Here is a 57,671-nt window from a genome sequence, read left to right on the forward strand (position 1 = left end):
TTTTGGAACAAGCTAAAGGTAATAGTTTGAAAACTAAGGATTATATAAGGTATTTTGATGATTTGCAAGTGAAAGTAAGCTTTGGAATGGCTAGTTTAGCACGTGTACCATGGATTTCTTTTTTAGCACAGGGACAAAAAACTAGTAATGGAATATATCCTGTATATCTCTTTTACAAAAAGTATAATATTTTGGTATTGGCTTATGGCGTCAGCGAAGGGACTGTGCCAGTTGTTACCTGGAATTTAGATACTAATGTAGAAACGATTAATTCCTATTTTAAAAAAAGAAATATAATACCGGATAGATATGGAGATTCTTATGTTTATGCGGTGTACGATACAACCAAACTTTTGAATTATACTTTAATTGAAGAAGACTTGAAAAGAATAATAGCCCAGTATAAGAACATAATAACTTCAGATAAAAACTCGTTGATTACTTTATCTGGTCAAAGTAAAAAGTACGACGAGAAAGATTTTGAGCCTGAATCATTTATGAACGATTTAAATTCTACAGGGCTTGTTTTCTCATCAGAGTTTGTTTCTCGTTTTATCTTGTCATTGTTGACAAAGCCTTTTGTTATTTTAAGTGGTTTAGCTGGTTCTGGTAAGACACAATTAGCTATGATGTTTGCAAAGTGGATTTGTGAAGATATAGATAAACAGGTTTGTATGATTCCTGTTGGAGCAGATTGGACAAATCGAGAATTCTTGATTGGATATCCCAATGCACTGGAAAAAGGGGCTTATGTAAAACCAGATAATGGAGCATTGGATCTTATAATAGAAGCAAACAAGAATCCAAGAAAGCCATACTTCTTAATTCTTGATGAAATGAATCTAAGTTATGTTGAACGTTACTTTTCTGATTTTTTGAGTGTAATGGAGTCAGAAGAAGGGATTCCTTTAATGAAGAATTGTATAGATAAAGAAATTACTCCTGTTATAAAATTGCCTCGTAACTTATTTATAATAGGAACGATTAATGTAGATGAAACGACTTATATGTTTAGCCCTAAGGTTTTAGACCGTGCTAATGTCTTAGAATTTCGTATTATGGAGAAGGACATGAAAGATTTCTTGCAGAAGCTTCAGCCTATTCATAAAGATATTATCAATAATAAAGGCGTTGAGCAAGCAACTTCCTTCGTAAAAATGGCAGTTGATTCTTGGGGCTTGCAAATCTCTGAAGAGCATAAAGCGTCTATTATTACTTCTTTAGAATGTTTCTTTTATGAGTTGAAAAAAATACATGCAGAATTTGGGTATCGCACAGCCTGTGAGATTTTTCGATTTATGGCTTTAGCAGAGAAAGTTAACACAAAGTTGGAAGGTGATGCTATTGTTGATGCCGCAATTATACAAAAATTGTTGCCAAAACTACATGGTTCTCGTAAGAAAGTGGAACCTGTACTAAAAGCATTATGGAATCTTTGCCTTGTTAAGGGTTCCGAGTTAACCCTGGAAAATACAATAGAGTTTGTTCATAATGACCAATTTAAATATCCGCTGTCTGCAGAAAAAATATGGCGTATGTATTGTGTAGCGTTGGATAATGGTTTTACTAGTTTTGCTGAAGCATGACGTATGGATGAGTTATCAATACATATTGCTTTAAATAATGGTGATTGTACAACCTTATATGTTTTTGCTAGGCGAAAGAATATTTTGTTTAAAAGTGAGGACGCCAAAGAATATGGAGAATCTCCTTTTCAATTACAAGAAGGTTGTATGTATGATTTTGAGCTTGATAAGAATAGCTACTATTTACAAGAAGATAGAGATATTTTAACTAATAGCAAAAGTCGCCAAGCAATTAGTCGTGGATGTATATCTACAGGAATTTATGTGGGTACATATAGTATTGATGTTTTACAAAAAGAGGATAATAAAAAGGTAGGTGAGGTTGCTTTTGAGATTCGTTCCGCCAAAGTCGGTTATCGTGATGACTACCGTAGAATGTTAGAGGATATCACAGAGTTTTGTACAGAGCTACTTATGCAGCAAAGTTCTCCTGTGATACAACGTTATGAGGTAGATATAACTAAAGATCCTAGATCTGATTATCAGCGTTTTGCTTTTGTTCGTTCGATTGTTGATAGTGACTCTTTTGCAGATGCGATGTATCAGATTCAATTGTCTCCAGTTAAGAGATGGATTGATTCAGAAGAAGAAAGGCAACTTTGTAATGTAAAACGTTGGGGGCAACATACGCTAAGGCAACTTGCTCGTGCAACTAATAGAGTTTCTTTGTCTAATCAACATCCTTTGAAAGATCGTTTCGATACATTGCCACGCTGCGTGCCTGTTGCTTTTAGAAAAGAAACTGCTGATATTCCAGAAAATCGTTTTATAAAGTATGTGTTGCGTTCATTTTTAACATTTTGTTCTTCTATACAACATCATTCTAAGGCTGGACAACGATTAAAACAGGAAGCTTCTTTAGTTTGTGAGAAGTTATTACAGTATCTGTCATATCCTTTGTTCCGTAATATTTCAGAAATAAATGTATTGCCTTTAAATAGTCCAATTTTACAAAGAAAAGAAGGGTATCGGGAAATCTTTCAGAAATGGTTAATGTTTGATATGGCTGCTCGACTTACTTGGCAAGGTGGTGAAGATGTGTATGGAGCTGGAAAAAAGGATGTTGCCAGATTGTACGAGTATTGGCTTTTCTTCAAATTATTAGATGTTTTGAGCCAGAAGTTTCACATTCCCTCAAAAAGTAAAGAAGAGCTCATTGATTGTAGTAATGAGTTAAACCTAACCTTAAAGCAAGGTAAAGTGATTATGTTGAGTGGCATATATGAGACAGATAGTCGTAAATTAAATATATGTTTTTCTTATAATCGAACTTTTAATTATACAGATAACTATCAATTATCAGGAAGCTGGACTCGGAATTTTCGTCCCGACTATACATTGACAATATGGCCAGGAGACATAACTAGTGAAGAAGCTGAACGAGAAGAGTTGATTACGCATATACATTTTGATGCGAAATATAGAATAGAACAATTATTTCTTCGTGACAATACAAATAAGAATAATGATGAAGTATCCGATGACTTATCGGAGATGAAGCGAGAGGAAGAGCGAGGAACTTATAAGCGCGCTGATTTATTAAAAATGCATGCCTATAAAGATGCTATTCGAAGAACAGGAGGAGCTTATATCCTTTACCCAGGAACAGAAAATCAAGTTATTCATGGCTTTCATGAAATCATTCCTGGGCTAGGAGCCTTTGCTATTTCGCCTAAGGATTATGATAAGAGTATACAGGCTTTTCTAACTTTTCTTGATGATGTAGTTGATAATTTCTTAAATCGCACCTCTTTACGTGAGAAGCTAGCTTATCATACATATTCTGTCTTGAGTAAAAATAATAATCGTAGTTTACGTGAGCCTCTGCCAGAACCTTATGGGGCCAATCGCGATCTATTACCTGATGAGACATACGTCTTAATTGGGTATTATAAAAATGAACAACAATTAGATTGGATTCTAAAAAGAAAATTATATAATACTCGTACTGGTAGTGCTAACGGTTCTCTACATTTGAGTAAAGAGGTTATATCTGTGCGTTATTTATTGTTACATGGAGAAGGAGAATTATTGACTGGAAGATTATATAAATTGCTTCCTAAAGGGCCTCGGATCTTTTCGAAAGAAAAGTTGGAAAAAATAGGGTATAAAGAACCTTCGGGAGATTACTATTTAGTTTATAATATAGAAGGAATACCTGAACCTGAATTTGAAGGCATGAAATGGGATATAAGGCTTTTGGAGGGGTATAAGAAAGGTAATTTGTCAGCAAGTGTTTTTGCTGTTTCGTTGGCTGATTTGATGAAAGCTAAAGTTTTTAATGAATCAAAATAGTCCCTTGTTTATTTTCATTAATTTAATGAATTGTACAATAAACAAGGGGCATTAATTGAGGCTATCTTATAACTAGAAAAAGTGTTTTTTATTTTTCTAAAGCTCGCTTGATTTTAAATTCCAGACTGCGATAATGAGCTCGGGTAAATGCATCTCCGCTTCCTGTTTTACTTTTTATTAGATTGTAAGTGTCTATAAGCTTCTGGTGAATTACCGGATTTTTTAACATCTCAATCGTTCCCAAAGTATTCAATTCAAAACCGGCCTTTTGCCATTCTATATTGTCCGTTAACAGTTGTTCTTCCACTTCATTTAGATTCTTGAATGAGAACATGGAGGCCTTTTTATTGGATAATCCTCCGGTATCTAACAGCTTTTCTACATAGGCAACTTGCAGGTTACAGTCATACATATTTAATTTAGCTCCATTCTTGGTCTTTTTCCAAACAAAGTTATAGAAATCATCCATAAAATCGCTATAACGGTAAGCTTGTTGTGGATGTAATTCTTCAAATAAGGCAAGACTGGAGGAGATTGAGTTGAAAAATAGACGGCTGACAATAATTGATTGCAAGGTACTGGGAGAATAGGTGGGACCTATACAATCAATGATCTTCTTGTCAAATATCCATTCCGGCAGCTCCATCATTGTTTCTAAGACGAAGTTTAAGGCTTCCTTTTGTTCTTTCTTCGGAACAAATCTTATTATTTCTTTAGTATTGTCGCGTCTTGGCTCATCCAAATAGATACCTCCTATTGATACCATAGCATGTAGCAAATAACGTTGCATTTGCATAATTACTTCTTTATAGGCTTCTGACATTCGGGTATATTGGAAGTCATCATCTTTTGTCCATTCCGGTAAGTTTTTCATGATGACTTTCAGATTCTTTAGGCCATATTTGCCCGCCTTTACTGCGTCGTCACCAAGATCTTCGGCCTTACATGAAGGGTCTAATTCATTGATGAAAGGCTGTGGACCGTATTTATACATCGGATCATTCTCTTTCTCCTTGATCCATGTATACAGAACTTCCTTTTCTTCTTCTGGAGAAGTTGCTTCATATATAGGTTTATATCCCCATTTTATTGCATATTTGTCATATACTCCCAAGTGAGGAGGCATTAAGGAAACCCCTTTATCCCCGGGTTGGGCAACATAATTGAAACGGGTATAATCCATAATGGAAGGAGTAGTGCCGTATTTTTGGGTGAAAGTGGCGGAACGTAACGAATCTACAGGATATGAATGTGAGGCTCCAAAGTTGTGCATTAGTCCCAAAGTGTGTCCGATTTCATGTGCTGCCACATAACGTAGGGAGCTTCCCATTGTTTCGTCATCAAATACAGCTTTTCGAACGTTGGGATCAACCGCTGCTGTTTGTACAAAACGCCAGTTATGCAGCAACTTTACAACATTCGAATAGAAGAGTACGTCTCCTTGTATGATTTCTCCGGAACGAGGGTCTACGCATGAGGGACCCATTGAGTTTTCTTCGGGTGTGGTAATCATACGGTAACAACTGTAACGGATATCGTCCGGGTCGAAGTTGGGATCATCTTTAGGGTAATCTTTCGCTATAATGGCGTTCTTGAATCCTATTTCTTCAAAAGCTATCTGCCAGTCTTCTATTCCTTTTTTTATATATTCTCTCCATTTATCGGGAATAGCTGTGTCTACGTAATAAATGATTGGTTTTTGCGGTTCAACCAGCTGACCTTGTTTATGGCGTTCTACATCTTCCGGTTTCGGCTGTAAGTCCCAACGATTGATATATGACAATTCTTGTAAACCGTCCTGCTTTTCGGTAAATAGATATTTGTTCTCGTCGAAATATCCGATACGTGAATCACTATATCTTGGACGCATTGTCTTTTCCGGCAGAAGAATGATGTTTCGTGTCATTGTCACTGTGAACGGACCGCCATTGACGGTATAACTCATTAATGATTTGATATTAATGTTCAGAGGAAAACATTTTATCCCTAATATAGCGGATTTGGCAGAGGACAGGCTACCGGACAAAGGTTTTCTTTTCATTAGTACATCCATTATATTTCCGGAACGGAACGGACTGAATTCAGGAACATCCGTGATGAAAAGAGGCGTCATGTCAATGACATAGGCTGATGAGTCCGGCGAAATGCTCTCAATTTTATATGCTTCCCATATAGGATCGGAATAGTTACGTTGAAAGGCTTTATACATGTTGGAAGTTGTATCACATAAATTGCGTAACATTTTTCTATGCATGTATACTTTCTTATTATCTGCAGAGAACGTTACTACTACCGGATTGCGGGGCATTTGTCCGGCAGCTACGTCTTTGTTGTTGCTTGTACTCGAGACTCTGGATGAAATCATAAAATCTCGTGCCATCAGCTTTTTAGGAATTTCAAAATAGTATTTGTCTTTTACTTGATGTATTTTGAACATTCCCTCAGTAGTTTTGGCTCCTTTCAATAACTTCTTGTAATTTGCTGCACTGTCTTTTTTGACAGAGTCGGTTTGCTCGGTCGAAATGTTGTTTTTCTTTTTCTTCTTTTTAAAGATTTGGGACTCTGCGTTAGCCGTCATAATCCCTAAGGCTAACATACCCGTAAATAATACATTAAAAATTTTATTCATATAATATTGTTTTAAAATTATAGTTCTAACTGTGATAAATCAAAGCCATTGGCCAACATGGCTTCTTTGATGATGTCGTATTTCTTCTTCATAATGGGGTAATCGTCGAATATTTCCTGAAGTTCTTCCTGGGTTTTCTCAAAAACGAAGTTCATCCATTGCAATAAGTCCATTTCTTTGGTTGGTGCATAGAGTGAATAGAAGGGAAAATCGGGATCTTCTTCATCGACATAAGAAGAATCGGTATTATAACTGATCAGCCCATAATGATAAAAATCTGTTTCAGCAGGTGACTGATAGCCTAGATAGAAATAACCGCTATAGATATCTGGTTCAATAGCTTCGCTTTCTTCATAAAATATATCAGGAATAGTAAATACACCTCTTACTTCTGACATGTATTTAGCCCAGAAGCTGGCATTAATGTCTGCTCTGATTTTAATAAAGTCTTTTTGCGACATTGTCTTTAAAGCGGAAGTTATATTGCTTACAGCAATAAAGTTGCCGCTTGCATAACTATTTAATATAGTGGTTTCTCCCCATGCATCCATTTGAACCTGTTCTGCCAGGATAATTGAGAAAGGTAAGTTCTTTTTCAAGAAATTATCCGGATACAAATTCAATAATGATTTTTTTAGAAAGTCGATTCCTGCGTTTATGACTTCCTCGCTTTGTTCGGGAGAGGTGATTTTTATACCATTGTCCGAAGTGAAATTGAATTTATAATCAGCTTCTGTCGGATTGGTTATTATTACGGTTTCATATTGTTGGTAAAATTGATATATGAAGTGACGGGTAGGGTCTGTGGAAGCATCTTCCAAAACTCCATATTTATCAGCTTGATCGGGTACATTTAATACATCTTCGTGATAGCAGGAACTGATTCCTGCTACCAAGCTCATTAATAATATAATTTTTTTCATAATAATTCTATTTAATAGGATCATTGGTCGGACGATTAAAAATTTCAATCATTGTATTTCTGTCTCTTTCGCTTTTAGGAATAGGTAGTATGTATAACTCTTTGTCCTCTAACTTGAACTTGTCACCTGCTCCTTCTGTTTCCGTGGATGAATATGTATGTTCTAAAGGCGGGCATCCGTATCTGCGTAAGTCAAACCAGCGGAATCCTTCGAATGCTAGTTCACGGCGTCGCTCTTTACGGACAGTGGCTACGATTCCGTCATTGTCAACCGTTAGATGGGGAGTTCCTGTTTTCATCCGATGGTCACGAAGGGTGTTGATATCTGCCAATGCTTTTTCCGTATTTCCTAGCTCCGCGTAAGCTTCTGCCCGATTCAAATAAGCTTCTGCCAATCGGAAAGCATTTGAATATACGGTGGAAGAGGTTCTGCTCCATTTGGCCGGAATATAGAATTCAATATCCTTTTTAACTGGTCTCCTTTGACTTCCTTTGGTGTGATGGAAGTAATGTGAGAGACGTAGATCTGCCTCATCATATTGTGCTATCAAGTCGGTGGCTACTACCAGATTTCCTTTATAAGTGAAATCTTTTTGCATGTATGATTCAAGGGTTGTAGTCCCATAGGAGAACAATATTTCTTTATTGGAGTAGGATAGGAAAACACTATTATTGCTCTTTTCTTCCGGAAGTTTGTTGAGCCCTTGGGGAGCATTTTTGATCACAGAATCACTATACAATATGGTTTGGGGATAGTCCTTACGGAAGAGGGAAATGCGGGAGGCTAACAAATAAGCACCGGCTAGATTAGGTCGGAAAATGCCTTTCTTGCTATCCGTACTCTTGAAACATTGAATGGCGCGGATTATATCGCTTTCTATTTTCGAGTACACTGCCGCATTCGTGGCCCGTTTCATCATTTTATCCGACAGACTGATTTCATCATTAATAGGTACACATAAATCTTTGTCGGTAGTGGCAGGGTCATAAGGGCGACCGTAAAGGTTGGCCAGCATGAAATATGAAAATGCACGCATGAAGTAAGCTTCTCCGGCTAAATCAATGCGTTCTTCTTCAGTTCCGGTCATATCGTAAATTCCGTCCAGAATGATATTGGTCATCAATATCTTGTGAAAATAAGAAGTCCAGGCTGCATCTGCGGTGAATTCGTTGGATATTCCGACTTCAGGATTTTGTTGCCAGGTGTAGTAAGACCATACGGATTCTCGCCAATCGTTGGATATTAACATGGGGGAACTGCCGTAATAACATTGATCTGCTACATCGTCTGTCATATATTCCAGATAGGGGTGAAGTATTTCGCCGTTTTTCATAACTTCACCAAAAAATAACTCTTTATAATCCTTTACAGATTTAGGAATCATCAGATCTTGTGAGCTTTCTTCCAAAAAATTACTGCATGAAGACAAAGCTGCACACATAAGAAAAAATGAAATGTATATTACTTTCTTCATTATATTACTTTATTTAGAGAATTATATTAAACCGAAGAGAATAAGAACGCTGGGGAGGAATACTACGTGACCCCAATCCTATCTGTTCGGGATCACGTCCTTTCAATGCTTTGTCTTTTAATACGAATACATTACCTGCATCAAAGCTGATGCTTGCCCCTTTCAGATAGATTGGTTTTAACCATTCGGGTTTCAGGTCATAGCGTATAGACATCGAACGACATCTCAGGAAGTTACCGGAAACAACTCTTAGATCGCTTTTGTTATACATATCCCAACCGTTGTCTGCTATCCGATAGGTTATATCTTTGTCTCTGATACTCAGACTCTGGTCTGATAAAACGGGAATGTTGGTAATATTCTCATCGCCCGGATTTCTCCAGCGATTTACAAATTCACTGGACATATTCTGATCCGGATAGGGAAGATTCTGTCCTGAAGCAGAATAGAGATCGTTCAAACGGATTTTGCTACCGAAACTAAAAGAGAATAATGCATTGAATGTTATATTCTTATATTTAAGGTAGGTCGAGAATCCACCATTTAAATCGGGTTCGCGTTTGCCTGAAAGAGTGAACGCACGATCGTACATTTCTTGTTGTGAATGAACAGTAGCATTACCGTCTTCGTCTTTTTCATTTATATCCTTAAATGTGGGATAACCATTAGCATCAAGCTTGTCAAACTTATAGGAATAGAAACTATTGATAGCATGACCGTTGCTGACTAGTGTCCCGGCAACATAATCTTCCCATGTAATAGCTGAGTTTCCGGCATTCAGGACTTTATTGTAATTCTTTCCGGTATTGAAAGACAGGCTCCATGTCCAGTCTTTGGTTTGGACGGGAACAATGGATACTGCCAGATCCCAACCTTTATTTTCTACATCTCCGTCGTTTATGGAAACATTAGTTGCACCGGTCGAAGGTGCTACATTTTTTGTAATAACTTGATCGACTCCTTTCTTATAGTATACGTCCAGTGAACCATAAATCCTGTTATTCCAAAATGCCCAGTCGAGTGCGATGTTATAGGAGCGGGTCTTTTCCCAAGTCAGTTTATTATTGGGCAGTTTATGGAGTGTGGATACATATTCCTGAGATAACGTTTCCAGTGTACCCAGACTGGCTATCAAATTAGGAGTTTGGTCGGGATGAACGTTACCTTGTATACCATAAGATGCACGTATGGCCAGGTCATTCAGGAAATCGGCGTTTCTCATGAATTTTTCGTTGATGATGTTCCAACGGCCTGATACTGACCATATCGGCAGGAAACGTACGCTTTTGTCTTGGCCGAATTTGTTTGAACCGTCTGTCCGTATATTAAAATTAAAGATATAACGACTGTCATAGACATAAGCTGCTGTAGCATAGAAGGAAAGAACATTGCTTTTTGTGTCGGTGACAACATCCGGATGATTTTTTAGTAATGTGCCGTATCTTTTCCATAAAGTAGGATCAATATCTACAAATCGTTTCCCTCTTTCGGGCAAATATCCGTATTGGGTGGATTGTAAGCCGTCGTATTTGGAGGAACGGACTTCTTGTCCGAGACTTCCGGATACCTCATGTTTTCCGAAACTATGGATTAATGATAAATTATTTCTCCATGTGTATGAGGTATGGCGGGTGTTGGTAGTCATAAGTTCACCGCCATACGGTAGTAAACAGTATCGTTCTGCAAAGTTACTGTTCTCTGTGGGATTCGGGAGTGCTACGCCGTATGGAGATTGTCTCATGGAAGATATATAGTAGGATTGTTCATCTGCCCATGTCTCTTGTGATACGTTGCTTCTGTTTAATCCCAATATAGAAGAAAATCGCATCCATGAAGCTACTTTCCAGTCTAGATTTGCCGTTACGTCTATTGACGAATTGTCAATACTGTTTCCACTATGATTCAGTTCGTTTTTGATATTATACATTAAGGTTCCGTTATAACCGGCTTCATGTGCATAGAAGTGGAGGTCGCCGGAAGGTGTCTGCATCGGAATGGCCCGGGAAGTGTTATAAGCATATTCATACGGGTCAATAGATGAATGCGGGTGTTTCGCTTTAGAGAGCGCACCGCTTACTTTTAATCCTAATTGGAGATTACGATTGATTTTAGTGTTTATTCTTGCCAATACATTATAACGTTCTAAACCTTCGTGAATGGTTACGCTTTGATTGTCGGCATATCCTACAGACATATAATAGTCACTGCGTTCGTTTCCTCCGGTGATTGAAACCGAATGCTGATGAGTAAACGCTGTGCGAAATAATAAATCGTACCAGTTGGTGTTTAGCTGTTTTAGGGTTTTAACTTGGCTTAAAAATTCATTATAGTTGATATCCTTATTCCATAAATGTTGCAAAGCACCTTCGTATCCTATATCTGAAGGTTTATAGCTTCCGAACGAGAGACCTCGTTCTTGCATTTCAATGGACATATCAATTCTGTCGGCAGAATTCATCCTGAACATTTTATCGTATGTAGGAGGGGCTGTTATTCCCAATGTAGCTGTATACGAGATAGAAGGTTTCTGGTTTTTACCTCGTTTGGTGGTCACAACGATAACTCCATTGGCGGCTTTTACTCCGTAAATAGCTGTGGCACTTGCGTCTTTTAGAATATCTACACGTTCGATGTCTTCCGGATTTAATGAACCGATAGCATTACCTATCAGATTGATTTTGTCAGGACTGTTTAATTCTTCAGTTGAAATATTGACAGGTTCTTCCAGAATAATGCCGTCTACTACCCATACGGGTTCTCTGTTGCCTGTAATAGATGAAGAACCTCGGATTCGTATTTTGGGAGCTGCACCTGGTGTGGAAGACATATTCATAACGGCAACGCCGGGTAAACGCCCTTGTAGCATTTTGTCGACAGACATGTGTTCACCACCGATTAGTTCGGAACCTTTAATGGAAAGGATAGAACTGGCTAGTTTACGTCGGTCTATTTCTTGGTATCCTGTTATGACTACTTCACCAATGTTTTGAGAATCATCTTCTAACAAAATATTCAGGCTATTGCCTTTCCATGTAACTTCCTGTTGCCTCATTCCTATAAATGAAACGATAAGTTTCAGGTTGTTTTTTCCATTGGAAGCTAATTGGAAATTTCCTTCCGTATCGGTTGTTGTTCCGTTTTTTGTCCCTCTCTCATAGACAGAAACTCCCGCTAAGGGATCTCCGTTGGAGTCAACAACTTTTCCTGTAATATCTTTTTCTACTTTTTTACGTTTGATGATGATGTGTTGGTCACTTTCTATTTCAAAAGTTAGATTACTTCCGGCTAGACTGTGGGATAAAATTTTGCTGATCGGAGCATTTACAAAATTATAGTCTTTGCGAGGTAGAGCGCTAATAGCACTGTTACTGTACATAAAACCGACATCTGTCTGTCTTTTGATCTCCGCAAATACTTCTCGAATAGAAGCATTTTTTAATTGGATAGTGGCTGATTTGTGGGTTTGTGCTATTAATGGCAAATAGCAGAGCCACAATAATGCAAGCAGGCATAACCACTTGACATCTGTTGTTCTTCTTTTTTTCTTCATAAGTCTCTCATTCTTGATTTAGATTCCTTTCGGATATTAATACTACTTTGTTTTTCTTGATTTGTATTTTTAACTCATTCATTTTTTCTATAGCTTGAGCCAGTTTATTAAAGCTTTCATATTTATTGATGTCCATCGTGATGTGAAAGTTGCGGATGTTGTCACTACTGTAGGCAACCTCAATATTGTACCAGCGTTCCAGTTTTTTCATAATGTTCTCTAATGTTTGATTGTCAAAACTAAGACGGTTATAATGCCAGGCGGTACATTCGTAAATGTTGGCTTTGGACAGAACGATATGCTTGTCTTCTCCGATTGATGCTGTATAGCCTACAGGTAGCATTTGGATTTCTTTGGCTGAATGAAGTTCTGCCTTACCTTCTTCTAATGTTACTTTGACATGTTTCTCGTCATCATAGGCTTCTATGTTCAACTTGGTACCTAATACATGTATATCTACTTTTCCCGTCTGGATAGTAAAAGGATGCAAGGAATCTTTATAAACTGTCGCATAAGCTTCTCCTGATAAATTGACAGTTCTGTTTGTTCGTGAGAAATTAGCGGGGATAGTAAGAGATGATTCCGGACCTAAATGTATTAAGGTGCTATCCTCTAATAAAAGTAGATATTCTCCACCACGAGGTACTGTAATGGTGTGGTATAGATCTGGAAATAAGGCGATTGATCTTTGTCGGTTTATCTTATTTATAAATTGACTATAGTTTAAAACTTGATTTTCTGTTTGGGGTAATGTGTATTCTTCTTTGGAAGAGGGAGTATAGAGGACCGCTTTAGAAGTGCCGGCGGTAATGGTGATTTCTCTTGTGTGGAAATTCCGGAACAAATAGCTTCCTGCAAATATTAAGCCGATTAATATAGCTGCTGCTAGCCATTTGTGTTGTGGGCCTCGGGTTAAAAAGTGCTGTGTGTATTTTATATTATGACGTAATTTTTGCCATGAATTGCGATAAGACAACTCGTTTTCATCTAGAATAGCATGTGACAGGAAGTGTCTGGAATGAATTTTTTGGGCTAAAGCTTTATTTAGTGGAGACGTATTTATCCATTGGTTCAGTAACTGTTCTTCTGTCTCACTTAAATTATTGGAGAGCTTTTTTTAAAAGCAGTCTTTTGGCTTCATTTAAATCTATGTTGGTATTCATATTCGGTTATCTTTTTTATACTAGACAATCGAATATGAGTTTGGTGTAATAAGAAAATGTATTTTTCTATCGAAAAGATAGGAAAAATAATAAAAAGTCTTTCAAACGTTTTTTCATGTAGTGGTTAGCATTGTTGATGTGTTTTTTAACAGTATTAATAGAAATATAGAATTCTTCAGCAATCTCTTTTTGTGATTTTCCATTTAAACTAGCGGCATATACACGACGGCATGAAGCCGGAAGTTCTTCGAAAACCTGATTTACCGCTTGATAAATTTCTGATTCAATAATCTTATATGTTATTTCCTGTTCTATTACTTCCCCATTATTGAGGGTGGTTTCTGAGTATTCTTTAACTATTTTGTCATGCTTTATATAGTTAAGTATAGAGCGATAAAGTGATTGAAATAGATAGTGTTTGAAGGCAGCTTCACTTATGTGATTCTCTCTTCTTTCCCATATTTTGAGCCAGATGTCTTGAATCAGATCCGAGACTACTTCTTCGTTGGGAAGATATTGCATACCGAAATATTTTAATGAACGAAAATTCTGTTTATACTGCTGTTGAAACACATTTATATCGGATAGATTAATCCATTGATCTTTTTGTTTTACAGATGACTTAATTTCCATTATTTAGATATCGGTTTTTGATTTTTTGGCTCAAATATATGATATCTGTCTTAAAATACAAAAAGAATTCTTTTTTTTGTTAATTTCTTAGGCATATCAGAAATCGACAACCGGGTGAAGAAACGGAATAAGTCAAAGTTAGCTTGTGCATAGCCCTTGTGGCTGCCACATAAAGCATACTTTTATCAATATTGGAATGATAGTTCTTATCATCTGTTTGCGGAATGATTACTTCGTCAAATTCCAGTCCTTTCGCCATATGGGCGGAAGTGATGATAATCCCTTTCACATAAGCAGAACTTTGATTTGACAAAAGTGAGATGTCGTTTGCATATATCTGGAGCTTTTGAACAAGTTCTTTTGCTTGGGATTCTGTTTTGCAGATAATCCCTAATGAGGTATAATGGGAGTTCCTGAAGGAGTTTACTAAATCCGCAATACCTTGGATCTCTTCTTCTGTATTTTGGAATGGAAGAATCTTGGGGTGTTCCCCATGTCTCATAATCGGTTCTAATTCATTGTTCGGTTGAATTTTTTGTGCAAAACTGGTGATCTCAAAAGTAGAACGATAGCTTTTGCAAAGTTTCATTATTTCTCCTGTTACAAATGCTTTATGAATCATATCGGCAGTGGAAGAACCATAAGGATTGACGGATTGGGAAGCGTCTCCAAGAATTGTTTTTCGACACGGATAAAGTTTTTGAATCACTTTGTATTGTATGGGAGAATAGTCTTGCATTTCGTCTATCAGAAGGTGTTTGACATAAGATTGAGCGTTTCCATTTAATGCGATATGCAGATAAGCCAAAGGAGCTAAGTCCGCATACTCCAGTATGCGGTTTTTGCGTGTCTTGAACATCTCCGGTTTTCCGATCCACTCAAAAAAGTCTTTATAGATTTGGAGATCGTTATTTCCCGCGAACATCTTTTTTATCTCTTTCTTTAGTTGGTTTTTCTCCGGAGTGCTAACTGTGAGATTATATTGTAGTTGCATCATTTCCAGAATGTAATCTGTCATAGTCTCAAATCGTTGACGTATGGGATAGCGGTGGAATCGTTTGAACTGTTCGTTAATAAATTCAGCAGGAATAGTGATGTATTTGGTGAGTTTTACATCTGTTGCTTTGAAATAGTTGTTTTCCATATAAAGGATGAATTTGTCAAGTAGTGATATAAACTCGAAGGAGGCTTTGTATTGTATCCGTTCGATAAAGTCGGGTGTCGGGTTTTCTAATAGTTCCGTCACCTGTTCGAAGAAATTCTGGTGTTTATATTTGTTGTCAATTACATCCGACAGAATTTGCTCCATGCTGGTTTCGGGAACGGTCTCTTCGCCAAGTTCCGGAAGTACATTAGAAATGTAATCGGCAAATACTTTATTGGGGGAGATGATTAATATGTCTTTGGAAGAAATCTGTCCTTTCTGTGCATAAAGCAGGTAGGCAATACGATGGAGGGCGATAGAGGTTTTTCCTGAACCGGCAACACCTTGTATAATAAGTACAGAAGCGTTTTCATTACGGATGATCTGATTCTGTTCCCTCTGAATTGTCGTGACGATATTTTTCATTTTATTGTCGGCATTGGAACATAGTTCTTTTTGCAGAATATCGTCATGAACAGTTACGGAACTTTCAATCATGTACTCCATTTTTCCTTTGCGAATACGATATTGGCGTTTGAGTGAGATCGTCCCGTTAATTTTGCCTGCCGGGGAGGAGTAGAACGCCTCGCCTAATTCATGATCGTAGAACATGCTTGAAATAGGAGCTCGCCAATCGTAAATCAGATTCTTTTTTTGATTGAGGTCATAGAAAGTATGTATTCCTATATAGATCGGACTAACTTGGCTTTTGTCTTTCTTTTCCTGAAAGTCGATTCGTCCGAAATAGGGGATATCCAGTATTTTGCTTAGTCGCCTGCGTTTGTCAATTACATTTTCACCTAATGCAAAATGATTTAATATGCTTTCGCGCATGGAACGGATTTCGTGGGGATCGATATCTTTGTTCGACCATAGATAATCCTTGTACTCCTGCAGGGTGTCTATATGCTCTTTGACGGAAGTACTGGTAGTGTTAATCGTATCATGGATAGTGGTTATGACTTGCTGTAAATACTCTTTTTCCTGTTTCTCTGTTTGATTGAATATCATAATCTCTTTTTAGTTGTATGATGAAGAATTGAAATTGCAGGCAAAGTTAGCTCAACCCATTTAGGGATTAAATAGTTATTTATAGCTATATATGTATCCTTTTTCCTATTTTTGCATACTTACTTAATAAGGAAAAAGATGAATATTCTTGAATTGGCAAAACGTAACCAGCAGAAAGCTTGGGAGATTATAGAGGATACCCGTATTGTTCGGATATGGGAGGGGATGGGTGCCAAAGTGAATCTGGTAGGTTCGTTGCGTACAGGATTATTGATGAAACATCGGGATATTGATTTTCACATTTACACTTCTCCTTTGGATTTGTCTGCCAGCTTTCGGGCGATGGCTGAATTGGCGGAAAATACGTCCGTAAAGAAGATTGAATATACGAATTTATTACATACAGCAGAAGCGTGTATAGAGTGGCATGCATGGTATCAGGATATGGAAGGAGAATTCTGGCAAATGGATATGATTCATATCCAAGAAGGCTCTCGTTATGATGGCTATTTTGAAAGGGTGGCCGAACGCATTTCTGCGGTATTGACAGATGAAATGAGACTGGCTATCCTGAAATTAAAATACGAAACGCCTGATACGGAAAAGATTATGGGAGTGGAGTATTATCAAGCTGTGATTCAGGATGGTGTACGTAGTTATCCGGAATTTGAGGAATGGAGAAGATTGCACCCGGTGGTGGGTGTGGTGGAATGGATGCCTTAGTCAGACTGGTAGCTTCGGGAAAAGGGCGTATGGGTTAATTAATTTAGTAGTCCGGTTTCCTGTCCCAAGCGAATGGCTTCGATGGAATTTTGCACACCTAATTTGCGTAACAGGTTCTGCCGGTGAATATTGACAGTGTGAATACTGATACATAGCTTGTCTGCAATCTCTTTACTTAACAACCCTTTTTGAATAAGCCGTAATATCTCTATTTCCCGATTAGTGAGGTTGAGCGAAGAAGGCATTAGCAAAGAGGAAGGAGAGAAGAATTCCCCGTTCTTCAGATTTAGGACAGTGCAGTCTACTGTTTCGGAATGTTTTTGGTCGGGTGAAATATCCATATTGCCTATTACGAGCCATGCTTTGCCGTTACGGTCTTGTTCCAAAACTTGATGTCGGCTAGTGACGCGTATATATTGCTGCTTGGCATTGAGTATACGGAAACTGTAAATGTTGGAATAGTCGTTTCGCTGTTCGAGAGGCAGACTGTAAATGAACTGGCTTAACGTGACCTGTAATGCTGCCAGTTGCGCACGGTCGTCCGGATGAATACGTGATTCTAAATAATCTCCCTGCTTTTCCAAAGTTTCTATCTTGTGACTGTCATACCCCAGTAAATCAACGAAATTCGAGGATGCATACGTGTAATTGCATTTGTAAACATCGACAACAAATGTGCAGTTGTGACAGATTTTTGAAAGTTGGTGAAGTATGGATTTATCCCGTTCCCACACGGCGTAATCAATATCGGTAGCAGACAAGCATTGCTTGGCCCACATTTCTTCTCGGGTGATATCGTTTGATTTATTCATGGCGAATGTTTCTGGGTACTGATAGTTTGTTTTGAGAAATCATTTATTTACCAGTCAATTTCTTCTATTCCCTTACTATGCAAGAAAGCATTGGCTTTACTGAAGTGTTTACAACCGAAGAAACCATATTCGGCAGAGCGGGGAGAGGGATGAACAGTGGTTAGTACCAGATGTTTGTTGGTATCTATCAAAGATCGTTTCTCTTTCGCATAACTTCCCCAAAGCATAAATATCAAACTCTCCCGTTTTTCACTTAGTTTCCTGATAACTGCGTCTGTGAAGATTTCCCAGCCCATATTTCGGTGAGAACCGGTTTCGTGTGCACGTACAGTAAGAATTGAGTTTAGCGGGAATACACCTTGAGCTACCCAACGATCCAAATTACCGGAAGTTGGAATTGGCTTTCCCAAATCTTGGTGTATTTCTTTGAAGATGTTGCTTAGTGAACCGGGGATAGCTACTCCATCAGGTACAGAAAAACAGACTCCATAATATTGTCCGGGATTGGGATAAGGGTCCTGTCCAAGGATAACTACTTTTACTTTTTCGAAGGGACAGGAATTGAATATATGAAAAATCTGATGTCCAAGAGGGAGGACGTGTGCCCGTTTATATTCATCTTTGACGAATGTAACCAACTTTTCGAAGTATGGTTTGTCAAATTCTTCTTGTAATTGTTGTTTCCAACTTGGTTCTATTCTGACATTCATAAGGGGGGACTTGATAAATTATGCAATGGCAAAAGTAGATATATTACAAGAGAATATCAAGAATGAGAGGCGAAATTGTGTATCTCGCCGATTTAGGATGAATTGTGTGCTAATAAATGATAATTATCGTCTTTCTTCCGAAAAAGAATGAATATAAACGTATTTTTCTGATTTATTACGTTACCTTTGTTCCCAGAGTTTGAGTTACGAATCATTATCGTATAGTTCTTCTTTTAATAATAATATTAGTAAGTAGGCCTTTTCTGTAATTATCCTCCTCACTCCAATTTAGTATTTATTTTAATAAAAGTTTAAATGAACATTTACATCGCAGGTTTAAGTTATCGTACAAACGATGCGGACTTAACAAATTTATTTGCAGAGTTTGGAGAAGTTTCTTCAGCTAAAGTTATTATGGATAGAGAAACTGGTAAATCCAGAGGATTCGCTTTTGTAGAAATGGCGAACGAAGAAGAAGGACAAAAGGCAATAGACGAATTGAACGGCGTTGAATATGACCAGAAGGTTATTTCAGTAAGCGTTGCACGTCCTCGCGCAGAGAAACCGGCATACGGTGGAAACCGTGGAGGTGGTTACGGCAATTCCAGAAGATATTAATATCCGGACTTAGGGAAAGCGGAGGAAATATTTCTTCTGCTTTTCTATAAAGTCTTTATATATCCGCCTTTATGATTTGTCTGCGGAGGTTGTCTTAATCTGGCAGCCGGAAATGAAAATCATCTAACAATTAAGTTCTGCTAATTCTCACTCCTCTGTGTAGTGCAACTAGGATACCCCAGATCCTGATCTTTTCATGTCTAAAGAAGAATTATTAGGCTTTATTGCAATTAGATACTCCCGGGAATCGAGAGTATAAGTTTAATAATTATATCACAAAGTCTATATTGATAATTGTGTCGGTATTATTGTGAACATTTGCATGAAATGTTTTCAGATGTGCCGGCGTAATAACAAGGTATAGCAAATTACATTTATGACATTTAAAGATTTAAAAATAACCGAACCGATTTTAAAGGCAATTGAAGAAAAAGGATATACTGTGCCGACTCCTATTCAGGAAAAAGCAATTCCTGCCGCATTAGTGAAAAGAGATATACTGGGTTGTGCGCAAACGGGAACAGGGAAAACTGCTTCGTTTGCAATTCCTATCATCCAGCATTTACAGGAAAATAAAGAGACTGGCAAACGTCAGGGTATCAGAGCGTTGATATTAACGCCTACCCGTGAACTTGCTTTGCAAATCAGTGAATGCATTGAGGATTATTCAAAATATACCCGTGTCCGTCACGGCGTTATCTTCGGCGGTGTGAATCAGCGTCCGCAGGTTGATATGTTGCACAAAGGAACTGATATTCTGGTGGCGACTCCGGGACGTTTGCTTGATTTGATGAATCAGGGATATATCCATCTGGATAAGATACAATATTTTGTGCTTGATGAAGCAGACCGTATGCTCGATATGGGATTTATCCATGATATTAAGCGGATATTGCCAAAACTTCCGAAAGAAAAGCAGACTTTGTTTTTCTCAGCGACAATGCCGGATAGTATTATTGCATTAACTAAATCTCTGTTGAAGAATCCGGTTAAGATTTATATAACACCGAAATCATCTACCGTGGATTCAATCAAACAAGTGATATATTTTGTGGAGAAAAAAGAGAAGAGTCAACTGTTGATTTCGATTCTGCAAAAAGCGGATAATCAGTCCGTGTTAATCTTTTCGCGTACGAAGCACAATGCTGATAAGATTGTCAGGATATTGGGTAAAGCGGGGATTGGAAGTCAGGCTATCCATGGAAACAAGAGTCAGGCAGCAAGACAGTCTGCATTGGGGAATTTCAAATCGGGAAAAACAAGGGTGATGGTAGCTACCGATATTGCTTCTAGGGGAATCGATATTAATGAGTTGCCGTTAGTTATCAACTATGATCTTCCTGACGTTCCCGAAACTTATGTACACCGTATCGGGCGTACCGGAAGGGCGGGAAATGAAGGAACAGCGCTTACGTTCTGCTCGCAGGAAGAACGAAAACTCGTCAATGATATTCAGAAATTGACTGGTAAGAAACTAAATAAGGCTGATTTTACTATTTAAAATCAGCAATTTACAATCTCTTTAAACTATAATATTAAACTAAATATAAATTCTATGGCAAAATCCATGACAGTTGGTAAACGTGAAAATGAGAAGAAAAGACTTGCTAAGCGAGAAGAAAAACTAAAGAAGAAAGAAAGCAGGAAATTATCAGGGGCTAGTAGCTTCGATGATATGATTGCTTATGTCGATGAGAACGGGATGATTACCTCAACTCCGCCCGCTGATGATGTTAAAAAGGAAGAGATTAATCCTGATGAAATAATCATAGCGACTCCGAAGAAAGAGGAAGAAGAACCGGTCATCTTGAGAGGTCGTGTTGAATTCTTTAATGAGGCAAGAGGATTTGGCTTTATTAAAGACCTTTCCGGAGTTGAAAAGTATTTTTTTCATGTGAACAATGTTGTTGGTAATATTGCGGAAAATAATATCGTTACATTTGACCTTGAGCGCGGAGTAAAAGGGATGAATGCAGTCAATATATGTTTGGAAAACAAATCTAAATCGGAAAATTTGGCTTTGGCTAAACCTGAATAAGGAGATTTGTATTCTGCTTGTGTATAAAACTAAAAAAAGAGATATGAAAAAAGGTAATATTATGCGTGATGTTGTTTCATCCAGCCAGTTTACTGAAAATGTAATTAAGGAGTATAAAAAGGGTGTGGGGGATGTAGTGCTTGTAGCAATTACTCCCCGGACTACTATTGAACTTCCTGCACATTTGACTCAAGCAGAAATAGATGCTCGTGTAGAGATTTATAAAAAACTACATAGTTCTAAAGTTTAGTGTGCTTTGTAGATGCAAAAAGATTCAGTAAAAAAATCCCTTGAACTTTTAAAAGTTCAAGGGATTTTTTTACTGAATCTTGAAGTGGTGCCACCAGGAATCGTGATTTATTCCCAAGTGGTTGAATGTCATTCTTTTCTAAAAGCTACTCAATTGTAATCTCCTCCGATTGCTCCACCAATGACTTGCTGCGTTCTGCGCAAGGTTGCGTGAAGGTTTCCAAAGGCAAAGATATACAATTAGTTTGAACTTTTACCATTGTTATCTTTCAATTTCTTGATTTCCTTATCAAAATCGCTTTCAAGCAGTTCCATTTCACGCTTGCGGTAGATGGCGAACTCTTTTTCAGCCTTCTCAATCGCTTGTTTATGCGAAATGTTTCCCTTACCAATCAAAACCTTTCGCTTGTGTGCTATAATTTGATTGTCCAGTGCCTCTATCCAATCTTTCATTCTCATAGGATTCATTTCCAATGCTTGGAACTCGGCAAAGTCCAAGAAACCGGAAACAAGCAGATTCAGGCGTTGGAGTTCAATCTCAGACAAATAGTTCTTGGCAATCTTTACATCATCCTTAGTTACATAGCTGCCTTTGAAATTAGTCATACCTACAAACAGTTTCTCATTGTCCACACGATTGTATATCACTTCTGCCACAGTATTTTCATGAACGGCATAATGCAACTTGTTTTGTACGGTGGCGAAGAACATCTTTGCCATACTGTCGCGTGGATCATAGTCTGTGGCTGTAGCATATATATCTGTTACCTGCTGATAAAAATTGCGTTCACTGCTACGAATATCCCTGATGCGTTGTAACAACTCACGGAAATAGCGGTTGCCGCCCTGTTTCAACCGTTCATCATCCATGGTAAATCCTTTTTGAATATACTCATGAAGCCGCTGGGTTGCCCATCATCGGAAGCGGGTTGCAACCTGAGACTGCACATGATAACCCAAAGCGATAACCATATCAAGGTTGTAGTGCTCCACTTCTCGTTCAACTTTACGAGAACCTTCTGTTTGAACTGTTCGGAATTTCCGAACAGTTGCCTCCTTTACTAACTCGCCATCCTCAAATATATGCTTAATATGTTCACTTACATTTGATTTACCCGTTTGATATATATACACCAACGATTTTGTGTCAGCCACAAATCTTCATCGGCAAAACGCACCGACACACGAGTAATTTCGTTGTCGTCTTGATAAAGTATTATTTGGTTTTCTTTGCTCATTAGTTGCATTTTTTAGTGTTTTATTGTCAAAATCACATACTTTGTAATAATTTTTTTCTCTCCGCTTATTCTTTCAAGTTCATATTGAAAACGTTCCCATTCATTCAAATCCTTATGCCAACTTGCAAATTCATCTAGATCATCCATGTACTTTACTCTATTGTTTTCCAATAACCTTGTTTCCTACCTCCTATACGCTCTAATAATCCAAGTTCCTGAAGGCGTGAAAGGTTATACTTAACACCATCTTCAGTGATGTTGGGAAGGCTTTCACTTATCTCTTTTCGGGTCGCTTCGGGATGCTCTTTTAAAAAAGACAGCATAGCCTGCTGTTGCTCTGTCAGTTTTTGGGTAGTCTTTTGGGTAGTCTTTTGGGTAGTCTTTTGGGTAGTCTTTTGGGTAGTCGCTCTTTCTGGATACTCAAACTTGAATATCGTCCAAATGCCCGAAGCATCGTAACGGAATTCTGGTGTGGAAAATCCGTCATTCTTACAGGCTATAATGATACGTTCAATGCCACGTCCCCATGCTTCAATTTCTCCAGAACGAAAGAATGTATTGGCAATGTCAGGGTTATAGGGAAAACTACGATGAGAAGATAGCAGTGTTTCCACTGTCCAACCGTCTGGCAATACACCACCATTTACAATTTCCAGTTTATTTTCATACACGCGAATTTGTATGGGAGAAGGTTCTGCATAATCCTTGTTAATGCAGGCATTTAACAACGCCTCGCGAAGAGCTTCCCTTGGTATAGGCAATGTTTCTATTCGATGAATACCCTCGTAAGTTACGACGGCTTTCATATATTTGGTGCATAGTAAATCCATTAGTTTTACAATTTGCTGAAACAGGTTGCCATGTACTTCATCTTGATACACCAAATCCATTCCCTCACGGAAGAAGCCCACCTTTACAAAACTTCCGGTCACGTATCGTTCCGGGTCTGGATGGAACAATAAAGCAGCTGCACGTTTTAGGTAATCACCTTCATAAAGTCGAAGTTTTTCTAACAGGCCATGGTTGTCATCCATTAAATCAGCATCTTCCATGCGTTCGCTTCGTTTAGCATATTTGCGAAATAAATCAAAAGTCGCATTGTCCAAATCCTCTGTTTTCAGATAAGGCACTGGTACACCGTCCCAAGTTTTTCCCTGTTTGCGAAGCATAAAACGGTCGAGTGCCGCACCTTTCAACTCTTGGTTGGTGGCTCCGCTCCGCTGGTAATACTTGCCGCGAAAACTGATTGGATAAGGATATGCTTCAGTTACTATTTCCAGATATTGCTTTTTATTATCCTCTTTTTGATTAACATCTACCAGTATACCGAGCATATCACGTACCTTATTGGGAATATCTTCCATCAACTTCTTGGCTTCTTGCACACCGCAGATTTCGCCATTGTCCTTAATGCCGACAAACAGTGTTCCACCTTGTGCATTAGCAAAACCACATATCCATTTCAGATATTCGTCGCGCCAAGATTCTTTGAATTCTATGTTTTGTGATTCGGTTAGCATATGGTTGATTATAAATTAAAAGTTTTTATATATTTATTGAATCAATCTTTGATATTAGAAAAGTATATATTATATATGTTTGAAATAGACACACATTGAGTTTGAGATTAAACAGCTTTAATTTCTTGAAGGAATTTTTCTCGTAATCTACTCCAACTTCTAATAGATGTATTTTGCAGAGAATAGTGTTGTTGTAATTGTTCGTGCAATTCGTCTAGAGCAATGGAGTTATCTATTCTTTCTGCTATTCTTGTATTACATAACCATCCAATACTATCAAAATCCATTTTCGGCAATAGATATAGCTTAACATTATTATCATATGCCCAAACTGCTCCCATTTCATTCAAACAGATTTCACTTGTTTTGTAGTTATTTGATATGAGCAAGAAAGAATAATCTGCATTCTTTATGTTTTGATGAATGTGTTTCCTAATATCTTCTCCATTTTTAATACCCATATCTTCAATAGAAGTACAAAAGATTTGCTCAGGCTTTATACCAACTCCTAATTGTAAAATATCATCAACAAAAAGTTTAATGATTGCTTCATCTTTTGAGGAATGGCTGATGAATATTTTCTTGTGTTTATTATTTGCCAAATCACATCTTGATTGAATTATATTTATTATCGCTATAATACCTCCGAAATCATAAGGATTAATCTGAGATACTCCGACTAATGCAGGTAAATATGCTTGTATATATCGCTCTTCGATAGGTAAATCAGATTTAATGTTTATCGATAGTTTATTAAGTGCATTGTACAAACTCGTCAACTCCTTACATTTAGGACAAAAATTGCATTCCTTATTATTTATAGAATTGCGAATATGCTCTATAATACTTTGACATTCTTCAATAGATTGTTTTATTTGGTTATTCATATTTATTTTCCTCCTTTAATCCTATTACAATTTCTACAAAGCATTTGACAATTCTCTGCCACAGTCGTACCACCATCTTTCCAAGGGGTGATGTGGTCTGCTTCCATTTCTTCCAACTCGAAATGTTTGCCACAATGTACGCAGATTCCTTTCTGCCGTTCGTATGCTTCACGTTTTTGCTTTTTGTCGAATGTTCTGAAACTGAGATCACGTAGATCTTCACTTAATACATAGCGATAGATACCTGATTTCTTCATAATCTCATCGTCCTCCATCAAGTCGTGGATTTGCTTTTCAAGTACATCTGTATCGTAAACGCCCTCACCAAACTCGTCAAACATCGCACCCCAATCCAAACCTTTCATTTCACGACGATATTTAGGGAATGTGGAACGTATCCATGTGATGATTGACACAAAGTAAGCCCATAATTTGTTGGCATTTGGGTCAAACTGATGTTGTGCCATATAATCATCAACCTTTGCGATGCCATCATGACGGGCTGCCCATTTGAGGATAGTTGAAAGATACGCTTGTTCAATGGCACTACCGTTTAGAAAGTCTGCACCGAGTTTATAAGCTGGGCAACCATTCTTTGAAAAGTGACGACGGGCATCTGTCACAAACGGGCCTGTATAGACAGCATTGAGAAGCTCTTGGTCGAGCAGTTTTTCTCCTGCGATATTGATTACTCTGAACCAATCTAATTTATCTTTATCCGTCCCTTCACAGAAATATATTGTCAATTCGTAATTTAGGAACTTATTTTTTTCCTCGTTTGTCAATGTTGAGAAATAGAGTGTGCCACGGTCTTTGTCCTCAATGTTAAAGCCGTGGGTATAGAACTCACAGATAGATAACGTGCGTTGTTGGCCGTCAATCATCTCGTATGCCGTCTTCTGCTTGAAAAAAAAAAACATGATATTGAGCGGATATCCGCTTAAGATGGTATTAATAACAGCCTGCTGTTGCTTAATATCGTATCGGAACTCACGTTGATAGGGTGGACGGATGTCTAACTTACCGCCATAACCTTTAACGCCTGTCTCGGCGTCATTGCTATAACCTTCAATAAGGTCGGCTATCTTTATGAATTTAGGGGCTATATTCATCATGGTTATTACTTTTTAATTTTGCGAATGATAATACGAGCATAAGGTAAGATTACAATTCCATCTTTTAATATGTATGGTGAATTCATGTTAGCTGTAACATGAGCTTTATTTCCTTGTTGCCTCAATTTGTCAATTGTATCTTGTCCCATTATTTTAAATCCCACAGATCTTATCCAGTCTGTATCGCATGTATTACCGATTATCTCGAATTGATCGGGGTTGTATTTATCCATGAAAGTAATAGGTACTCCCATCTTTCCATCATAATCACATGGAATTTCTGCAGTTTTGGAAATATCTATAGCATCATAATTCTCATATTTAGGGTATTCCTCGGGAGAATACTTTTTATAAAGAATGATATTCTCATGTCTTTTAGGCGTTTCTAAATTTGTGAACCATGTTACTCCAGAAACACGTATCATGCCTTCACGGTGGTCGCCAGCGGTAGCTCTATCCTCATAATGAGAAATGAAATGACCAGCTCCCCCTTTAAAGCCATAGCCAAGCCAAAGTTTATTTTGCTGGATGAGAGGGAATATCTCTTTATACTTGATGGCATTCTGGTGTCCAATAATCAAAAACTTTTTATCATATTCAATGAGTTGTGCTACATATTCTCTGAATAAAGAGAAAGGAGGATTAGTAACAACAATATCCGCTTCTTTTAGAAGTTCAATACACTCTTTGCTTCTAAAATCGCCATCCCCCTTTAATGGCATCACACCTATTTCATCTGCATTGGGAATATGGTCTCCGTTCTTGTCTCCTTCATAAACCAAATATACAGCCTGTTCACTTTTATTTTGACTGAACAAGTCCATGTCTTGATTCTTGTAACAAGTGGTAATCAACTTTTTCAATCCAAGGAACTCAAAGTTGTAGGCAAAGTAGGTGAAGAAATTGCTGACACGTGGGTCATCGCAATTGCACAATACAGTTTTGCCACGAAAATGCTCACGATAATGTTTCAGCTCATTATTTATATCTTCAAGCTGCGTATAGAACTCGTCTTTCTTAGCTTCTTTAGCCTTATTCAGATTCTTATTCGCCATATCGTTCTTCGTTGTTATTTGGATTAATCAGTTTTCGTACATCTACATCCAGTATTTTCGCAATCTTGACAAGCATTTCTAATGATGGTTGTGAAGTATTGGAACACCAACGAGAAATAGTAGCTTCATTCTTTTGGAGTTGTTCTGCTAACCATTTCCCTGTTCTATTTTGTTCAACCAATACTACTTTTATTCTATTTATTCTTTCTGTTTCCACACTTATTTTATTTTAAAGAATAGCAATAAATTGACTATATCTGCAAATGTAGTGATAATTTCGGAAAAACAAATATGAATTTGAGATAAATATTAATTATGCTTGTTGGGTAAACTAAAGTAACGGCGCAAGGAGTGGAAACTCCTACATGGTCTTCGGATGGAGGTTTCGTTACTATCACGTTCAAGCGACCTGATTTCAAATCCAATATCATAGAGAATGATAAAGAGGATAAAAAGATAACAGAGGAGGGCAAATACCCCCTAAGTACCCCCCAAGTAGAATTGCTCATTCAAAAAATGGAAGATTCTTACATGACAATGAGGAATATGGCGAATGTATGTGATATTAAAGACTTAAAGTATTTTCGTGAGAGGTATATTACCCCCGCATTGGAAGAAGGATTGATTGAACGGCTTTATCCGAATCAGCCGAAGCACCCCAAACAACAATACCGACTGACAGAAATGGCTAAGGAATGGCTAACAAGTAATGCCAAATAGAATCATTGTTTATGTGTAATATGTAATACAATACTAGCGAAAGAAAAAACAAGCTCTCTTTTGGTTTCTTTCGCCAGTATCAATCTTATTATAGTTGAAATACGAACTTAGTTAAATCGCTGAGGATTTTAACTAGAATATGCTATCTCCACTTTGGTGATTAAACGCAGGATGGAGATCAAACCTAACAACTCCAACTAAAGCCCTTCCTTCGACTGCTTTGCTAACACGTGCTACGCCATTGAGACCAAAACCGGCACAAAGTTCAATAGCAGTGATGCCTTCCTTTACCAACTCTTTAGCTACATATTCAGCTTCTTCGTAGTCTTTTACACCCACTACCGTCAGATTAACGACAGGAGAATCAATAAATGCTTTGTGCGTTTTGTAATCATTCTCAGGCGCAATGTAAATAAATGCCGCTTTTGTTGTCATAATATTTGCTTTAAAAGATATTTATCATCTGAATGTTGTTGTTATGGGATGCAAAGATAGCTTTTTCCCTCAACTTATATTCTCAGATTATCAATTTCTTTTTGAATCCCATCCAAAAAGCGGGAAGCGTGCGCCCCGTCCATTTGCGTGTGGTGGAACTGAAAAGAAACGGTAAGCGTTGTTTTCAGCAGGTGGTGTTTGTATTTGCCCCAAATAAGGAACGGATTATTAAAGATGCCACTATACATACCGACAGCACCGTCTATTTCATATTGTGCCAATGCGGAAGTTCCGATAACCATGCTTTCCGTCAAATCGTGATTGACACAACTTTCAGCCACTTGTTTGGTAAGTCGCAGATAGTGTTGATTAAACACAGATAAATCATCACAGAAAGGAATATCACACGAATTTACCTCGCCCTCTCTGTTAGCGACAATGGTGTTTACTGCGATGGTATCGTGCTGCATCAGTTTACCGCCAACGGGCAGCATATAAAATTCTTTCACGCTCCTTGCGGCTTTGCCGATGCACCAGCACATCAACATATTAAACTTCATGCCCGATTTCCGGCTGATTTTCACAAGGCGTGACACGTTGAGTGTCTTAAAGAACGTCACCATTGGCATGGGTGCGTTCATCCACATTTCAAAGGCGTATGCCCGGCTGGTTTCTTGGGGATTTACTTCTTTCATACTTAATGCTATTTTCATTCAATGAATCAGGCGGCAAAAGTAGGAGAAGCGTTTGACCCCGGATAGAACAAACGGGACATTTATACGGGATTGGTGAACAAATCGGAATATGGATTTGATATTTTCAGCAAAGACATGGGCGTATATCCGCAGAACTTCTTGAACTCCCGGATAAAGTGCGACTGGTCAGCATAACCACTTGTGTATGCTATTTGTGCTTGATTGATTTTTTTACCCGCTTGATGCTGCATCTGCGCCAAAGCCTTTTGGAAGCAAACGATACGGGTATATTCTTTGGGATTGATACCTACAAATGAATGAAACAACCGCTCAAACTGTTTTTTACTTAGGCAGGCAATGGAAGATAATTCGTTTACAGAGATTTGCGGAGTGATATATATTCGCTGTATGGCGGCATCTATTCTTTTAATTGGGGATGTGGTATTAACTAAATTATCGGCAATTTGTGACACCAGCCATTTTTCTATATAGCTTATGCAAATAGAATTATTCTCACAGTCGAATATTCGTGTAGCCAGTTCATTCAAACTTTTGTTTTCAAGGCTGTAACCGGACACTTCTTGATTGTAAAAGAGCGATGTCGGTATGTTCAGAAACATACTCATAGCGTGAGGGTGGAATACAACCACTATCATTTCTGTATTGCCGTCAGCATATAGGTGTGACGAGAAATTAACTTGTCCACTGATGGTAAGTTTGTCTTGTGTTGCATTCAATTCGGGAATATACAGTGGTGCTTCCTTATGAAAAATGATTTGAGGACAGCCAATAGGGAAAGTTAGGGTATTCAAAAATTGGTTACTTTTGAATACCCAATAATATCTCACGTAAGGTTGCAATAGCTTACATGGTCTGTAAAAATCGAATTCCTCTTGAATCATTTTACAAAAGTAGCAATTTCGTGTTGATTACTAAGTAAAAAGAGGTAAATGAAACATAGAAACGACTGCGCATAATGACAAAGTCGTTTCTATGATAAGAATTATATTTTCAATCCTTTCGGTCGATTTCCATCTTTCGCATATAGTTCCGGACGTCTGATGATGATATGCCGGCTCCTATGAAATTCTCGGCGTTTCGCATTATTTCACAGGGCTGTGTATCTACCGTATTTTTTAGGGTACAATGGAATTTATCCTTTCTGTTATTCCCACTTGGCATACATCTCCCTTGAAAGCTCCACGATCTCCCGGCTCAGTTTCACAAGGTCGATGGTATACTTCTCCAGTTTGTAGAGTAATGCCATTGCCTTCTTCTCCGAAAAGTGGCAGCGCAACTCTTTAACGACCTGATTGTAGTTCGTACCGATACCACGGAACTGTGCGTGGAAGTCCGATAGCTTGGTCGTGTAGTCCAGCATCGTCTTGTCCACTTTCAGCACCTTGAACTTCTGCCTAAAGAAATGCGCCTTGAGAAAGACGGCTTTTGCGTACACCTGTGATTCCTCGTACATCGTGAGAAACCTGTTCCATTCCTCATCATCGAAACGCACCATCACACAATGCGTCTTCGGGTCCAACTTGGGATTTCTCCCGTACTTGCTCTTCTTTTTCATTCTTCTTATTCCTTTAATTTAATGGTTCATTCTTTGTCTAATCCCCGATTAAAGAACCCCGAAATTATCCGACTGCGGAGGATTATTCTGTCCACGGCGGTGCAAGGATTTTCAGTTACTTAGAATTATTCGGGTAACTGAAAATATATCTTGCTGTGTCTTTGAGGACACAAAAATCCTCTGCCTGTCGGATTGATTTTCGAGTGTAATAACTCACCTTGTGTATCGGTCGAACCGATGGAGTGCATCCAACGGCTCAACCGGTTCCACCGTAATCCCGTCAGAGTTTGCGCCACTGCTCGATGTCATTCCGGTAGGCATCGAGGTGCAGGCGGACAAGGTTCTCGATAAGTCCGGATGCGCTCATGCCCTTTCCTCCGAGGTAGCGGACAATCCTGTCCAGTTCGTCACGTACCGTCTCACTGACGAACACGGGTTTGCGGTTGATAATCTTGGGGACTTGGAGATAGGTGGTGCGGTACTCCTCCAACGACAGCCTGCGCTGCTTGCTGCTGATGCGCTTCTGCGGTACTGCCGCTTCTTCTGCCGTTTCATCAGCCATAACCATCTCCGCTTCTTCCGTGACGGTTTTGCCGGGCTGTTCCAGTTCTTCCGGGTCCAGACCGATACGCCTGTAGAAGTCTTCCTCTGACTTTGGGGTGTCGGATTTCCTGTACCCCATTTTTTCAACGATTTCACGAGCCTGCTGCTCTGTAATGCTTGGTTCTCTTTTCATTGTAAAAAACAAATTGATTAAGTTATTGAATGTGGTCTTGGTCAGCACCTCGACCGATTATCGGGAGCAAAGTAAGGTGCTTTAGTGCAGTCATTCAAGCGTTTAGAGTCTCTTAGACAATTTTGTGCGGTTCTGCAATATGGTGATGGGACCAGCGGTGAGGACTTCTCCGATTTGCCGGATATGAATAGCGGAACGGATAAAGGTGAGATATAGGGTAAGTTTGAATTAAGCCCTTATTTTCAATCTTGCAGCATTCCTAATTTTCGGAATCAAAGGGATTAGCACCACTTACAACGTGTGCCAACCTCTACCACCCTGTGCCACATGCTACCAGTAATGGTAATATACATTGTCAGGTATCGGATTCTGTCTTTCTTTGTGGCAAAAGGAATAACAGCAGTCCTAAAAGATGGAGCGGAAATCATGGTACATAGGCTTGCTAACAGGGAATTTACAGGCGGTAACCCGGACAAACGCTACCGTATCGGCGCAACATGCTGCCACTTACGGAAAAGCTATTGCCGGACAGCGGATTCTATATTCCTTTGCAGCAAAAGAAACAATAACAACAAAAAGAAAGACAATATGGAAATCGTATCAATCGAAAGAAAGACCTTTGAAGCGATGGTCGCCAAGTTCGACCGCTTCGTCCACCGGATGGATGCCATCTGCCATCGGCACGGGGAAAAGACAATGAGTGAGTGGATGGACAATCAGGACGTGTGCCGGATGCTCAACATCAGTCCCCGCACGTTGCAGACCTTGCGTGACAACGGCACGTTGGCGTACAGCCAAATCAATCACAAGACCTACTACCGTCCCGAAGATATGAAGCGTATCGTCTCCATCGTGGAGGACAGGAGAAAAGAAGCAAGATTCAAAGGCGGGACTATATGAACTGAATATAATGACAATACCCACTAAATCCGAATAGTATGAATGAGTTGATTAACAAAGACAGCGAATGGATAATCCACTTCATGGGCAGCCTTGACCGACTGCTTGACAATGTAGAGTATCTGACCGCCAACTACCGCCCGACATTGGGCGGTGAGCGGTTCTTCACCGACAAGGAGGTGTCGGCTTGGCTGAAGGTGAGCCGCCGGACACTTCAGGACTACCGCAACGAGGGGCGTATCGCCTATATCCAGTTGGGTGGCAAAATCCTCTACCGTGAATCCGACATCGAAAGGATGCTGAATGACGGCTATCGCTCCGCCTACTGACAGGCTGCAATCTGATTTTCTTGAAGGAGCGCAGTTTGCCGTCTGCCCTATGATTGCGGAGCAATGGACTTCCGGCAAAAAGAAAAAGGAACGGCTTCGGATGAAGCACCAGTATTCCGCTTCGTCTGTAAGCTGTTCCTCTCTTTTTCTTCTAATTTCCCGTCAGTCGCTTGTTTCCGTTGCCGGATGCCTTTCAAGCGTATGGCGGGCAGTGGCAAGGTTTTCGGGCTGAATACGCTCAAACTTGTTTGAGGAAGATTCTGCCCGAAACGGCATCGCCGCCTGACCTTGCCTCTGCCGTCAAAGCCATACGCTACCTTTGCATCCGACATCGGTAACGAGTGGCTGGCGGAATGTACTTCAACTATACCATAGGTTGTTACCTCTGCTATAAGAAATAAACAATGTTATCGGTGTTACTCTTTTAGTGGCGCAGATTTCAGTTATTGCAAACCGTCTGAACAATGTACTTTCTCTACTGCATATCCTGAATGCAACAGCTATAATCATTTCAAGATTGTAAACATCATAACTGATACCATCAGCCTGTCTGACATACTTCTGTGTTTCAACCTCGTCCAGTTCCTTATTCTTGTATATGGAATGAATCGCCTTACGTATATCGCACGAGAATATCCCGAACAAGTCGGCAATCTCAAATTGCGTCATCCATACAGATGCAATAGGCATAGTGACTGCACCCGTTTCACTGATTGAAATTATTCCTCTATCCATATCTATCGCATTACTTTAGACATTACGCTCTTTACATTATTCATATCTCTCAGAATAGAGGAATCAAGTACACGTGCATAGTGCTGTGTCATTTTTATATTGGAGTGACCGAGCATTTTTGCCACATTCTCTATGCTCACACCGTTGGCAAGGCAGACTGATGTCGCATACGAGTGGCGGGCCACGTGTGTGGTCAAAGTCTTGTTTATCAGACATAAGTCTGCGATTTCTTTCAGATAGCTGTTCATTTTCTGATTGCAGGGAACTGGCAGCAATCTGTTTTTCTTTTGGCAAGCCGGATGTTCCGCATATTTACGGAGAATCTCCAATGGAATATCAAGCAAAGGAATGTTGCACATATTCTTCGTCTTTTGGCGAGGCTTGCGAATCCATAGGTTGCCGTTGGAGTCTTCTACGATATGTTCCGGTGCCAGTTGTTGCACGTCTATGAAGGCTAGCCCAGTGAAAGCCGCAAAGGTGAAAACATCACGGACAACTGTGATACGCTCTAACGAAAACTCCTTGTGATAAATGGTGAGCAGTTCGTCCATTGTCAAGAACTCGCGGATAACTTCTTTCTCATGAAACTTGATGCCGATGAACGGGTCTTTGGTTATCCATTCGTTAGCAAGCGCAAGGTTGGTTATTTTCTTCAGACACTTCATGTAACGGATAACCGTATTCTGTTGGCATTCCTTCTCTGTTTTGAGGTAGAACTCAAAGGCACGTACCAGTTCGCCATTGACTTCCGACAATGGCAAATCCTCCTTACCGTATTTCAGTTTGATAAGTTCTGTAAGGTAACGCTTGCAACTCTCATAGCGGCGAACGGTAATCAAGGCATAGTCCTTACCGACAAGTTCACGGCATTGGTCGTTATGTTCTTGGATGGTCTGGATAAGAGTGCGGACAGCTTTGGGTGCTTGGTCTTGTCCGAAGAACTTTTCCTGCAACAGGCGAGCGGTGATGAACTGTCCTTGTTCCTCCAGTTCATTGAAAGTCTGGTGGAGTTTGATTCTTGCATCCTCAATATACGCATTCAAGTCGCAGGATTTGCGGCTTTTCCCTTTGGCGCACTCCTTCGCCTGATTCCACAAGGCAGGCTCAATGCTCTTGCGGATGTTGTTTTCCACTCGCGCACCGTTCACGGTAATGCGCATACACACGGAGGCTTCCCCGTTTTTCAGCAGCTTGGCTTTCTTAATGAAGAAAAGCACATTGAATGAGTCTCTTTTCATGTTCCTACAGTTTTTCGTTGTACAAAAGTAGGAAACCATGCACGCTTTCTTGATACGCAAAATATTGCAAATCAGAGAGAAGTAAGCTTATTCGGTGGAGATATGTACTCCACCTATTTTGCTCCACCTTTTGGAACACCAGCAACTGTAATATTCTGCCGCTTTTTGCGTTCCGCCGGAAAACAAAAAATCCCGATTTCGTTTGGAAATCAGGATTTTACTGTCTTTTGCTTTTCTTCAAAGTGGTGCCACCAGGAATCGAACCGGGGACACAAGGATTTTCAGTCCTTTGCTCTACCAACTGAGCTATGGCACCTTGTGATTATTGGTTTAGTAATTTCTCATTTGCGGGTGCAAAGGTAGTGAAACTTTTGGATTCTGCAAGCCTTTCAGAAATAAAAAACACTGATAAAAAGTTAGTCGGCTTATTATCAGTGTTATATAGAGTGAAAATATTTTGCTGTATGCTGAATATTTTATTTATCTTCTTTTAATGGATTCCATCCCTGTGCTTTTAATTCAAACTCTTGTCCGTCGCGGGTGACCAAAGCACAGCCTAACTCCGGTTTAGTGATGTGACCGATGAGGCGGATACCTTCCATTTGCGATACTTTCTCATGCTCGGCAATAGGTACGGTGAAGAGAAGCTCATAATCTTCGCCGCCATTCATAGCGCAAGTCGTAAGATTCATATTGAATTCTTCTGCCATAACAGCAGTCTGATAGTCGATAGGGATATGTTCCTCGTAAACACGACAGCCGGCATTGCTCTGTTTACAGATGTGCATGAGCTCTGATGATAAACCATCGGAAACATCCATCATGGAAGTCGGGATGATGTTGGCAGCAGCAAGTTTCTCGATAATGTCCTTACGGGCTTCAGGTTTCAGTTGACGTTCCAATAAGTATTCTTTGCCGGTGAAGTCCGGTTGCACATCTTTTTCACCTTTTAATACGCTCTTTTCACGTTCCAGGAGTTGAAGTCCCATGTAGGCTCCACCCAGGTCACCGCTGACACAGATCAGGTCTGTCTCTTTAGCTCCGTTGCGATAGACTACTTTATCCTTATCCGCGTCACCTATGCAAGTAATACTGATGGTAAGTCCGGTAAGGGAAGAAGTCGTATCCCCACCTACAATATCGACATTGTATTGTTGGCAAGCCAGGCGGATACCTGCATAAAGCTCGTCCATATCTTCTACGCTGAAACGTTTGGATACTCCGAGAGACACTGTTATTTGCCTGGGAGTGCCGTTCATGGCGTAAATGTCGGAGAAGTTGACTACGGCAGACTTATAGCCCAAGTGCTTCAAAGGAACATATGTCAGGTCGAAATGTACGCCTTCCATAAGTAAATCAGTGGTTACCAGTATTTGTTTCTCGGATGGGTAGGAGAGGACTGCGGCGTCGTCACCCACTCCATATTTACTGGATTCATTTTCCAGTTTGATTCCCTCGGTGAGACGGTCGATTAGACCGAACTCACCGAGAGTAGCTATTTCAGTTCTCATAAATCGGGTTTAATGTTTAGGCACGGTTGATTAGTTCACGCATGATAGTCGTCATTTTCGGTTGGGCGGCGTCAGCAGCTTTCTGGACTTCTTCGTGCGTTACTTCTACGATTTTCCCTTCTACTCCCAAGTCGGTAATAACGGAAATACCGAAAACCTTGATTCCGCAATGGTTCGCGACTATCACTTCAGGAACGGTAGACATACCTACGGCATCAGCACCTAAGATATGGAATAATTTATATTCAGCGGGAGTTTCGAAGGTAGGGCCTTGAGTGCCAATATATATACCATGTTGTACCTTGATACCTTTCTCTTTCGCAATTTCGTCAGCTTTACGGATTAGTTCTTTGCTGTACGCTTCGCTCATATCCGGGAAACGGGGACCATACGGAATGTTTTTTCCACGAAGCGGATGTTCGGGGAAGTAGTTGATATGATCGGTGATAATCATCAGGTCACCGATTTCAAAGTCTGCATTCGTACCGCCACTGGCATTGGATACAAATAATGTCTTGATACCCAATTCGCGCATCACACGTACAGGGAAAGTAACTTCCTTCATCGAATAACCTTCGTAGTAGTGGAAACGGCCTTGCATAGCCATAATATCTTTATTGCCTAATTTACCGAAAATCAGCTTGCCGCTGTGGCCTTCGACGGTAGATACTGGGAAGTTCGGAATATCCGAATACTTTATTTCGTACTTCTCGGTGATTTCGTTCGCTAAACTGCCAAGTCCGGTGCCTAGGATAATGGCTGTCTCGGGACTCGTGTGCATCTTCTCTTTAAGATAAGCTGCGGTTTCTTGTATTTTCTCTAACATAGTCAATAATATGTTGGTTAAATTTATCTTGTTGATTTTGTAATATTTCTATTTCAATGGGCAGAGCATAAATAAACGGTTTCAAATCTTCGTCCAATCCCGGATGATTAACCAAACGTGTCGCATCCTTCTCGGTTGTGATTATCAATCGTTTTTCGCCTGTTAATCCTTTGAACCGTTCCTTTATCTGCTGCATATCTCTGTGAGTAAAATCATGGTGGTCGCCAAAAGATAGTGTCTCTATCTGTTTTGCGCAACCGTCCAACCTTTCCATAATGGGAGCAGGTGATGCAATACCTGTCACTAATAATACCTCCGTAGCCGTTAATGAAGACAAAGAGATTTCTTTGCTTGCCGTAGCCATATTCGCATCAGCTTCTCTAACTTCCTGCCGGAATATAGGTTGCAGGTTTCCATAACGGAACGATGAGAAGAACAACTGCTGATACGGGTAAAGGTTCAGCCGTTTAGTGATAATATTGTAATCAATAGGTTTGATGTCCTGCGGACATTTGGTAACGATTATGATTTGTGCCCGGTTCTTTCCACTGACAGGCTCTCGTAAACGTCCTGCCGGAAGCAGTGCATCATCACAGAAAAGGCGGTGATAATCAGTCAATAGAATACTTAATCCCGGTTTGACATAGCGATGCTGAAAAGCGTCATCCAGTAAGACGACATCTACAGCAGGCTTTTTCAAGGCAAGTAATTTCTCTATTCCATGGCAACGGTTTTCGTCAACAGCCAACGTGACGGACGGAAACTTAGTGTACATCTGATAAGGCTCGTCACCAATCGTCCTGGCAGTACTTTGGGGAGTAGCGAGCACATAACCTTGTGTACGCCGTTTGTATCCGCGACTTAGTACAGCCACCTGATATTTGTCATGAAGCAACTTTATCAAATATTCGGTATGAGGAGTTTTCCCTGTTCCGCCTACAGACAGATTACCAACACAGATGACAGGAACGTCGAAACTCTTCGACCGGAACAATCCCCAGTCAAAGAGCTTATTTCTTATGATTACCACTGCTCCGTATATCCACGAGACAGGATATAGCCATTTATGTATTTTGAAAAAGTGCTCGTCCATGCAGTACGGTTTATTTTATATTCAGTTCGAACGGAATGCGTGCCTGAATCATGGATTGTTCTTTTAAATTCTTCAGTAAGCCGAATTGTTGGTAATACTCGCCCAATTTACTTTTCAGAAGTTGGGATTCAACATAATTAGTCGGCTTCGTATCGAGTAGAGAAGACAGAAAATCCTGTTTGGCCGGATAAGATACTACGGTGTATCCCTCAATACCCGCTTTTGCTACGGCAATATTCAACGCCTTGTCAATACCTCCGAGCTCATCTACCAAGCCTAACTCTTTGGCTGTTTCACCTGTCCACACACGTCCTTCGGCAATCTTTTCGATTGCTTCCTTTGTCATATGGCGTCCTTCGGCACATCTGCCTACGAATGTGTCATATCCCTGAGTAATCATCATTTGCAACAATGACTTCTCACTCTCATTGAAAGGACGCATAATATTTCCGAAATCTGAATATTTATTGGTTTTTACCACATCATAAGTCAGGCCTATTTTTTCTGTCAGGCCTTTTACATTCGGAATCATTCCGAAGATGCCGATAGAACCGGTCAGCGTAGTGGGTTCGGCAACAATCGTATCGGCTACACAAGAGATATAATATCCTCCTGATGCCGCATAGTCACCCATGGAAACAATAACTGGCTTTTTCGCTTTCAACTCTTTTACTGCATGCCAGATTTGTTCCGAAGCAAAAGCACTTCCACCCGGAGAATTAACCCGGAGTACAACGGCCTTCACATCGTCATCTTCTTTCAACTTACGCAAATCACGGCTTACTTTAGGGCCTACGATGCCTTCTTCGGAAGCCGAAGAACTGGGATAGTCTGTGATTTCACCGGATGCATAATAAACGGCAACGATATTGCCACTTTTATCTTTAGGAACATTCTTTCTTACATTAATCATATCTGCCAGTCCCAATACAGGAAGGCGGTCATCCTTGTCTATTTCCACCATCTCCTTGAGATAGTTGCGTACGTCATTGCGATAAATTAATGTATCAGCCAATCCGCATTTCACGCTTTCTTCTGCCGGATAGAACATTAACATACGGTCTGCATAAGCATTGAGGGAATCGACCGGAAGACTACGGCTGGCAGCTACTCCTTCAGTCACTTGTCCCCAAATGGAATTGATGAAAACTGTTACTTGTTCGCGGTTGGCCGGGCTCATCTCAGTGGCGATGAACGGCTCAACAGCGGATTTATAGGTTCCTACTTTGAATACCTGCATCTCCACACCGATTTTCTGAAGAAGATCTTTATAGAAAAGAGGAGCGGAAGCGATACCCCGCCATTCGATCATGCCTTTGGGATTAAGCAGTACCTTGTCGGCTACACTGGAAAGATAATAAAGTCCTTGAGTATAAGAGTCACCATAAGCAATGATGAATTTCCCGCTTTCCTTAAATTCAAGCAATGCGTTACGAATCTCCTGTAAAGAAGCGTAGGATGCGCCCAATGAACTTGCCTGCAAATAAATCCCTTTGATGTTTTCATTCTCTTTGGCCTTTTTGATAGACGAAAGAATGTCGTCCAGTCCATATGTATTAGACCCGTCACCGAATAACTGGGATAAAATGCCCAACGGGTCTTCTTGCGTACGTTCCACTAACGTACCGTTCAAGTCGAGCATCATTACAGAATTCTTTTTTACTATCGTTTCTGTATCCGAAGCAGACATGATACCGAACAGCGTCACCATGCTGATAATAAATAATACAATACTTGACAAAATGATACCTGTCACCGTGGCAAGTGTGAATTTCAAGAAATCTTTCATTGTACTTATTGTTTTTTTGCGCCAGCTTATTATTAAGCTAACAAAGATAAATAATTGAGTTGATATTTATCCAATAAGTCGTACGATTTTTTGTTTTATCACAATGAATCTATATAAATCAGATCTTCTTTCGTTTAAGATTTAAGTATATTTGTCAATATGCAGTCGTCTTAAATGGGAAGAAATCTTTAATTTTGTGGCATGGTATGTGATGCGACATTAACTTAACACTATATTTGCATGAAAAGAAAAATCCCTTTGGTAACCACTGCTTTGGCAGGCTTATTCTTTTATTCTTCCTGCACCCCGACAGAAAAAACGGAAACGCAGGATTATACTCAATACGTTAATACCTTTATTGGTGCCGCTGATAATGGTCATACGTTTCCCGGTGCTTGTTATCCTTTCGGAATGGTGCAGACCAGTCCTGTGACAGGTGCGGTCGGTTGGAGATACTGTTCCGAATATGTTTATCAGGATACGTTGATTTGGGGATTCACCCAGACCCATCTGAACGGAACGGGATGCATGGATTTGGGAGATATTCTGGTAATGCCCGCCACTGGTACACGTGCCCGTGCATGGGATGCTTATCGTAGCCATTTCTCCAAAGATAAGGAAGCTGCCACTCCGGGTTATTATACGGTTGAACTTTCCGATCCTCAGGTGAAAGCGGAACTGACTGCTTCTATCCACGCGGCTCTGCATCGTTACACTTATCTTAAAGCCGATTCGGCTTCTGTCTTGATCGACTTGCAGCATGGGCCTGCATGGAGAGAAGAACAATACCATTCCCAAGTGAACAGTTGTGAAGTAAACTGGGAAGACGCACAGACACTGACCGGACACGTCAATAACACTGTGTGGGTAGATCAGGACTATTTCTTTGTGATGAAGTTCAACCGCCCTGTTATAGATTCTCTTTATCTTCCGATGGGCGAAACAGAAAAAGGCAAACGTATCGTTGCCACTTTTGACATGCAGCCGGGAGAGGAACTGATGATGAAAGTAGCCCTTTCTACAACCAGTGTAGACGGAGCAAAAAAGAACCTGGAAGCCGAAATTCCTGCATGGGACTTTGACGGAGTGAAAACTGCCGCCCATAATGAATGGAATAACTATCTGAGCCGTATTGAAATAGAAGGTACTGACGATGAAAAGACCAATTTCTATACCTGTTTCTATCATGCACTGATTCAGCCGAACCAGATTTCAGATGTAGACGGTATGTATCGCAATGCTGCCGACTCCATTGTGAAAGCCGGAACAGGAACTTTCTACTCTACATTCTCTTTATGGGATACCTATCGTGCCGCTCATCCGTTCTATACATTAGTGATTCCCGAACGTGTGGATGGTTTTGTAAATTCGTTGATAGAGCAAGGTGAAGTACAAGGCTTCCTGCCTATCTGGGCGTTGTGGGGTAAAGAAAATTTCTGTATGATTGGCAATCATGGTGTATCAGTTATTGCTGAAGCCTATCGTAAGGGATTCCGTGGTTTTGATGCCGAACGTGCTTTCAATATGATAAAGAAAACTCAGACAGTCTCTCATCCATTGAAGTCGAACTGGGAAGTTTATACAAAATACGGATATTTCCCGACCGACCTGATAAAAGCGGAGTCGGTATCTTCTACACTGGAGTCAGTGTATGATGATTATGCCGCTGCCGACATGGCACGCCGTATGGGAAAAGAGGAAGATGCCGCTTATTTCGCAAAACGTGCGGATTATTATAAGAACCTCTTCGATTCGGAAACTCAATTTATGCGTCCGCGTAAGGCTGACGGAACTTGGAAAGCTCCGTTTAATCCAAGTGCGTTGGGACATTCCGAAAGTATTGGCGGTGACTATACTGAGGGGAATGCATGGCAATATACCTGGCATGTACAGCACGATGTGCCGGGATTAATCAGTTTGTTTGGCGGTGAAAAACCTTTCCTGAACAAATTGGATTCTTTGTTCACAGTTAAGCTCGAAGGTGAAAGCCTGTCGGATGTGACAGGTTTGATCGGGCAGTATGCTCACGGCAACGAACCGAGCCACCATGTCACTTATTTATATGCATTGGCCGGTCGTCCGGAACGTACGCAAGAGTTGGTTCGTGAAATCTTCGATACCCAATACAAGAATAAACCCGACGGACTTTGTGGCAACGATGACTGTGGTCAGATGTCAGCCTGGTATATGCTTAGCGCAATGGGATTCTATCCGGTAGATCCGGTGAGCGGGGAATATGTATTCGGTGCTCCGCAATTGCCGAAGATGGTACTGCATTTAGCTGACGGAAAGACTTTCACTGTTATTGCAGAGAACTTGTCAAAAGAACATCTGTATGTGGATAGCATTACACTGAATGGAGAACCTTACACGAAAAATTCAATATCACATGAAGATATTGTGAAGGGTGGGACGTTGGTGTATAAGATGAAGTAATTCTCAAGCATTCTCACTGCGATGAGAAAAAATACTCATTGCAGTGAGAACTTTTTCTCATACCTATGAGTATTTATTCTCACTGTAGTGAGAATAATCCCTTGCTAGAACATACTGTAACGGCGCTTTTGGGATGTCTTAGGAACGTTTTCTAGTTTATTATTGCATAATTCTACTCACTTCTATACGTTGTTTCTCAAGTTTCCCGTCATTATTGGTTCTATTACTGATTTCTTTGCAACGAATAGGGGCGCTCATTTCAAGTAAACGTAATATTTCATTCAGAGACTCACCTTCAAAAGTTGCTTTATAGGAGTACTTGCCTAATTCAGGATCTTTCAGAATAAATTCCACATTATAAGTCTGTCCCAGGCGTTTGAATACATATTCCAGTGGATCATCCCTAAAAATGAGTATTCCATCTTTCCATGAACACCATTTATATGTATTGGTTTTGTTGACCTTATACAATGAAGTTGCCAGATTGTAATCAATTTTCTCTCCCGGTGAAAGGGAAATTGTCTTTTGTCTATCGAGAGTTACCGCTACTTTTCCTTTTACCAACGTTACTGCCGCTATATTATCAGGAGCATATGCATTAACATTGAATGCAGTGCCGGTAGCTTCTACTGCCAATCCTTTTGTTTTTACGATGAAAGGATGCTCTTTATCGGATTCTACTTCAAAATAAGCTTCGCCTTGCATGGAAACCACCCTTTCTTTACCTCTAAATTGGGCAGGATATTTCAGGGAACTTCCGGCATTCAGCCATACCTTCGAACCATCGGGGAGATTCACTACCGACCAAGTGCCGTAAGGAGTAAATAATTCCTGGTAAGTTTCTGCGATTAGAGGATCAGGCTTAAAATAAAGATGAGCGGATAATATCAGCAACGGGAGAAGCAAGATAGCTGCAATTTGCTGCCAATAATATAGGAAAGACAACTTGGGACGAGCGGATACCGGTTGGCTTTTATGACGAATCTGTTCCATCACTTTTCTTTGTGCATTGTCCACGTCTATCTCTTCCGGGTTAAAAGCCGGATGGGTAACTTCCCATATGTTTTTTTGTACAAGAAAGCTTTTGTAGTTTTCGGGAGTAGCTGATACCCAGATCTCCAATTCCTTGATATCTTCTTGTGTCGCCTCTTTCGAGAGGTATTTGGAAATTATAATCTCTATGTCCGAATCTTTATGTATCATATGCATTTTTACCTTATATATAATAGACGTTTCAGAAAGAAGAATCCACATCCATTAGTGGAAAAGAAAGAAAAAAAATAGTAGATAAAAATCTTTCAATAAAATACGAAGCTGTTTCAAGGCCTTACTGATACGTACTTCCACTGTTCTGACAGAGATATTCAGACGATCTGCGATTTCTTGATATTTAATGTTTTCCAACCGGCTCATCTCAAAAACTTCCCTTTCCTGAGGCGGCAATTGTTCCAATGCATTTTTTAATTGTTGGCATAAATCGGAGTATAGTATGTAGTTCTCTGTCGTATCTATATTAATAGAGGGGGATTTAAGCTCATAGGCAATATGTTCGTTTATAATTCTTCGATGCCGCAATTCGTCCAGGCAATAATTCCGAACCGCTTTCAGCAAATATGCTTTTAGTGAGAGTTCTATTTCCAGTGTCTTCCGGTCATTCCATAATTTGAGAAATATATTTTGTACAATATCCTCACAGACTGATTTTTCCGGGATATATGTACCGCCAAACAACACCAGGTCTTTATAATAAGCACGGAATATTCGGGTAAAAGCCTGTCGGTCATCCTGTTTCAATGCTATAACCAGGAAACGATCATTGGCGGTATGTTGTTGGGTATCTGACATAGTATTGCAGTAGAAATTCTGTTGTTGGGGTAAAAATAGAAAGATTATTTGGGATAAACGATAGTTTGAAGAAAAAATAGTTCGGATAAAAAATAATGCGGTAAGAGATGTGGCTTTTATTTTTAGAAACGTCTTATTGGTAGAAACGAGAGAAACACACACTTTTATTAACCTTTAAATAATACAAGTCATGGGAAAAACATAATCAGTAAATTTAGCTTCTGACAACTGATAAAAAAAGGAAGGTCTGACTCACCTTCCTTTCCAAAGATTCAGTTATTCGTTAATCAACTTATTTGTAGAACCAATAACCAAACATGTAAAGGTATGAAACTTATTTCAATTAGGAAAATGAAAAAGAGAATTAATGTACCTGCGAATGTAAAAATGGGGAATTTTTGTGCAGTATGGCTGTTTTGTCTTGTCTTGCAAGCAATTAGTATGCCTGTTTGCGCACAGTCTGCCAAGATTACATTGCGATTGAAAAATGTGACCGTAGAGGAGGTTTTGACCAATATTGAAAAACAGACAAACTATCGTTTTCTGTACAATAAGGATATTGTCGATGTAAACCGTATAGTGGATATCTCCGTGAGAAATGAAAGGATGACTCAGGTATTGGATAAACTGTTTAAAGGTGAGGGAGTATCTTACGTCATTGAAAAACGCCAAATTGTACTGAACAGAAATTCGTCTTGGCAACAGGGGAACAAACGAACGGTCAAGGTGACAGGAAAAGTAGTGGACGAATCGGGTGAGACGCTTCCGGGAGTAACCGTTATGATAGAAGGGGCTACACAAGGAACTATTACCGGTCTTGACGGCAGCTACCTGTTGCAAGTTCCGGAAGGTTCGACACTGAAATTTACTTCAATAGGCTATATCACATATATACAGAAAATCACAGGGCCGATAACATTGAATGTGACGATGAAAGAAGATTCGAAACAATTGGATGAAGTTGTTGTGGTGGGGTATGGAACCCAAAAGAAGATAAACTTGACGGGAGCCGTTTCAACCATCAATGTTGAAAAAGAACTGGATTCCCGTCCTTTGACTAATCTTTCAATGGCATTGTCCGGGATGAGTGCAGGAGTGCAGACATTGCAATCGTCCGGTAAACCCAACAGTGATATGGCGACCATACGTATCCGTGGTATTGGAACATTGAACAATTCCAACCCTTTAGTATTGGTTGACGGGATGGAATTATCATTCAATGATATAAATCCCAATGACGTTGCTTCAATTTCCATCTTGAAAGATGCCGCTTCATGTGCTATCTATGGTAATCGTGGGGCGAATGGTGTTATAATGATTACCACAAAGGAAGGGAAAAAAGGCAAGACATCAGTGAATTATTCAGGAAAGTTTTCCTTGAACCAACCGTCAAATCTGATTCAGCTTGTGAGCAATAGTGCCGATTATTTCGAATTAATGAACGAATCAGCCCGGAATATCGGGCAAAGTGATATTTTCAGCCAGAACACGATAACAGAATGGAGAGAAGCGGCGAAAAATCCTAATGGTCTTGCAGAGTCCGGTTATCCTAACTATGTCGCTTATCCGAATACCGATTGGTATAAAGAACTGTTTCAGAATAAAATAATGAGCGAACATACGATTTCGGTTGTTGGCGCTTCCGACAATGTGAATTATAATTTTTCCGGTTCTTTCCTGGATAACCCGGGACTAATACAAGATACGGGGCTTCGGAAATATTACATACGCTCCAATATAACTGTGAAAGTGAAGGACTGGTTGCAGATAGGCAACCGTTCGCACGGTTATCATACAGACCAGGATCGGAATGAAGTGGATGCTTTTACAGGTGGAATACATGGGCAGAAGCTTCCACCGGATATTTATCCTGAATATGATGGAAAATTAGGACTTCCCGAAGCGGTAGAAGAAGATCCGACATCTTCCAACCCTCTTCATTTGTTAGCTTCTTCGGGCGGTTCTTTCAAATATGAACAGTTAAATACTTCTATGTTTGCAGATGCTACAATCCTCAAAGATTTTGTGTATCATGTTGAGTTTGACTATATGCGCTATCGCCATGATGCCGACTGGCTTTCCAGGCAAGTCGGGAGATATAGTTTTAGAAGAGACAAACAGGTGGAGCAACCTACAACTTTAGAGAATATGTCGAAAGCGGTTTATTCGGAAGAATCCAAAAGATGGCGCTTCGTACAGACATTGGATTGGACTAGAAGTTTTGGAAAACATGATTTGGGAGCACTTGCAGGCTATGAAGCCATACGTAACTGGGGATTTAATACGGATATGGCAAAACAAGGAGCTGCCGACGCAAGCTTGACAGACTTGTCTACATATACGGAATTGAGCAATATAACGGGAGCTACCTGGGAAAATACTTCCCGCTCTTTTTTCGGTCGTCTGACCTATGCTTATAAAAGCAGATACCTGTTTGAAGTAAATGCCCGTTACGACGGTTCCTCTCGTTTTGCGCCGGAAAGCCGTTGGGGATTTTTCCCGTCTTTCTCCGGTGGATGGCGTGTCTCGGAAGAATCATTCATGCAAGGTTCGCCTTTTGACAATCTGAAAGTACGTTTGTCGTGGGGAAAGTTAGGAAATAATAGTATTGGAGACTATGAATGGCAGGCTACTTATTCCGGAAGTAATTATATTTTTGGAGATAAACTGACCTCGGGATTGGCGCAGACCGTAATTGCTAATCAAAAATTGCGTTGGGAGAGTGTGACACAGGCTAATCTCGGATTGGATTTCGCTATATTGAATAATAGGCTGGTTGGAGAATTTGATATTTACAATAAGGTTACCGATGGCATCCTTTACCGTCCGGGTGTTTATGCTACGATGGGAAACAAGACACCTGCCCGTCAAAATTATGCCGAGGTTACCAATAAGGGCGTTGAATTGACATTGAACTGGAACGACCGTGTCAATGAATGGTCCTATTCTCTCTCCGGGAATTTCTCTTATAATAAGAATTATGTCAGCAAATTTAAAGGAACTTTAAAGAATAGCTGGGAATATGACGGGAACGGCAATTATGTCTATAAGTCGAATCTGGGAGATGTGTCTGACGGCGGGGATAACAGGATAATTGAAGGACATATTATCAATGAATATTATCTGAAAGAGCCTTATAAGGGGGATGCCACTTATTTCTTCAATAACGGGTTGGTTAATCCTGCCGGAGGGCCTAAAGACGGAATGATTCGTACGGAACAGGATATGCAGTGGTTGAAAGCGATGCAAGATCAAGGTTACGTATTCTATCCTAACCAAAAAATAGGAAAGGCTAATTTATGGTATGGCGATTATATTTATGCTGATATAAACGGGGACGGACTTTATGGAAATGACTATGATAAGAAATTTCAGAAAGTATCGTCAGTTCCGAAATATTATTATGGATTGCAGGGCGCGGTGTCATGGAAAGGATTTGATGTTTCCATGAATTGGCAGGGAGCGGCAGGCTTTTCCATTTATTGGTATTCGGTAGGACAAAATTCCACATCCACGATTTTGGGCTATGGATTATCGAAAGAACTTCAAAAAGACCATTATTTTTATGATCCGGAGAATCCCGACGACCCTCGTACCAATTTACATTCGAAGAACTCACGCCTGACGCTTAATCAAACCAATCAGGCAACAGAAGCGAGTACATTGCATCTCGAAAAAGGTAATTTCCTGAAACTGCGTAACCTGACTATTGGTTATACGCTTCCGCAAACATGGACACGGAAGTTTTATGCCAATAAAGTACGTGTCTATTTTTCAGGTGAAAACTTGTTGACTATAACCAAATTCTCAGGTATGGATCCGGAAATGCAGACTGGTATGGGATATGTTACAATGCGCCAGCTTGCGTTAGGTATTAATATTAATTTTTAATCTGTACGACAATGAAAAAGACTATCTCGATTATTACACTTGGCGGCATATTAATGTTGTTTGTCTATGCTTGTTCTGCAGACTTTTTGGATACGAAACCGGCTAATGTCATATCTACAGCCGGAGTTTGGGATAACGCAGAGCTGGCAGTTCAAGTTGTGAATGGAGTATATAACGCTTTGCGGGCCGATTACGCGACCAATAGTGGCTATGACGGCGAGTTGCATTTTTATGATTATCGCTCCAGCATAATGGATATGGACCGTAACTGGATTTGGCATACACCGACGCTTTTCGGAGTAGCCACTCCTTCATCAACAGAATTTCTCTCAGCCTGGAAGCGTTATTATGAATTGATTCACAGAGCTAATGATGTAATAGCTAATATAGGAAAGACACCCGATATGAGTGACGGGAAGAAAGCGCAATATATTGCAGAGTGTAAGTTTCTTCGGGCGTATAATTATTATCGGATGAATATTTTATGGAAAGGAGTCCCGCTTTATTTGGAACCGGTGACAGCCGAGGAATGTATAAAAGGGCGTTCTACAGAACAGGAAATCTGGAATGCAGTGCTGGCTGATCTGACAGCTTGTGTCGAAGAACCGAACCTGCCTGCCAAGTATGCTGCCGGTAGCTCGGACTACGGACGGATCACAAAAGCTGCCGCCTATTCATTGCGGGGGAAAACTTATTTGTGGCTGAAACAATATGATAAGGCGGAAGATGATTTCAGGGCAATCACTAAGATGGGGTATTCATTATTCGGAGATTACAAAGCTCTTTTTAAGGAAGCTAACGAACGTTGTGATGAAATGATATTTACCATTCCTTGTATAGAAAACCCTTCCGGTTACGGGTCTGTTTTTAATTGGGCTTTTGGTAACCGGACAACGAGTGGTTCAGGGTGGAACAATTATCTGCCGAATCCTGCCTTTATAGACAGTTATGAGTGTGCGGACGGCAAACCGTTTGACTGGGATGATTATCTTCCCGGTTATTCTACGATGACTCCGAGAGAACGTTCCGTATTTTTCTTGCGGGATAACCTGACTGACGGGGAGATTAAAATAATGGGAAGTTATGGTGCTGATATGGAGCAATATCTTCCCAGTGGAAATGAAGCGCGTATTAAGGCCGCTTATGCAGGCAGGGATCCGCGCCTGGCTATGAATGTGATAACCCCTTATTCCACATATCTGGGTGGTGTGACAGGCTCGGCAGTCTCATATACATTGCGCTGGCCATATCGGGGCTCTGACGATGCCGAACCTTATGATATCCGGACGGACACTAATGATAAGTTTTATTACTTGATCCGGAAGTTTGTGTATGAAGGTACGGAACATACGATAATGGAGCGTTCGCCGATTGATATTCCATTGATCCGTTATGCAGATGTGCTTCTGAATCTGGCTGAAGCACTGACAGAACAGGGAAAATGGGAAGAAGCCATACCCTATGTCAATGATGTCCGCGGCAGAGTAGGAGCACAGGCGTTGAATACCAACGATTATACCACAGTAAAAGGCTTGGACGATATGCGCCAACGTGTCCGTAAGGAGCGATATTGGGAATTGGCTTTTGAAGAATATATGTTCTTCGATGAACTCCGATGGGGAACATGGAAAGAGAAAAAGTTTTATGAAGGCAACGGGTTGATGGAAGTCTGGGGAAATACTACCTATTCTTATTTGTGGGGTGGTGATTATCTTTGGAAATGGGCGATACCTGCTTCGGAAATGGAAAAGAACTCAAATTTAGTACAAAATGATGGATGGAATAATTAATATGAAAACACATATGCTTATTATAATAAATTTATTAGCTACACTGATGTTTGTTGCATCATGTAAGCAAGATGCGGAGGGGGCTTTTTTCTTTAAGATAGAAGATGGATTACAAGAATGGCATGTGGAAGCAGAAGGAGGTGAGCAGGAATATACAGTAGAGGCTAATGCTCCATGGCAGATTGTGCATAAAGGGATAGGTACATGGGCTAAAGTTTCTCCTCGCAGAAGTGAGGGAGCGGGAAGTTTTCTGATAACAGTCAAGGAAAATGAAAGTGAGGAAGAACGTTCCGTGTCACTTGCCGTGCAGCTGGCAGGAAAGGATTATCCTGTCACTATTTCTATTACTCAGGAAGGCAAGCCTTCGGAGCCTGTTCCACCGGTAGAGGAAGATTATCCGATAGTGTATAATTCATTCCGTGTGCGTGATCCGTTTATTTTTGCGGATCCCGTATCTGAAAAATATTATTTGCATGTTCATGCAGACGACGCGCTATATCCGACGGCAGCCAATCAGATTGCCGTGGCTGTTAGCCGTAATTTGCGTGATTGGCGGAAGGCCGGAATCAGCTTTGAAGCACCGGCAAGTTTTTGGGGAAAGACTGATTTCTGGGCTCCCGACCTTTATTATTATGAAGGCAAGTATTATATGTTTGCTACTTTCAGCGGGGCGGATGAAGTACGGGGAGCATCCGTATTGGTATCTGATAAACCGGAAGGGCCGTTTATTCCATTAGTCAACAGGCCGATTACTCCTAATGGATGGCAAGCATTGGATGCTGCACTTTTTGTTGATGAAAACAAGGATCCGTGGATTGTATTCAGCCATGAATGGACGCAAATCTCCGATGGGACTATTGTCGCGCAGAAATTGACAAAAGACTTGAAAGAAGCGGCTGACGAACCGGTGACCTTGTTTGCGGCAAGTGCGGCGCCTTGGGTTATTAGAAATTCGTATTATGTATCAGACGCTCCATTCCTGTACAGGGCAAACAATGGTGAACTTCTGATGCTATGGTCCAGTTTCTTGTTGGGAAAGGACGGGAACGGGCAATATACTATCGGCGTAGCCCGCTCTCAATCGGGAAATATTCTCGGACCTTGGATACAGGATCCTCAACCGTTAAATCCGGATGATAATGGGGGGCATGCCATGATTTTTAAAGATTTTGATGGAGTTTTACGCATCTCGTACCATTCTCCTAATACTCCGGGAGGCAGTGAACGGCTTACGATACATCGGATTGTTGATAATGACGGACAATTGTCTATTGATTTTTCCTCGGCATTAAGTAATTAAAACTGATACAGTATGAAGTACATAATTCTATATGGAATGTGTGTAATAGCTCAGATGCTATTATTCACAGGATGCGAAGATAAGGAACAGGCTTCTCCTTACTTGGCACTTGATAAGGATGAGCTAAGCCAGTCGTTTGCGGCTGCTGCAAGCACTAAGGAGATAACCCTGTTTTCTAATCTGGAAGTAACCACTGGCATATCTCCTGCGGAAGCGACAGCCTGGTGCCGGTTTAGTTTGAAGAACGTAACGGAAGACGAATCGGTTCTGACTATCAGTGTGGATGAAAATACAGTAAAGCAAGGAAGAAAAGCGACTATAACTCTCACTGCTCCTGATTATCGAAATGTAAAGGTCGATGTTATTCAGTCAGGCATCATCTTGCCTATAAGACTGACGGAATTTGAGCCGCAGAATGGTGGAAAGGGAGATATAGTAACGCTCAAAGGTGAAAACTTCGGAGATATAGCGGCCAATCTGCGTGTTTCTTTCGGAACTGCTGTTGCCGAAATCCTTTCAGCAAGTGATACGGAATTACAGGTGAAAGTGCCTAAAATAACGAATAGCGAGACTTGTAAGATAAGTGTGAAATTGGACAAAATGGAGGAAGCCTATACCGATGACTTTATGTACGAGAAACGTTGGTGGATAGAAAATCTGAAAGTGGATGTATTGCCTTCGGCAATTGCTGTTGACGACGCCGGAAAGAATATTCTCTTTTTACGCCGTTTTCCGGATGACCGGATTCCGGCTGAACTGGGACTTTATCGTTTGTCGGAAACAGGTGAAGTATCTTTCCTTGCCGGTTATGACCGTGTGGCGGGAGGATATGGCTTTACAAGTGTTGTTTATGATAATGTTTCCAAGAAGTTTTATACAATAGCTGAATGTGGTGGTACGGCAATCCAACTTATTGTAGTTGATCCGGCTAATAACTGGTCGACCGAGGTGAAAGCTGTCGAAGCAGGTATTGACGGCTATTGGGGTGTTGGATTGACTGCTAGTAAGGGTAAATTATATACCCGGCAGGGATGGACAAATACTGTTATAGAAATAGACCCTTCGGCATGGACTGCAAAAACAATAGGATTGGTCGAACGGCATGGCAGCCAGGAGTTTTCGACGGCTCTTGCTGTTGCTACCGGTACGAATAATTTGTATGTGCAAATCAGGTCGACGTCCGAACTGGCATATATTGATGTCACGACAGGCAAAGTTACTTGGCTGAACACTTCTACCGAGACTGGTTATTGGGACGGTGCGTTTGGCGAAGCCCGTTTCTTGAGGGGGGAACAGATGTGTTCGGACGATGAAGGTAATATTTATATTGTTGATCAGGACAATCATGCTATTCGTATGGTGAATGACACAGGAGTTTCGACTGTCATTGGCGGCAATGGTTCCGGTGCTGTAAATGGCGTTGGCAAAGATGCAAAATTATGTGCTCCTTCGGGATTATGCATGGATGCTAACGGGGTTATGTATATTGGAGACACATGGAATGCCAGTATCAGAAAAGCGGTTTTTGAGTAGTACTTTTATATTGTAGAATATTGAAATATAAAATCTTATGAGAAATATATTAGTAGCATTTTTTATTGGCGTTATATTGTTGGGTTCTTGTAATCAGACAACAACTCCTGTCCGTGAAGTCTGGACAAAAGAACAAGCTAATGAATGGTATAAACAATGGGGATGGCTTCGCGGCTGTGATTTCATTCCGAGTACGGCTATCAACCAACTGGAAATGTGGCAGGCGGATACTTTCGATCCGGTGACAATAGAACGCGAACTTGGTTGGGCGGCAGGAATCGGAATGAATTGTATGCGTGTATATTTACACCACTTGCTTTGGGAAACGGATAAGGAAGGATTTAAGAAACGTATCAATGAATATCTCGCTATTGCCGATAAACATCATATTTCTACCATCTTTGTCTTTTTGGACGATTGCTGGAATCCTGTTTGCCAGGCAGGCAGACAACCGGAGCCACAACCGGGAGTGCATAATTCGGGCTGGGTTCGTGATCCGGGTGATCTGTATTATAAAGGCGATACGGCAGCTATACTTCCGGTATTGGAAAGTTATGTGAAAGATATTCTGGTTACCTTTAAGGATGACAAGAGAATCGTGTTATGGGATTTATATAACGAACCCGGTGGTTCGGGCAATTACAGGTATGGTGAAAGGAGTTTGTCTTTATTGCAGAAAATATTTACGTGGGGACGGACGGTTAATCCGTCACAACCTCTGTCTGCCGGAGTATGGGATATGAATTTGACCAATCTCAATAAATACCAGTTGGAAAACTCGGACGTGATTACTTATCATACGTATGAATCTTTGGATATGCACAAGCAACTGATAGATTCATTGAAACAATACGGGCGTCCGATGATTTGTACGGAATACATGGCACGAACTCAGAATAGTACTTTTCAGGATATTATGCCTATGTTGAAGGAGGAAAATATAGGTGCAATAAACTGGGGGCTGGTGGCAGGAAAAACAAATACGATCTTTGCATGGGAAACTCCATTACCTGATGTTGTTGAACCGCCATTATGGTTTCATGATATTTTCCGTAGTGATGGGACACCTTATTCGGAGGATGAAGTGGGTTGTATTCGTTCATTGACTAGATAATTTCCTAATGATGGCTGTAAGGAATATATAAATAATGATATCAGGGATATGCCTGTTTGTTTGTGGGAGAGTATTCTCGCACAAACAAACAGCTATCCTTAACATGGAAACTACCATGTTTCCGGAATCTATCCTAAGCAACTCATATTTCATTTAAAACCGTACTGAAATCGAACCATTTTGGGTATGAAGATTATTCTTTCACCTCCCAAGTATCAGTCCTAAAGGATGCCACCGGAATGCCATAGCGGCTATAAAGTGTCCCTTGCTCATAATTCCGGAAACAATAGCGGACAGCCACAGGAACAGGAACTTTCCCACAACTTACTTCAAGACGTCCTGTATATTTCTCAATCTGTGCAGTAGCAGGATAAAACACATGATCGCTCCCGGCCACCTCCACGCCGGAAATAGTAGCTCCCAATGGTGCAAGCCCTTCACTGCCACAATCAAAAGTCAAGTACGCTTTACCCTTGACCACCTCCATAGATTGATAGACAGGTGTGTCTGGAACAAAACCTTTCAACCCATAGCTCCCCGAAAGAGCTAGCAACGCCAACCTTTCGCCGACTTTACGTTTATGGGCCGGATGAATGCAATTACGATTACCGATATCCATTGTTACAACCATATTACTGTTTGGAATCTCTTTCAAGTTCAGCAATTGTGCCTCACGCAATAAAGCACTTCCTACCAGTTCCGCCCCCTCATATGCAAAAGGAGCAATCTGGACATAATAGAATGGCAATTCACCTTGCCCCCACGCTTCGCGCAACATTTTGACAAAAGTCGGCTGTAGCCTGCGATATAAATCCGGATCCTTACGATTGGATTCGCCCTGATACCAAAGAAAGCCCTTGATGGTATATTGCTCGACAGGAGCAATCATTGCATTGTAAAGCATACAAGGTTTGTACTTCGGTCGTTCAATGGACGTGGTGTCGTCAAGAAAACGAAGGTCGAACGCCTTAAACGGAGCTAATACTTCACGGCTCATCCAAGCCTGAATGGCGGTTCCGCCCCATGAAGAGACAATAATGCCAACCGGCATATCAAGTACTTTTTGGAGATAGTCTGCAAAAAAATAAGCAGTTGCACTCGCTTCAGATACCACTTCCGGAGTATTCTTCAACCATTGTGCCTGGCAATCTTTTTGTGGTTTCCGCGCTCCCGCCTGCCCGATTGTACAAATCCGTATCGGTCGTGAAGGTTTGGCGCGGACAATCATATCCACTGCATCAGCAATAGGCTGGTTGGCTTTTCCCATCAAAGGCATTTCCATATTCGACTGTCCGGCACATAGCCACACCTCACCAATCAGGACATCACGAAGCAGCAACTCTTCACCGTCACTTAAACTGATCGAGTAAGGTCCTCCCGCAGCGGGTGTCTTCAAACTCGTACGCCACATTCCCGCTTCATCCGCCCGAATCGTATAAAGCTTCTGATCCCAGGAAGGACGGATAGAAACCGTTTTCTTAGGAGACGCCATCCCCCATATTTGTACATCGGTTTGTTGTTGCAAAACCATGTTGTCTGTGAAGAGCGAAGAAAGTACCACCTTGGCAGGTGCACTTACTACGCTACATATAGCCAAAAGAAAAACAAGAAATCTCATATTCCGTCAGTTTATTTAATGATATAACTCTTTTTCTCTGCCCCTATTCCTTTCAGGGTCAGAGATTTCCATGTATCAGGAATTGCTCCTTTTCCGGCTACAATACCTTTATCCGTAATATCCAATCCACCGAATCCCATCAGTACCGACTGCAATACACCACCTGCCCCTGTCAGGAAATAAGGATTCGTACCACCGTCAAACTCGGCTATTACCCGGAATGGCGGATTCAGATTAGGAAGATAGGAATCTCTAAAGTAATGCCATGCGCGTTCACGGTCTCCCAAGCGGGTAAACAAAATAGAGTAAATGGACTTCGACATGGCAGGTGTCTTTTTTCTCGGAACAGTCTGTAGATAGTATTCCAAGTCCTTCCGTATCTGCTCTTTATCCGTAATAAGCTTTAACGGGAAAGCTAACAGGCAGACATCCGCCTGTTTGGTTATAGCTCCGTCATATGTATCATGTTCTGCCGTTACTCCATTGGCAAGTTTCCGGAAACGAAGTTTCTCCGCCACAGTCGTCCACATAGGGTCTGACTTTACATTCAACAGTTTGGCTGCTTTACAGGCAGCTTCCAAAGTGGATTTCGCGACACCGTTTGTATAAGCATTATTATTCACATTCTTTCCTCCTTGACGGTTTTGGTTCCATTCATCCGCTCCAATGACGTTCCTAATTTCATACTCTCCCGCTTCATTCGGTTCCGAACGGCTTACCCAGTATTCGGCAGCGGCACTAAGAATGGGAAATCCCTTTTGACGAAGCCATTCCACATCCTGCGTCACCGCATAATATTGCCAGGCTGCCATAGCTACATCTCCCGTAATATGATTCTCAAAAGGGCCGTAAATGTTGGTTACCGTATTATCCTCATTTCCTTTATCACTGCTTTCCCACGGGTACATGGCTCCTTTATAACCATGCATGAAAGCGTTATGCCTGGCTGCATCCAAACGCTGATAACGGTATTCTATCATTGATTCCGCCAATTCAGGATGCAACAATAATAAAGCCGGAAAAATCCACGTGTCAGCATCCCAGAATACATGGCCGTTGTAACCGAAACCCGAAAGCCCCATCGGAGAACAGGACAATCCCGAACCTTCCCGCACAAAAGCATACGTGTGATAAAGCATACTGTGAATGTCTTGTTGTGACTGAAGATCGCCCTCAATCACAATATCGCTTTCCCAAAGCTGATCCCATGCAGCGATATGCTTACTCCATAATCGTTCCACACCTTCTACTGCTGCAAATGCAGTCAACCGTTCCACTTCATTCTTGACGTCGGCATGAGTAGCAGAGGAAAGTGTCGTTCCGATAATCGAAAAAGTGTAAGGCTGGCCAGCTTGCAAACGAACCGTAAACTCTTGTGTATGTACCCCGACTCCGCGTGCGCTCCGATGGCAGACTTCCGGACGGGGGAAAGAACCGTCGAAAACAAACGATGAACAAGCCCCGATTTCAAGTTCCCGGGTCGGAGATTTTGCGATCGACGTGCAGAAATCAATCGCTGTCTTTCCGTTGAAAATCCGGTTGAAAGACTCCTGCGGATTACGCAACGACTCATGCACCGTCAGTATATTCGCCACAGCTACTTCTATGTCTTCTTTCGGAATAATCCGCACACGCAGCAAACACGAATAAGGCAAATGACGTAATGACGTATATTGATACTCAACACGGGCAAGTGATTGATAATCAAATTCTCCACAAAACACTCCCTGACGCATATCCAAAGTCTGTTTATAACCGGATATCCGGGAAGCTGTCACCGTAGAGCCGTTTATCTGCAATTCCGTATCGAGCATATTGATGCCATGCAAGAAATTATTCACTCTTCCCTTTCCATAGATGTCATAAAGTCCTCCCAACACGACACGGGAAATCTTCAAAGGATCGGGGGAAGAGACTAATCCTAGCATACCATTAGCTACTGTTATTCCATAATATGACGAGGGTTCAATCTGTTCGGCAGTTATTTTCCAGGCATCTTGCGCAGACACATCGGTGACAGGCAATAACCCGCTCAACAGCAGTAATATTAAAAAGTTCCTTTTTCTCATTTTGTATACATTTTATACATCTTTTGTAAATGCACAGTCAGTCTTTTCTCATCGGAGCAAGGCGATACCTGCTCCGATGAAAAAAGAAACATGCTAACTAAAAGTTTGTATGAATAAAA

At 40.5% G+C, this 57,671-nt stretch carries 47 protein-coding genes, 1 tRNA gene and 1 pseudogene (1 of these 49 only partly in view); 16 read left to right on the forward strand and 33 right to left on the reverse strand.

Features of this window, described 5'->3' with window-relative positions:
- Together BQ7997_RS06390 and BQ7997_RS06395 are read left to right on the forward strand one after the other, a co-directional pair.
- Window positions 1-1,586 carry the 3' portion of an McrB family protein gene (locus tag BQ7997_RS06390; RefSeq protein ID WP_073344620.1) on the forward strand. It extends 301 nt beyond the left edge of the window, so only the last 1,586 of its 1,887 coding nucleotides appear in the window; its start codon lies off the left edge, out of view; the stop codon is at window positions 1,584-1,586.
- Window positions 1,587-1,589: 3 nt separating this feature from the next.
- Window positions 1,590-3,881: a DUF2357 domain-containing protein gene (locus tag BQ7997_RS06395; protein WP_073344622.1), complete on the forward strand. Its 2,292-nt coding sequence runs from the start codon at window positions 1,590-1,592 to the stop codon at window positions 3,879-3,881.
- Window positions 3,882-3,969: 88 nt separating this feature from the next.
- Here BQ7997_RS06395 and BQ7997_RS06400 read toward each other — a convergent pair whose 3' ends face one another.
- From BQ7997_RS06400 to BQ7997_RS06430, 7 genes are all read right to left on the reverse strand, one after another.
- The gene (locus BQ7997_RS06400; protein ID WP_073344625.1) at window positions 3,970-6,510 is read right to left on the reverse strand and encodes a zinc-dependent metalloprotease; all 2,541 of its coding nucleotides are present in this window, start codon (window positions 6,508-6,510) and stop codon (window positions 3,970-3,972) included.
- A 17-nt stretch (window positions 6,511-6,527) separates the two neighbouring features.
- Window positions 6,528-7,433 (reverse strand): hypothetical protein, encoded by a 906-nt coding sequence (locus BQ7997_RS06405; protein ID WP_073344627.1) that lies wholly within the window; start codon window positions 7,431-7,433, stop codon window positions 6,528-6,530.
- Between the two features lie 7 nt (window positions 7,434-7,440).
- Complete coding sequence (locus tag BQ7997_RS06410) at window positions 7,441-8,907, reverse strand: RagB/SusD family nutrient uptake outer membrane protein (RefSeq protein ID WP_073344630.1); 1,467 nt, start codon at window positions 8,905-8,907, stop codon at window positions 7,441-7,443.
- 13 nt (window positions 8,908-8,920) lie between these two features.
- Window positions 8,921-12,457 (reverse strand): SusC/RagA family TonB-linked outer membrane protein, encoded by a 3,537-nt coding sequence (locus BQ7997_RS06415; protein WP_073344632.1) that lies wholly within the window; start codon window positions 12,455-12,457, stop codon window positions 8,921-8,923.
- A gap of 7 nt (window positions 12,458-12,464) precedes the next feature.
- Window positions 12,465-13,433, reverse strand: coding sequence for a FecR family protein (locus BQ7997_RS06420; RefSeq protein WP_073344635.1), 969 nt, complete (start codon window positions 13,431-13,433; stop codon window positions 12,465-12,467).
- 253 nt (window positions 13,434-13,686) lie between these two features.
- Entirely contained in the window at window positions 13,687-14,253 is a 567-nt protein-coding gene (locus BQ7997_RS06425; protein ID WP_083589179.1) for a sigma-70 family RNA polymerase sigma factor, read from the reverse strand.
- Window positions 14,254-14,332: 79 nt separating this feature from the next.
- Complete coding sequence (locus BQ7997_RS06430; protein WP_073344637.1) at window positions 14,333-16,408, reverse strand: HelD family protein; 2,076 nt, start codon at window positions 16,406-16,408, stop codon at window positions 14,333-14,335.
- Between the two features lie 138 nt (window positions 16,409-16,546).
- Here BQ7997_RS06430 and BQ7997_RS06435 point away from each other — a divergent pair, with 138 nt between their 5' ends.
- Complete coding sequence (locus BQ7997_RS06435; protein ID WP_073344640.1) at window positions 16,547-17,131, forward strand: hypothetical protein; 585 nt, start codon at window positions 16,547-16,549, stop codon at window positions 17,129-17,131.
- Window positions 17,132-17,169: 38 nt separating this feature from the next.
- On the opposite strand, the gene BQ7997_RS06440 is transcribed toward BQ7997_RS06435, so the two are convergent.
- Window positions 17,170-17,943 carry a LuxR C-terminal-related transcriptional regulator gene (locus BQ7997_RS06440; protein ID WP_073344643.1) on the reverse strand — a complete coding sequence of 258 codons (774 nt, stop codon included), beginning with the start codon at window positions 17,941-17,943 and terminating at the stop codon, window positions 17,170-17,172.
- A 47-nt stretch (window positions 17,944-17,990) separates the two neighbouring features.
- A complete protein-coding gene (ung, locus tag BQ7997_RS06445; protein ID WP_073344645.1) occupies window positions 17,991-18,653 on the reverse strand; it encodes a uracil-DNA glycosylase in 663 nt (220 codons plus the stop codon).
- A gap of 315 nt (window positions 18,654-18,968) precedes the next feature.
- Here ung and BQ7997_RS06450 point away from each other — a divergent pair, with 315 nt between their 5' ends.
- The 4 genes from BQ7997_RS06450 (at window position 18,969) to BQ7997_RS06465 (ending at window position 21,559) form a co-directional block, all read left to right on the forward strand.
- A complete protein-coding gene (locus BQ7997_RS06450; protein ID WP_022138516.1) occupies window positions 18,969-19,271 on the forward strand; it encodes an RNA recognition motif domain-containing protein in 303 nt (100 codons plus the stop codon).
- A 376-nt stretch (window positions 19,272-19,647) separates the two neighbouring features.
- The gene (locus tag BQ7997_RS06455; RefSeq protein WP_044657273.1) at window positions 19,648-20,772 is read left to right on the forward strand and encodes a DEAD/DEAH box helicase; all 1,125 of its coding nucleotides are present in this window, start codon (window positions 19,648-19,650) and stop codon (window positions 20,770-20,772) included.
- A gap of 54 nt (window positions 20,773-20,826) precedes the next feature.
- Complete coding sequence (locus BQ7997_RS06460; RefSeq protein WP_022138518.1) at window positions 20,827-21,309, forward strand: cold-shock protein; 483 nt, start codon at window positions 20,827-20,829, stop codon at window positions 21,307-21,309.
- 43 nt (window positions 21,310-21,352) lie between these two features.
- Window positions 21,353-21,559, forward strand: coding sequence for a hypothetical protein (locus BQ7997_RS06465; RefSeq protein WP_073344648.1), 207 nt, complete (start codon window positions 21,353-21,355; stop codon window positions 21,557-21,559).
- A 239-nt stretch (window positions 21,560-21,798) separates the two neighbouring features.
- Here the strand turns inward: BQ7997_RS06465 and BQ7997_RS06470 are convergent.
- The 7 genes and pseudogenes from BQ7997_RS06470 to BQ7997_RS06495 all read right to left on the reverse strand — a co-directional run bounded on the left by BQ7997_RS06470 (window position 21,799) and on the right by BQ7997_RS06495 (window position 27,590).
- Window positions 21,799-22,796: pseudogene (locus BQ7997_RS06470) on the reverse strand (virulence RhuM family protein).
- Between the two features lie 12 nt (window positions 22,797-22,808).
- Complete coding sequence (locus BQ7997_RS26010; RefSeq protein WP_262481143.1) at window positions 22,809-22,943, reverse strand: hypothetical protein; 135 nt, start codon at window positions 22,941-22,943, stop codon at window positions 22,809-22,811.
- Window positions 22,944-22,948: 5 nt separating this feature from the next.
- Window positions 22,949-24,316, reverse strand: a complete 1,368-nt coding sequence (locus BQ7997_RS06475; protein WP_073344651.1) for an RNA-binding domain-containing protein — start codon at window positions 24,314-24,316, stop codon at window positions 22,949-22,951.
- 107 nt (window positions 24,317-24,423) lie between these two features.
- On the reverse strand, window positions 24,424-25,203 hold the full coding sequence (locus BQ7997_RS06480; RefSeq protein ID WP_073344655.1) for a toll/interleukin-1 receptor domain-containing protein: 780 nt from the start codon (window positions 25,201-25,203) through the stop codon (window positions 24,424-24,426).
- Between the two features lie 2 nt (window positions 25,204-25,205).
- Window positions 25,206-26,318 (reverse strand): HNH endonuclease family protein, encoded by a 1,113-nt coding sequence (locus BQ7997_RS26240; protein ID WP_235817260.1) that lies wholly within the window; start codon window positions 26,316-26,318, stop codon window positions 25,206-25,208.
- A gap of 5 nt (window positions 26,319-26,323) precedes the next feature.
- Window positions 26,324-27,373, reverse strand: a complete 1,050-nt coding sequence (locus BQ7997_RS06490) for an adenine-specific methyltransferase EcoRI family protein (RefSeq protein WP_057327950.1) — start codon at window positions 27,371-27,373, stop codon at window positions 26,324-26,326.
- A complete protein-coding gene (locus BQ7997_RS06495; RefSeq protein WP_057327949.1) occupies window positions 27,363-27,590 on the reverse strand; it encodes a helix-turn-helix transcriptional regulator in 228 nt (75 codons plus the stop codon). Before BQ7997_RS06495 ends, BQ7997_RS06490 begins: the two co-directional genes overlap by 11 nt.
- A gap of 134 nt (window positions 27,591-27,724) precedes the next feature.
- Between BQ7997_RS06495 and BQ7997_RS06500 the strand changes: the two genes are divergently transcribed.
- Window positions 27,725-28,093 carry a Fic family protein gene (locus BQ7997_RS06500; protein ID WP_073344658.1) on the forward strand — a complete coding sequence of 123 codons (369 nt, stop codon included), beginning with the start codon at window positions 27,725-27,727 and terminating at the stop codon, window positions 28,091-28,093.
- 132 nt (window positions 28,094-28,225) lie between these two features.
- Here the strand turns inward: BQ7997_RS06500 and BQ7997_RS06505 are convergent, their stop codons facing one another.
- The 5 genes from BQ7997_RS06505 to BQ7997_RS06530 form a co-directional block, all read right to left on the reverse strand.
- On the reverse strand, window positions 28,226-28,528 hold the full coding sequence (locus BQ7997_RS06505; protein WP_036618105.1) for a DUF6506 family protein: 303 nt from the start codon (window positions 28,526-28,528) through the stop codon (window positions 28,226-28,228).
- A 74-nt stretch (window positions 28,529-28,602) separates the two neighbouring features.
- Window positions 28,603-29,223 carry a CatA-like O-acetyltransferase, family 2 gene (locus BQ7997_RS06510; protein WP_073344663.1) on the reverse strand — a complete coding sequence of 207 codons (621 nt, stop codon included), beginning with the start codon at window positions 29,221-29,223 and terminating at the stop codon, window positions 28,603-28,605.
- Between the two features lie 80 nt (window positions 29,224-29,303).
- Entirely contained in the window at window positions 29,304-30,125 is an 822-nt protein-coding gene (locus BQ7997_RS06515) for a DUF6597 domain-containing transcriptional factor (protein WP_073344666.1), read from the reverse strand.
- Window positions 30,126-30,388: 263 nt separating this feature from the next.
- Window positions 30,389-30,799 (reverse strand): conjugal transfer protein MobA, encoded by a 411-nt coding sequence (gene mobA, locus BQ7997_RS06520; RefSeq protein WP_073344669.1) that lies wholly within the window; start codon window positions 30,797-30,799, stop codon window positions 30,389-30,391.
- Between the two features lie 280 nt (window positions 30,800-31,079).
- The gene (locus BQ7997_RS06530; RefSeq protein ID WP_073344672.1) at window positions 31,080-31,535 is read right to left on the reverse strand and encodes a DUF3408 domain-containing protein; all 456 of its coding nucleotides are present in this window, start codon (window positions 31,533-31,535) and stop codon (window positions 31,080-31,082) included.
- Window positions 31,536-32,123: 588 nt separating this feature from the next.
- On the opposite strand from BQ7997_RS06530, the gene BQ7997_RS06535 reads away from it, so the two are divergent.
- Together BQ7997_RS06535 and BQ7997_RS06540 are read left to right on the forward strand one after the other, a co-directional pair.
- Window positions 32,124-32,435, forward strand: a complete 312-nt coding sequence (locus BQ7997_RS06535; protein ID WP_073344864.1) for a helix-turn-helix domain-containing protein — start codon at window positions 32,124-32,126, stop codon at window positions 32,433-32,435.
- 38 nt (window positions 32,436-32,473) lie between these two features.
- Window positions 32,474-32,764 carry a helix-turn-helix domain-containing protein gene (locus BQ7997_RS06540; protein ID WP_073344675.1) on the forward strand — a complete coding sequence of 97 codons (291 nt, stop codon included), beginning with the start codon at window positions 32,474-32,476 and terminating at the stop codon, window positions 32,762-32,764.
- A 47-nt stretch (window positions 32,765-32,811) separates the two neighbouring features.
- Here BQ7997_RS06540 and BQ7997_RS25615 read toward each other — a convergent pair whose 3' ends face one another.
- The 8 genes from BQ7997_RS25615 to sppA all read right to left on the reverse strand — a co-directional run bounded on the left by BQ7997_RS25615 (window position 32,812) and on the right by sppA (window position 39,956).
- Window positions 32,812-33,096, reverse strand: a complete 285-nt coding sequence (locus BQ7997_RS25615; RefSeq protein ID WP_162494030.1) for a hypothetical protein — start codon at window positions 33,094-33,096, stop codon at window positions 32,812-32,814.
- Between the two features lie 28 nt (window positions 33,097-33,124).
- Entirely contained in the window at window positions 33,125-33,499 is a 375-nt protein-coding gene (locus BQ7997_RS06545; RefSeq protein ID WP_073344678.1) for a virulence RhuM family protein, read from the reverse strand.
- Between the two features lie 2 nt (window positions 33,500-33,501).
- Entirely contained in the window at window positions 33,502-34,737 is a 1,236-nt protein-coding gene (locus BQ7997_RS06550) for a site-specific integrase (protein WP_073344681.1), read from the reverse strand.
- Window positions 34,738-34,980: 243 nt separating this feature from the next.
- Window positions 34,981-35,053 (reverse strand) — tRNA-Phe (locus BQ7997_RS06555).
- 160 nt (window positions 35,054-35,213) lie between these two features.
- Window positions 35,214-36,248 (reverse strand): thiamine-phosphate kinase, encoded by a 1,035-nt coding sequence (thiL, locus tag BQ7997_RS06565; protein WP_073344687.1) that lies wholly within the window; start codon window positions 36,246-36,248, stop codon window positions 35,214-35,216.
- Window positions 36,249-36,264: 16 nt separating this feature from the next.
- Complete coding sequence (locus tag BQ7997_RS06570; RefSeq protein WP_044655499.1) at window positions 36,265-37,074, reverse strand: purine-nucleoside phosphorylase; 810 nt, start codon at window positions 37,072-37,074, stop codon at window positions 36,265-36,267.
- On the reverse strand, window positions 37,037-38,167 hold the full coding sequence (lpxK, locus tag BQ7997_RS06575; RefSeq protein ID WP_073344690.1) for a tetraacyldisaccharide 4'-kinase: 1,131 nt from the start codon (window positions 38,165-38,167) through the stop codon (window positions 37,037-37,039). The genes BQ7997_RS06570 and lpxK overlap by 38 nt, the downstream gene beginning before the upstream one ends.
- A 10-nt stretch (window positions 38,168-38,177) precedes the next feature.
- Window positions 38,178-39,956, reverse strand: coding sequence for a signal peptide peptidase SppA (gene sppA / locus BQ7997_RS06580; RefSeq protein ID WP_073344693.1), 1,779 nt, complete (start codon window positions 39,954-39,956; stop codon window positions 38,178-38,180).
- Window positions 39,957-40,196: 240 nt separating this feature from the next.
- Between sppA and BQ7997_RS06585 the strand changes: the two genes are divergently transcribed.
- On the forward strand, window positions 40,197-42,392 hold the full coding sequence (locus tag BQ7997_RS06585; RefSeq protein ID WP_073344695.1) for a GH92 family glycosyl hydrolase: 2,196 nt from the start codon (window positions 40,197-40,199) through the stop codon (window positions 42,390-42,392).
- A gap of 159 nt (window positions 42,393-42,551) precedes the next feature.
- On the opposite strand, the gene BQ7997_RS06590 is transcribed toward BQ7997_RS06585, so the two are convergent.
- Together BQ7997_RS06590 and BQ7997_RS06595 are read right to left on the reverse strand one after the other, a co-directional pair.
- Complete coding sequence (locus BQ7997_RS06590) at window positions 42,552-43,595, reverse strand: FecR family protein (protein ID WP_022138076.1); 1,044 nt, start codon at window positions 43,593-43,595, stop codon at window positions 42,552-42,554.
- Between the two features lie 54 nt (window positions 43,596-43,649).
- Window positions 43,650-44,237: an RNA polymerase sigma-70 factor gene (locus BQ7997_RS06595; RefSeq protein WP_073344698.1), complete on the reverse strand. Its 588-nt coding sequence runs from the start codon at window positions 44,235-44,237 to the stop codon at window positions 43,650-43,652.
- A gap of 327 nt (window positions 44,238-44,564) precedes the next feature.
- On the opposite strand from BQ7997_RS06595, the gene BQ7997_RS06600 reads away from it, so the two are divergent.
- Genes BQ7997_RS06600 through BQ7997_RS06625 form a run of 5 tightly spaced genes read left to right on the forward strand, consistent with a single transcriptional unit; the run spans window position 44,565 to window position 53,865 of the window.
- Window positions 44,565-48,128: a TonB-dependent receptor gene (locus tag BQ7997_RS06600; protein WP_083589181.1), complete on the forward strand. Its 3,564-nt coding sequence runs from the start codon at window positions 44,565-44,567 to the stop codon at window positions 48,126-48,128.
- Between the two features lie 11 nt (window positions 48,129-48,139).
- Entirely contained in the window at window positions 48,140-49,918 is a 1,779-nt protein-coding gene (locus tag BQ7997_RS06605; protein WP_073344703.1) for a RagB/SusD family nutrient uptake outer membrane protein, read from the forward strand.
- Window positions 49,919-49,931: 13 nt separating this feature from the next.
- A complete protein-coding gene (locus tag BQ7997_RS06615; protein ID WP_159436749.1) occupies window positions 49,932-51,218 on the forward strand; it encodes a family 43 glycosylhydrolase in 1,287 nt (428 codons plus the stop codon).
- 12 nt (window positions 51,219-51,230) lie between these two features.
- Window positions 51,231-52,751 carry an IPT/TIG domain-containing protein gene (locus BQ7997_RS06620; protein WP_083589184.1) on the forward strand — a complete coding sequence of 507 codons (1,521 nt, stop codon included), beginning with the start codon at window positions 51,231-51,233 and terminating at the stop codon, window positions 52,749-52,751.
- Between the two features lie 37 nt (window positions 52,752-52,788).
- Complete coding sequence (locus BQ7997_RS06625; protein WP_073344708.1) at window positions 52,789-53,865, forward strand: cellulase family glycosylhydrolase; 1,077 nt, start codon at window positions 52,789-52,791, stop codon at window positions 53,863-53,865.
- 193 nt (window positions 53,866-54,058) lie between these two features.
- Here the strand turns inward: BQ7997_RS06625 and BQ7997_RS06630 are convergent, their stop codons facing one another.
- Entirely contained in the window at window positions 54,059-55,483 is a 1,425-nt protein-coding gene (locus BQ7997_RS06630; RefSeq protein WP_073344711.1) for a sialate O-acetylesterase, read from the reverse strand.
- Between the two features lie 11 nt (window positions 55,484-55,494).
- Window positions 55,495-57,552 (reverse strand): kojibiose hydrolase, encoded by a 2,058-nt coding sequence (locus BQ7997_RS06635; RefSeq protein ID WP_073344713.1) that lies wholly within the window; start codon window positions 57,550-57,552, stop codon window positions 55,495-55,497.
- Between the last annotated feature and the right edge of the window lie 119 nt (window positions 57,553-57,671).

The organism is Bacteroides congonensis, assembly GCF_900130125.1.
In the GTDB taxonomy this organism is placed as follows: domain Bacteria; phylum Bacteroidota; class Bacteroidia; order Bacteroidales; family Bacteroidaceae; genus Bacteroides; species Bacteroides congonensis.

Excerpts from the sequence above, each read along its gene's own strand:
- BQ7997_RS06415 (WP_073344632.1), bottom strand. The coding sequence starts at position 12,457 with ATGAAGAAAAAAAGAAGAACAACAGATGTCAAGTGGTTATGCCTGCTT.
- BQ7997_RS06465 (WP_073344648.1), top strand. The coding sequence starts at position 21,353 with ATGAAAAAAGGTAATATTATGCGTGATGTTGTTTCATCCAGCCAGTTT.
- BQ7997_RS26240 (WP_235817260.1), bottom strand. The coding sequence starts at position 26,318 with ATGATGAATATAGCCCCTAAATTCATAAAGATAGCCGACCTTATTGAA.
- BQ7997_RS06455 (WP_044657273.1), top strand. The coding sequence starts at position 19,648 with ATGACATTTAAAGATTTAAAAATAACCGAACCGATTTTAAAGGCAATT.
- BQ7997_RS06400 (WP_073344625.1), bottom strand. The coding sequence starts at position 6,510 with ATGAATAAAATTTTTAATGTATTATTTACGGGTATGTTAGCCTTAGGG.
- BQ7997_RS06620 (WP_083589184.1), top strand. The coding sequence starts at position 51,231 with ATGAAGTACATAATTCTATATGGAATGTGTGTAATAGCTCAGATGCTA.
- BQ7997_RS06450 (WP_022138516.1), top strand. The coding sequence starts at position 18,969 with ATGAACATTTACATCGCAGGTTTAAGTTATCGTACAAACGATGCGGAC.
- thiL (WP_073344687.1), bottom strand. The coding sequence starts at position 36,248 with ATGAGAACTGAAATAGCTACTCTCGGTGAGTTCGGTCTAATCGACCGT.
- BQ7997_RS06440 (WP_073344643.1), bottom strand. The coding sequence starts at position 17,943 with ATGAATAAATCAAACGATATCACCCGAGAAGAAATGTGGGCCAAGCAA.
- BQ7997_RS06505 (WP_036618105.1), bottom strand. The coding sequence starts at position 28,528 with ATGACAACAAAAGCGGCATTTATTTACATTGCGCCTGAGAATGATTAC.
- BQ7997_RS06535 (WP_073344864.1), top strand. The coding sequence starts at position 32,124 with ATGGAAATCGTATCAATCGAAAGAAAGACCTTTGAAGCGATGGTCGCC.
- BQ7997_RS06545 (WP_073344678.1), bottom strand. The coding sequence starts at position 33,499 with ATGGATAGAGGAATAATTTCAATCAGTGAAACGGGTGCAGTCACTATG.
- BQ7997_RS06405 (WP_073344627.1), bottom strand. The coding sequence starts at position 7,433 with ATGAAAAAAATTATATTATTAATGAGCTTGGTAGCAGGAATCAGTTCC.
- BQ7997_RS06570 (WP_044655499.1), bottom strand. The coding sequence starts at position 37,074 with ATGTTAGAGAAAATACAAGAAACCGCAGCTTATCTTAAAGAGAAGATG.
- BQ7997_RS06630 (WP_073344711.1), bottom strand. The coding sequence starts at position 55,483 with ATGAGATTTCTTGTTTTTCTTTTGGCTATATGTAGCGTAGTAAGTGCA.
- BQ7997_RS06410 (WP_073344630.1), bottom strand. The coding sequence starts at position 8,907 with ATGAAGAAAGTAATATACATTTCATTTTTTCTTATGTGTGCAGCTTTG.
- BQ7997_RS25615 (WP_162494030.1), bottom strand. The coding sequence starts at position 33,096 with ATGTCGGATGCAAAGGTAGCGTATGGCTTTGACGGCAGAGGCAAGGTC.
- BQ7997_RS06550 (WP_073344681.1), bottom strand. The coding sequence starts at position 34,737 with ATGAAAAGAGACTCATTCAATGTGCTTTTCTTCATTAAGAAAGCCAAG.
- BQ7997_RS06595 (WP_073344698.1), bottom strand. The coding sequence starts at position 44,237 with ATGTCAGATACCCAACAACATACCGCCAATGATCGTTTCCTGGTTATA.
- BQ7997_RS06605 (WP_073344703.1), top strand. The coding sequence starts at position 48,140 with ATGAAAAAGACTATCTCGATTATTACACTTGGCGGCATATTAATGTTG.
- lpxK (WP_073344690.1), bottom strand. The coding sequence starts at position 38,167 with ATGGACGAGCACTTTTTCAAAATACATAAATGGCTATATCCTGTCTCG.
- BQ7997_RS06510 (WP_073344663.1), bottom strand. The coding sequence starts at position 29,223 with ATGAAAGAAGTAAATCCCCAAGAAACCAGCCGGGCATACGCCTTTGAA.
- BQ7997_RS06590 (WP_022138076.1), bottom strand. The coding sequence starts at position 43,595 with ATGATACATAAAGATTCGGACATAGAGATTATAATTTCCAAATACCTC.
- BQ7997_RS06585 (WP_073344695.1), top strand. The coding sequence starts at position 40,197 with ATGAAAAGAAAAATCCCTTTGGTAACCACTGCTTTGGCAGGCTTATTC.
- BQ7997_RS06530 (WP_073344672.1), bottom strand. The coding sequence starts at position 31,535 with ATGAAAAGAGAACCAAGCATTACAGAGCAGCAGGCTCGTGAAATCGTT.
- BQ7997_RS06480 (WP_073344655.1), bottom strand. The coding sequence starts at position 25,203 with ATGAATAACCAAATAAAACAATCTATTGAAGAATGTCAAAGTATTATA.
- BQ7997_RS06615 (WP_159436749.1), top strand. The coding sequence starts at position 49,932 with ATGCTTATTATAATAAATTTATTAGCTACACTGATGTTTGTTGCATCA.
- sppA (WP_073344693.1), bottom strand. The coding sequence starts at position 39,956 with ATGAAAGATTTCTTGAAATTCACACTTGCCACGGTGACAGGTATCATT.
- BQ7997_RS06430 (WP_073344637.1), bottom strand. The coding sequence starts at position 16,408 with ATGATATTCAATCAAACAGAGAAACAGGAAAAAGAGTATTTACAGCAA.
- BQ7997_RS06425 (WP_083589179.1), bottom strand. The coding sequence starts at position 14,253 with ATGGAAATTAAGTCATCTGTAAAACAAAAAGATCAATGGATTAATCTA.
- BQ7997_RS06460 (WP_022138518.1), top strand. The coding sequence starts at position 20,827 with ATGGCAAAATCCATGACAGTTGGTAAACGTGAAAATGAGAAGAAAAGA.
- BQ7997_RS06490 (WP_057327950.1), bottom strand. The coding sequence starts at position 27,373 with ATGGCGAATAAGAATCTGAATAAGGCTAAAGAAGCTAAGAAAGACGAG.
- BQ7997_RS06635 (WP_073344713.1), bottom strand. The coding sequence starts at position 57,552 with ATGAGAAAAAGGAACTTTTTAATATTACTGCTGTTGAGCGGGTTATTG.
- ung (WP_073344645.1), bottom strand. The coding sequence starts at position 18,653 with ATGAATGTCAGAATAGAACCAAGTTGGAAACAACAATTACAAGAAGAA.
- BQ7997_RS06515 (WP_073344666.1), bottom strand. The coding sequence starts at position 30,125 with ATGATTCAAGAGGAATTCGATTTTTACAGACCATGTAAGCTATTGCAA.
- BQ7997_RS06625 (WP_073344708.1), top strand. The coding sequence starts at position 52,789 with ATGAGAAATATATTAGTAGCATTTTTTATTGGCGTTATATTGTTGGGT.
- BQ7997_RS06435 (WP_073344640.1), top strand. The coding sequence starts at position 16,547 with ATGAATATTCTTGAATTGGCAAAACGTAACCAGCAGAAAGCTTGGGAG.
- BQ7997_RS06540 (WP_073344675.1), top strand. The coding sequence starts at position 32,474 with ATGAATGAGTTGATTAACAAAGACAGCGAATGGATAATCCACTTCATG.
- BQ7997_RS06395 (WP_073344622.1), top strand. The coding sequence starts at position 1,590 with ATGGATGAGTTATCAATACATATTGCTTTAAATAATGGTGATTGTACA.
- BQ7997_RS26010 (WP_262481143.1), bottom strand. The coding sequence starts at position 22,943 with ATGGATGATCTAGATGAATTTGCAAGTTGGCATAAGGATTTGAATGAA.
- BQ7997_RS06600 (WP_083589181.1), top strand. The coding sequence starts at position 44,565 with ATGAAACTTATTTCAATTAGGAAAATGAAAAAGAGAATTAATGTACCT.
- BQ7997_RS06475 (WP_073344651.1), bottom strand. The coding sequence starts at position 24,316 with ATGCTAACCGAATCACAAAACATAGAATTCAAAGAATCTTGGCGCGAC.
- mobA (WP_073344669.1), bottom strand. The coding sequence starts at position 30,799 with ATGAAAAAGAAGAGCAAGTACGGGAGAAATCCCAAGTTGGACCCGAAG.